Genomic DNA, 47,008 nt, shown 5'->3' on the forward strand with positions numbered 1-47,008 from the left:
AGGAAAACACCCCGTTGGCGTAGGCATACGTCAGCACCTTCACCATCATCGCCGGATCAAACGGCTGTCGGCGCCTGCCATCGCCTTCATAGCGGGCATGAAACGCCGTGAGATCCAAGGCGTCCACCGCATCGGAGACGAAGTAGGCCAAATGCTGCTCCGGAAGCCACTCCTTGAGCGACGCGGGCAACAGTAACTGCTGATCGGGATTGTAGGGGCGGTAGGTCGTCGGCATAGCCAATTCTAACGCTGCAGGTTTCTACCGCCCAGGCTCCTAGGGTCAGGATCAGGGAAAGCGATGCCAGGGATGTGTTCATGTTGCGCCTCCATGTGCTCGGACTGGGTGCCGTGTGTGTTGCCCCGTGATGGGACGGTCTCCGGCCGTTTTCCGTGCCGGCCTGCGCGCATCATAGCGCCAGCGGATTGCCGGGGCGAGCGCCCGGGCGAGTCACCCTCCCGGGGACATTCCATGAAAAAGGCCATGCCCGTTCGGGCATGGCCTTGATGAGGGGCGGTGCGGCAGCAGCCAGGGACTGATGCCTACTGCGGGCGCCGGAACAGCTCACTATTGCGGGCGGTGTCGCGGTCGGAGACCACCGGGATCTGCACGTCCTCGATCTCCTCGTTGGCCAGCTGATCCCCTTCCACCATGGGCGGCGGGGTCTGGGGCCGCATCTCGAACACCTGGGAGATGTCCGGCAGCTGGACCCGGGAGATCAGCTCCGCAGCGGAGTCACGGGCCATGGGGTTCTGCAGGGTCAGTACCAGCCCGGTGGACAGCACCAGCGCGGAGAGCATGAACCGCTGGTCGCCAAGAAGAGTGTTCAAACGTTCGGTGAGGTGCATGGGCTATGCCTCTGGGATTGCTTGATGGTGAAACCGTAAGCCCGCGGCTCCCCGGGGTCAAGTCTCCCTCCGACCCGTGCGGCCATGGGGCTGCGCTTCTTTTGCCTTGTTTTTGCAGGGTTTTGTGCACCAATCCGGTGCCAGGTACCGTGGTCCTGGAAGCGGCCAGAACGTGGGTTTGTACGGAGAGAGCCGTCTGGCCGGCCGTGTACCCATGGGTGACGAGGTCTGGTCGGAATCATGCGCAGGATCATGGGTGTCCATATTCGTGATCCGGGTGTCCATATTCGTGATCCGCGAACAGCCGGCAATTTATGGATGCGCCTGGTCGAGATGGCATTCCGTGCCCGGACAGATACCGAGGACCAACGGCGGTGTTTCTCTGATGGATGGAAGATTCTGCGCCGCTCCGTAAGGTTATCGTCGAGGGGCCAGGACCCCAAACCCCAGGGGACACCATTACGGGCCTGGAATCGCGCGAGGCTCTGACGAGATGGCACTGCATGGATGACTCCCCCTTCACGCTGATCGTGGTCGCATCAGCGCTCATTGGCCTGGTGGCCGGTTTCGTCATGCATCGTTCCGATTTCTGTGTCACGGCCATGTTCCGTGACCTGTTCCTGGTGAATGACCGGTTCCTGCTGCGCATGCTCGCGCTGCTGGTGGTGGTGAGCATGATCGCGTTTGAATTTGCCCGCCTCGGCGGACAGCTTTCCCCCTATCCCTTTCCGCTCCTGGGCCCCGCTTCACTGACCACCCTGGTGGCAGGCGTGCTGTTTGGCATCGGCATGGTGCTCGCCGGTGGCTGCGTCGTGGGAACCCTCTACAAGCTGGGCGCGGGCAGCGTGGTGGCCGCGGTCGCCTTCATTGGTCTCCTGGTCGGTTCCGTGCTCTACGCCGAATGGCACCCTTGGTGGAGCGCTCTGGCCCGTTCCACGGCACTGCATTCGGCGGTCACCCTGCCGGAACTGCTGGGCCTGCAGCCCGCCTATCTGATCCTGCCCCTGGCACTGGTGGGGCTGGTCTACCTGGTGCGATGCCAGCGTCTCGGCCTGCTCAGCCGCCCGGCCTTTGCCCGGGGCCACATCGCGCCCTGGCAGGCAGCCTTGGTGCTGGCGGCCCTGGGCCTCATCTCTTGGTACGTGATCGGCATGCCCCTGGGGATCACCACTTCCTATGCCAAGCTCGGCGCCACCCTGGAATCCCTGGTCCAGCCCGAGCGGGTCGCAAGTCTCGCCTTCTTTCAGACACAGGGCCTGAACTACACGCCGCCGTTCGCGGACGCTGCGGTGCAGGGCGGGGCGGGCCCGCAACTGGATGCCATCGCCGCCATCCAGTATCCGCTGATCGCCGGTATCGTCCTGGGGGCCGCCGTGTCAGCCCTGAGCGTGGGCGAGTGGCGCTTGCGCTATCGCATTCCTGCCCGCCAGTATGCCTCGGCCCTGTTGGGAGGGATTCTGCTGGGCGCCGCTTCGCGCATGGTCCCGGGGTGCAACATCTGGCATCTGTGGGGCGGGGTTCCCATACTGGCCACGCAGAGTCTGCTGTTTCTGCTCGGCCTGGTGCCTGGGGCATGGATTGGCAGCAAGCTGCTGTCCAGGATGGTGATTCGCTGATGGCCGAGAGTACACAGGACAACGTCGTGCTTGATATCAGGGGGCAGATCTGTCCCTCCTGTCTGTTGTTGGCCCTGAAGGAGCTCAACCGATACGGCGAGGCGGTACGCAGCGGCAGGCTGGAGATCGTCGTGATCACCGACGACCGGCAGGCCACCAGTACCATTCCCGCCGCCGTGGACAAGATGGGCTACATCGCGGAAGTGACGCACATCCCGGAAGGCTACCGGATCTGCCTGCGCGGAGGGGTTTAAGGTGAGCGGCGTGGGGATGGACTACCAGTCGGAGTACTACAAGGCGATCTCCTATATCCGGGACAAGATCGATCAGATGCTGACCCTGATCGGGACGCTGCCGCTGCGCCCCGAGGAGCTGGACGATCGCACCCTCATCGATCTCGATCCCATCGGCATCGTCAGCGATGCCTTCGGGCAGATCCTCTCCCACCTCCATGACACCAATCAGAAACTCGATGTGGCGCGTCAGGAGATCCGGGCCATTTTCGATTCCATGGATGCTGCCGTCGTCGTGGTCAACCACGATGGCAGCATCGATGATTGCAACCGGCAGGCCCGGGAGTGGCTGTTCGGAGATCTGGATGCCCATCTGCTGATCGGAAGACCGCTGGCGGAATTGTGTCCCTGCGACAGTGAAATGCAGCAGCAAGTGCTGTCGGGCAGGGGGCGTGGGCAGACGATAGAGGTGGGCGGCCGCCATCTTCAGATCATCGTCTCTGACATCACCGACGCCCATCAGAACAGCATCAAGAAGGTGGTCATCTGTTTCGACGTCACGCAACAGAAGAAGACGGAGGCAAGCCTTGGCCTGTATGGCAAGGTCTTCGAGAGCACGGCGGAAGGGATCGCCATCACCGACAGCAGAATGCGTTTTCTGCAGGTCAACGAGGCCTACTGCCGGATCACCGGGTACAGTGACGGGGAACTCCTGGGCCGGACGCCTCGCATGCTCAAGTCTGGCCATCATGATGCGGCCTTCTATGCGGATATCAGCAAGACGCTGGAGGTCCGGGGACACTGGCGGGGCGAGATCCTGGATCGCACGCGTGATGGCCGCGTCATTCCCCTGCTGCAGACCATCAGCGTGGTACGCGACACCCAGGGCGCGGTGAGCCACTACATCACCATCGTGACCGATATCTCGTCCATCAAGGAGACCCAGAGTCGCTTGGACTTTCTGGCCCACCACGACCCGCTCACCGAGCTTCCCAATCGGCTGCTGTTCACGGCACGGCTCGAGCATGCCATCGACTGGGCGGTGCGCAACCAGGCGCACTTCGGTCTGCTGTTCATCGACCTGGACCGTTTCAAGACCATCAACGACAGCCTGGGTCATCAGCTCGGCGACAGGCTGCTGGTGCAGGTGGCCAAGCGGTTGCGGGGGCTGGTGCGCAAATCGGACACCATCGCCCGCCTGGGCGGTGACGAGTTCGTGGTGCTGGTCGAGGGCATTCATACCTCCAGCGAGGCGGAATTGCTTGCTGAGAAGCTGGTGCATGCCATGCGCCAACCCTTCTTCCTGGAAGAGGCCGAACTGCACATCGGCTGCAGCATCGGTATTACCCTCTACCCTGAGGACGGCGAGGATCCGGTGACCCTGCTGAAGAATGCCGATGCCGCCATGTACCGGGTCAAGGACTTCGGGCGCGACGGGTTCTACAAGTTCAGCCAGGATCTGGCCGAGGCCGTCGACGAAAGACTGGAGCTTGAGACCGCGCTGCGCCAGGCCTTGCGTGAAAATCAGCTGCAGGTGCACTACCAGCCGGTGATCGACCTGACACAGGGTCGGATGGTGGCGGTGGAGGCCCTGGCGCGCTGGCAGCATGCGGAGCGGGGCGAGATATCGCCCAGCAGCTTTATCCGCCTGGCCGAGGAGACCAAGCTCATCCTGCCGCTGGGCGGGTGGATGGCCCGCACGGCCATCGGACAATTCCGCCTCTGGCGTGACCGTGGTGTCGAGCTGGATTACGTCTCCATCAATACCTCGGGGATCGAGCTGTTCGACCCCGGCTTCGTGGACGGCTTGTTCGAGGCCCTGGAAGAGCACGGCCTGGAAGGCAGCCACCTGCAGATCGAGTTGACGGAGAACGTGCTCATGCAGGACTTCGAGTCCTGCCGTTCGGTGCTGGCCCGACTGCGCGAGCAGGGGATCCGCATCGCCATCGATGACTTCGGCACCGGCTATTCATCCCTGGCCTACCTCAAGCAGCTGCCCATCGACATGCTCAAGATCGACAGGTCCTTCATCAAGGACGTGCCCAGCGATCCCGGTGACTGTGCCATCGTGGAAACCATCATCGCCATGGCCCACCGGCTGGGGCTCGCCACGGTGGCCGAGGGCGTGGAAACCGAGGAGCAGGAAGACTATCTGCTGGCCATCGGCTGTCAGCGCTTGCAGGGATACCGTTATGCCCGGCCTCTGGATCCCGTCTCGCTGGAGCGCTTACACGCGGCTTCAGTCCGGCAAGCGGCGCCGGACAGTGCCTTGAGTGCTGCTAGGGTTCCAGGGGGCAGGTAAGTGCGACGTCAGCTGAGCATCCTGCTGTTCCTGGCCATCCTGCTGGCCTCCCTGGGCACCGCCCTGGTGGTGGCCCTCTCCATGCACAGGGAGCTGGTGGCCAGCAGCGATGCGCATGTCTCCAGGCTGCACGATCAGCTCCGGGATCGTTTCCATGCCTTCGACCTGTTGCTCGCGGAACAGGAGCAGGGCCTGAACCGCCGCCTGGAGGGCATCCTGCCCCGGGTGGCGCAGGAGCTCGAGGCCATGGTCGATGACCCCCTGGGCGCCACGCCCGAGCAGCTGGATCTGCTCAGCGACCGCCATGGGGTCTCCTATCTCTACCTCATCGACCGCGCAGGCCGGGTGGTGGCCACCAATTTCGCACCGGACCTGGGCCTTGATCTGGCGGCCGCCGGCGAGGGCATGCGGCAGATGTTCGAGCGCCTCTACGGCAGCGGCCAGATCAACGCGGACCGCTTCAATGCCTCCATCCACACCGGTCGGCTCTACAAATACGCCTACTACGGCCCCCGTGACCGGGACTACATCCTGGAGGCGGCGGTGGACCTGCGCCACTACCTGCAGACCGAGGTGAGCCCGCGCATGGACCAGTTCCTGTTCAGGGATCTGCTGCGCCTGGGCACCGCGGACAATGGGCAGGTGACGGATTTCGACCTGTTCATCGCCACCGAGTACGGCGGCTGGTCCCTGTGGCGGGAAGGCCGCCGCCTGGAGGCGCAGGTGCTGGCAGCCCTGTACGAGGAGGACCGCGTGGTGCTGCAGGACAACGGCAGCCTGGCCGTCTACGAACACCTGCGCCGGGTGGACGCGGACGGCGCCGAGACCGACAGTCTCATCACCCTGGTGGCCCACGATCGCAGCGACCAGGAGCGGCTGCTGATGACCTCGGTGGGATTCGCCCTGCTGCTGGCCATGGCGCTCGGGATGCTGGCCTTCCTGGTGGCCCGTGTGATCATGCAGCGCAGCCTGCTGCGGCCGGTCTTGCAGATCGTCAGCCGGCTGGACGACGTGAGCCGGGGGGAGTTCCGTCGCCTGCCCACCACCGGGGTCTCGGAGCTGGACGTGATCACCCGGGGCGTGAACACCATGCTGGAGCGCATCGACGACCGCGAGGAACGCCTGCTGGAGGCCAAGCATGAACTGGAGCGGCGGGTGCAGGAGCGGACCGCGGCACTGGAGTCCCTCAATGAACAGCTAGCGCACCTGGCCACCACCGACCCGCTGACCGGGCTCGCCAACCGGCGAAGCTTCTTCCAGGCCGCCGAGCGGGAGCTGGGTCGCGCGCGGCGCGCCGGCTACGCCACGGTCGTTGCCATGCTGGACCTGGATCACTTCAAGGACGTCAACGACACCCACGGCCACGCCGCGGGGGACCGCATCCTGGAACTGGTCAGCCGCGTGCTCGTCAAGGAACTGCGCGACGCCGACCTGGTGGGCAGGCTCGGCGGCGAGGAATTCGGCCTGCTGCTGGTGGATGTGAGCGTGGCCCATGCCCGGGAGATCGTGGAACGCATCCGCACCCGGGTCATGCACTGCGACACGGGCCTGGATCTCAGCGTGACCCTGAGTGCTGGAATCGCCGACTGCGATCCCGCCATGGTCGGGCTCGACGTGGCCATGGCCCTGGCGGACCGCGCCCTGTACGAGGCCAAGCACCAGGGGCGCAACCGGGTCATCACGCGGGCCATCGGCAGCCCGTCATGAACATCCGTCACGCCAGCGAAGAGGCCGATCTCGTTGCCTGCTACCCGGTGATGCACGCGCTTCGCCCACGGCTTGATCTGGAAGATTTCATCGCCCGGGTGCGACGCCAGCAGGCCGGCGGCTATCGCCTCGCCATGCTGGAGGCGGACGGCCAGGTGGTGACCGTGGCCGGCTATCGCCTGGGTGACAACCTGGCCTGGGGCCGCTTCCTTTACGTGGATGACCTGGTGACCCTGGAGAGCGCCCGTTCCCGGGGTCACGGGACCCGGATGCTGGCCTGGCTGCGTGCCGAGGCCCGCCGCGAGGGCTGCGTCCAGTTGCACCTGGACTCGGGCGTGCAGCGCGAGGATGCCCACCGTTTCTACCTGCGCGAGGGCCTGCAGATGACCAGCCTGCATTTTGCCGAACGCCTGGACTGATCCCTGGCCGATCCGGAGCTGCGTTGTTGCTATGACGGGCCGGACCCTTTGAACTGTCCAGCCGTTGTACTGTCATTGGGAAGGTAAGACTGCCCAATCTGTCGACAACGACGGCCACTGCCTTCCTTAAAGGATCTCACCATGACCCACCCGCGCACCTTGATCTGGGCGATGCTCACCCTGCTGCTGACCATTCCCCAGGTCCAGGCCCAATGGGAACTGGGCGTGGGCGTGATCGCCCGTGACGCCATCCAGAAGGGTGCCGACAGCGACCCCTTCGTGGTGCCCCTGATCACCTACTCCGGAGAGCGCGTCTACTTCCGCGGCATCGAGGCCGGCGTGCGCCTGTACGACACGGAACAGCACAGCACCACCCTGTTCGCGCGTCCCCGGCTGGACGGTTTCAAGGGCACGGACGATCCCTTCCTGGAGGGCATGGCTTCGCGGCGCAATTCCCTGGACGCGGGCCTGCGCCACACCGTGCGCGTGGGGCCGTGGCAGTACACGGCGCTCGCCACCACCGACGTCCTGGGCCGCAACGACGGCCAGACGGTCTCGGGCACGGTGGGCTACGTATTCGGTTCCATGCGAAGCCTCCTGTTCGTGCCCTACGCGGGCGTGGAATGGATGAACGCGGATCTCGTGGACTACTACTACGGCGTGCGTGATGCCGAGGCCGTCCCCGGCAGGCCGGCCTACTCGGGCTCCGATGTCTGGAACCTGGTCTACGGTGCGCGCATGGTGGCACCCATCACCCCGCGGGTGTCATTCCAGGGTGTGCTCGCAGGCACCCGCTACGGCGACAGCGTGGCCGACAGCCCGCTGACCGAAGACCGTCACCGGGCCATCGCCATCTTCGGGGTCTCCTACCGGTTCTGAAACCGGATTTCCTACCGGACCCCGATCCGGGGGTCCGCCCGGCTCGGGGCCTTGCCTGTGTCCGGTCCTCGGCCGGATCTGAACCTGCCTTTCAGGGATGCGCCGCAGGGCATGCTTGCTGCGGTTCATGACCTGTTCGCGCTATAGTCTTCACCAAACAAGCGCCATTGGGGGCGGGCCTGGGGGTAGGCGGGTCGATGTTTTCCTGGTTCAGACGCAAACACAAACCGCAGCCCGAGGGGTTCACGCTGGCGGCTGCGCGCGCGCTGGCCCCGGAGAGCGACGCGGCGCCGGCTGCAACCGCCGTCCCCGAAGCCGCCGAGATCCATCGGCGCTACCTGGCCAGGCTGTTCCGTGCCGCCGTCGATGCCGATGCCGCCCTGCGGGAGGACGAGGCCGCCTGGCTGCGGCAGCGCGAAGAGGAACTGCGTTCGAAGCATGTGAGCCTGCTGGAACAGGTGCCGCGCCTGCCGTCGGTGATGCCGCGCCTGCTGGCGGCCATCAATGACCCGGCAAAGGGCAATGCCCGGGAACTGGCCGCCCTGCTGGAGAGCGATCCCGTGCTCGCCGCCAACGTGCTCGGCGTGGTCAACACGCCGGCCCTGCGGGTGCGCCGGGAGCCCATCGAAAGCCTGGAACAGGCGGTGGTCATACTGGGCTTTTCCGGCATGCGCGAGGTGATTGCCGCCGCCGCCATCAGCCCCATCGTGAACTTCAACCGTGACCGTCGTCTGGACGGGGAGGTCGTCAAGGGTCTCTGGTCCCAGAGTCTCGACGTGGCCGTGGCCATGCGCACGGCGGCCCGCAGGACGGCCTCGCCCCACGGTTTCGAGCTCTACCTGGCCGGGCTCACCCACGCCAGCGGTCTCATGGCCCTGCTCCGCGGCTTGGGCAGCCTGACCGCGGCCGCGCCCAGCGGGGCGTTTCTCAGCGGCCTGGAATCCCTGTCACGACGCTACACGGTCGCCATCGTGCGTCACTGGGGGCTGCCCGAGCACACGGCCCATGTGCTCTCCTGCCGGACGGGCGGGCGTTGCAGCCATCCGGAGGCGGCCATGCTTGAACAGGCCGTGACCCTCATGCGCGCCTGCGTGCTGGGGCAGGCGGGATTGCTGGATCAGACGCAACTGGCAGCCCTGCGTCAGCGGTTGCCGGACTACGCCGAGGGCTGGTGCCAGGGCGCGGCACATGCCTGAGCTTCATATCCAGGGGCCCGGCGTGGCATGAAGATCTGGGTGGACGCCGACGCCTGTCCCGGGGTGATCCGGGAGATCCTGTTCCGTGCCTCGCAGCGTACCGGCGTGGCGCTGACCCTGGTGGCCAACCAGCCGGTCAAGGTGCCGCCCTCACCCCACATCAGCATGCTGCAGGTGTCTGCGGGTTTCGACGTGGCGGACAACGAGATCGTCAAGCGTGTCAGCGCGGGCGACCTGGTGATCACCAGCGATATCCTCCTGGCGGCGGAGGTGATCGCCAAGGGAGGCCATGCCCTGAGTCCCCGGGGCGAACTGCACACCCGGGAGAACATCGGCGCGCGGCTCAACATGCGCGACTTCATGGACACCCTGCGTGCCAGCGGCATCCAGTCCGGCGGTCCGCCGGCGCTCAACCAGAAGGACCGCCAGGCCTTCGCCAATCAGCTGGACCGGCTGCTCGCCAAGCGTTGACGGCGGCGCCCGGCGACGCCTGTGCACGGATCAATATTCCGTAGTCCACGGGCCATCGGTAGGTTTATGCTCAGACTCCGGAAGCCCGGCATTCATCTTCGAGCTGCCATGGCATGGAATGCCGATCATCCCTTACATGCGAGGTCATCCCGTATGCGTAGCCGTCTCGTTTCCCTGCTGCTGGTTTTCCTGGTCGCGTCTTTGTCCGCTGTTTCTCTTGCCGCCGACACCGAGGGCAAGCCCTTTGCCGAGAAGCGCGTGGTCCTGCAGATCAGCGAGGACTCGGTGCAGCGCCAGACCCTGGTGCTGAACGTGGCCAACAACCTGATCCGTCACTACGGACCCGACAAGGTGGACGTGGAGATCGTGGCCTTCGGCCCGGGGCTCAACATGCTCATCAAGGGAAACGCCAATGACGAGCGCATCAACACCATGGCCCAGCAAAATGGCGTGCGCTTCGCCGCCTGCCTGAACACCTTCTCCAACATGACCCGCACCCTGGGCTACGAGCCCGAGCTCAACGCCAACGCCGTCAAGGTGGATGCCGGCGTGGTGCGCATGATCGACCTCACGGAACAGGGCTACGTGCTGATCCGTCCCTGAAGCCCCGGCGCCGGGCAGGATGCCGTCCTGCCCGGCGCGCTCTCCTTTCCTGTACGCATCCTGTGGTCTTTGCCTCCCCCATCGGGGGCGGTGTCTGCATCTCGTGCGTCTGCTATGGTATCTAAATCGAGCGATTTCCCGAGGAGACGAACCATGGCTGGATTGACCGCTGAGACCTGTGAGGCTTGTCGCGTCGGCGCGCCGACGGTGACCGAGGAGGAGATGCAGATCCTGGGCAAGGAAGTGCCTGAATGGAAGGTGGTGGAGGTTGACGGCGTGAAGCAGCTGGAGCGCCAGTTCAAGTTCGACAACTTCGTCGATGCCCTGGCCTTCACCAACCGGGTGGGTGAGCTGGCGGAGTCCGCCGGTCATCATCCCGCCATCCTCACCGAGTGGGGCAAGGTGACCGTGAACTGGTGGTCCCACAAGATCCGCGGCCTGCACCGCAACGACTACATCATGGCGGCCAAGACCGACGCCCTGGTCTGATACCGCGACAGCAAGGCCCGCATCACCCACAGGACGCAAGCATGGAACTGAAGGTCATCATCGACCAGGACGAGTACACCCTGAACGTGCCCGACGAGATCATCGCCGGCGCCGGCGAGGTATTCGATCGCATGGACCGGGACATGGACGGCGGCTGGCAGATGGGCCGCGACTGGGTGGCCGAGCCCAGCGTCGAGGACCGCATCAAGATCGTCGGCGACAAGCTGCTCACGGCACTGGAACAGGAAGACCACAACCTCGGCCGCGTCATGGCTGCCTACATCCTCAGCCGCGCCCCGCACATCGACTGCCTGCGCCTGGATACCTCCGGCGAGGTGTCCAGCAGCGAGGTGAAGTACCGCTAGCGGGGCTGATCGTCCCTGCAGCGCATCTCAAGCCGCTGCCTGGCTTGACCGGAGGTCGGTATGTTCATCAGCGTGCTGGACCTGTTCAAGATCGGCATCGGGCCCTCCAGTTCCCACACCATGGGGCCTATGGTGGCCGCCGGCAATTTCGCCAAACGCATCCGGGAGTACCTCGCCGACCATCCCGGTCTTCAGGGATAGCAGGCGCGGATCAGCGCCCGGTTTTCCTGGCAATAGGAGTCATGACCCAATGAAAAAATCCGCAGTGATGATCGGTGCCCTGCTCGGGACCGCCGTGATGGCCGTGCCTCTGTGGGCCGCGGGTCCCGGTGGTGCAGGCCAGGGCATGGAACAGGCGCGAGACGCTCTGATCCTCGCCCAGGGCCAGGGCGGTGGCATGGGCGGCGGCGCAGGTGCCGGCCGTGGCCAGGCCCAGGATCCCGCGCGTGTCGAGGAGCGGGTCCGCGAGCAGGTGCGCGAAAACGAGGCCGACAGGGAACAGGCGGAGCGTGCCCGGGAGCAGATCCGCCAGGAGACCCAGCAGCGTCAGGACGGTGCCGGTCCCCAGGACAACCGTGGCATGCAACAGCAGCGTGAGCGCGTGATGGAGCAGGAACAACGTGAACTAGGCCGCGGCTCCGAGCAGGGGCAGGCAGCCCGGGAAGAACATCGCAGGAAGTGGTGGCGCTTCTGGGATCGTTCCGGCGAGTGATTCCGCGCTCCAATCCGAGATTCCAGTGCAAGGGCGGCGTGTGAGCACGCCGGCCTTTGTTTATCGGCATTCCTGGTGCCTGCGAGATGGTGTTTCCGTACAGGTGGATCGGCCCTGGAGCAGAGGTCGGCACAGAGGAGACCCAGGCCAAGGAGTCGGCCTCGCCGGTGTGTTACCGGGGCGAACATGACTGAGCTGAACTGCCCCCTGTGTGCCGCGATCGCCCCCTGGTACACGGCCGACCAGTACCGGGACTTCTTCCTCTGCCCGGATTGCGACCTGCTGTTCGTCGACCCGGGAACCCATCCATCCCCGGATGAAGAGCGGGTCATCTACGACCTGCACGAGAACGATCCCGCCGATGCCGGTTACCGGCGTTTCCTGTCACGCCTCACCGGTCCGCTGATCGAGCGCCTGGAGCCCGGACATGCCGGGCTCGACTTCGGCTGCGGTCCGGGGCCGGCGCTGTCGATGATGCTGGCCGAGGCGGGTTTCGAGGTGGCGCTCTACGATCCCCTGTATGCCCCCGATGCGCGGGTGCTGGAACGCCGCTACGACTTCGTCTCCTGCACCGAGGTGGTGGAGCATTTCCATGATCCTGCCCGGGACTGGCCTCGGCTGATGCAGCTGCTGCGCCCGGGCGGCTGGCTGGCGGTGATGACCCGCATGCGGGTGCCTTTAGAGAAGTTCCCCGGCTGGCAGTACAAGAACGACCCCACCCATGTGTGTTTCTACAGCCCGGCGGTGATCCAGTGGCTCGCGCGCCGGCTGGGGCTCGAACTGCATCTGCACGAGGGCGATGTGGTGCTGTTCCGGCGTCCTGTTTCGAAGTGAGTGTCGATGCGCTGAAAAGCGATCCTCTCACGGGGACACGGAGCCACGGAGGTTGAGTGCGCAAGCATTCCCCGTGTCTCTGTGGCTCCGTGAGAGGATGAGGATTTGGTTGCTTCGATGTGCGAATAAACCCCGTTCTCTCGTGGGGGCGCGGAGGCGCGGAGGCGCTGAGAAAAAACACTTCTTGAGTTTTCCCCTGCGTCCCCGCGCCTCTGCGAGAAAACAGGCTTTTCCCAGCTGAAAAATCCTAAAACACGATGTCTCGCCAAGACGCAAAGACGCCAAGTAATTCCAGTTCAAGATTTCTTCGCGACTTTGCGTCTTGGCAAGAGCACAGGGTTTTATCCCGTCAGGGTTCGGCGGTCAGCGCCTCTTCCTGCTGCTTGACGGCACTGCCTTCCGGGCGCGGGAAGCGCAGGCGTCGCGGATAGGGGAACACGTCGCCATACACGCCGCGCTCCACCTCCGCCTGGCGTGCCTGCCAGTAGCGGTAGTCGAACAGTTCCGGATGCAGCTCCCTGATCAGGCGCCGCTGGGCCGGGTCGGTGGTGAGGAAGGTGGGGAACTCTTCGGGGAAGATGTCGTTGGGTCCCACGGAATACCAGGGCTCGGCGCTCAGCTCATCCTCGGGGGTGCGCGGCGGCGGGATCCTGCGGAAGTTGCACTCGGTCAGGTAGCAGATCTCGTCGTAGTCGTAGAACACCACCTTGCCGGCGCAGGTCACGCCGAAGTTCTTGAACAGCAGGTCGCCGGGGAAGATGTTCACCGCCATGAGCTGCTTGATGGCGCGTCCCCAGTCGTCCAGGGCCTCGCGCATCTCCTGGGGGTCCGCCTGCTCCAGGTAGAGGTTGAGCGGCGCCATGCGCTTCTCGATGTACAGGTGTCGGATGAACAGCTGATCGCCGTCGATCTCCATCTTGGAGCCGATCTGTTCCCTGAAGGCCTCGATCAGTTCCGGCGGGAAACGGTCCAGGGGGAAGGCCACGTCGGAGAACTCCAGGGTGTCGGCCATGCGCCCCACGCGGTCGTGCATCTTCACCTGCTGATAGCGCTTGCGCACCAGGTCGGCGGTCACCTGCTTCTGGGGCGCGAAATGGTCGCGGATCACCTTGAACACGTAGGGATAGGAGGGCAGGGTGAACACGGTCATCACCAGACCGGGCGTGCCCGGGGCCATCTGGAAGGCGTCGTCGGTCTGCTCCAGGTGATGCAGGAAGTCGCGGTAGAACTCGTTCTTGGCCTGCTTGTGGAAGCCGATGGCCATGTACAGTTCGGCGATGGGCTTCTCCGGCATCAGGTCCTTGAGGAAGCACACCGTGGCCGCCGGCACCGGGGTCTTCACCAGGAAGTAGGCCCGGGCGAAGCTGAACACCGCTTCGGCCCGCTCCTCGGTGGTGAGCAGGGTGTCGGCGTAGATGCCGCCGTGCTCGTTGTTGATCAGCGGCACGATGAACGGGTGGGCCTCTGCGCCGCGCACCACGCGTCCGATCAGGTAGGCCCCCTTGTTGCGGAAGAACGGGAACTCCATGACGTCGATGCGCACCTGGTGCAGGTCGCCGCCGGCCAGCGGTGAACGGGCGCGCAGGGCCTCGGCGATGCGCCGGGCATCCCGGTCGATGTCCTCGTAGGGCACGTTGAAGTAGAAGGCGGAGAGGATCTCCCAGGCGCAGGTCTCAAGCCCCCCGTCACGGGGATGGAAGGACATGAAGCCCCGGTAACGGCTGGCCAGGGCGGCTCGGTCGGCCACCGACTCCACGAAGATGTTGCGGTTGTTGAAATACTTGCGCTCGAACAGCTGGCAGAACACCGAGTTGTAGAAGGTCTCCGCCAGCTCCGGACGACTGTGCTGCTTGAGCAGCCCGGTGTAGACGGTCTTGACCTCCTGCCACAGGGGTTCGTCCAGTGCCTGGATGCCGAAACTGGTGCGCAGCTTGTCGATGGTCTCGCGCACCCGCTGGTCATAGAAGCTGATGCGCTTGGCGGCGGCGTGGCGGGCCGCCTCCCAGGCCGCCTCCTCGAAACGCTCCCGGGCACCGCTGGTGATCTCCTGGAAGAAGGAGAAGTGGCGCTCGAAACCGGTGAGGATGGAGCGGGCCAGTTGTTGGGCCTTGTCGATCATGCGCAGCGGATGCTCCCGCAATCGGAGAGGATAGCATTCAGTCTAGACAAGAATGACGGGTGTGTTTATTGGATTTTTTAATGATTACCATTGGAAATTGACCTCTGTTTCAGCCGTCGGGGCTGGGGTAGTGTCGCTGTCATGCGCTTGTAAAGCGCGCCGCGCAGCCCTGCTGCGCGAGCCACAACGACAGCAAATCACCAGCAGACGAGGACGAGACCATGAACAGAGAACAGCAGATCAAGGCCCTGGAGCGCGACTGGGCGGAGAACCCCCGCTGGCAGGGTGTTGCCCGGGGCTACAGCGCCGCCGACGTGGTCCGTCTGCGTGGTTCCCTGCAGCCGGAATACACCATTGCCCGGCGTGGCGCCGAGAAGCTCTGGCGCCTGGTCAACGGCGAGGCCAAGAAGGGTTACGTGAACTGCCTGGGCGCGCTCACCGCCGGCCAGGCCCTGCAGCAGGCCAAGGCAGGCGTGGAGGCCATCTATCTCTCCGGCTGGCAGGTGGCGGCGGACAACAACAGTTCCGAGACCATGTACCCGGACCAGTCCCTGTACGCCTATGACTCCGTGCCCACGGTGGTGCGGCGCATCAACAACACCTTCAAGCGCGCCGACGAGATCCAGTGGAGTCGCGGCATCTCCCCCGAGGACGACAACGGCGTGGACTTCTTCCTGCCCATCGTGGCGGATGCCGAGGCGGGCTTCGGCGGTGTGCTCAACGCCTTCGAGCTGATGAAGAATATGATCACCGCCGGCGCCGCCGGGGTGCATTTCGAGGACCAGCTGGCGGCGGTGAAGAAATGCGGCCACATGGGTGGCAAGGTGCTGGTGCCCACCCAGGAGGCGGTGCAGAAGCTCATCGCCGCGCGTCTGGCCGCCGACGTGATGGGTGTGCCCACCGTGCTGCTGGCGCGCACCGACGCCGAGGCCGCCAACCTGCTCACCTCCGACGTGGACGACAACGACCGGCCCTTCATCACCGGCGAGCGCACCAACGAGGGCTTCTACCGGGTGAAGAACGGCCTGGAGCAGGCCATCAGCCGCGGCGTCGCCTACGCCCCCTACGCGGACCTGGTGTGGTGCGAGACCGGCACGCCGGATCTGGGCTTCGCCCGGGAGTTCGCCGAGGCGGTGCGGGCGAAGAACCCGGACCAGCTGCTGGCCTACAACTGCTCGCCGTCCTTCAACTGGAAGAAGAACCTGGACATGAAGACCATCGCCGGCTTCCAGGACAAGCTCTCCGAGTACGGCTACAAGTACCAGTTCATCACCCTGGCCGGCATCCACAGCATGTGGTTCAACATGTACGACCTCGCCTATGACTACGCCCGGGGCGAGGGCATGCGCCACTACGTCGAGAAGGTGCAGGAGCCCGAGTTCGCTGCCCGCGAGCGCGGCTACACCTTCGTCTCCCACCAGCAGGAGGTGGGCGCCGGCTACTTCGACGACGTGACCACCACCATCCAGGGTGGCGCGTCCTCGGTGACGGCCCTGACCGGCTCCACCGAAGAGGCCCAGTTCGAGGAAACCCACTGACGCGTCCTGCCGCCGTCGCGCCTCGCGACTATCATTAGAAGTCGTGAGGCGCGACGGCGCCGTTTTGCGAGGGCAAGCCCATGGAACCTGCAGCCTACGGACTGACCGCCACCGCCGACCTGTGCGACCAGCACGGCGAGGCGGCGAGCGTGTGCGAGACCCACTTCGGCGATTACGGCGGCATCACCGCCTTTGCCGGAGAGATCGTCACGGTGCGCTGTTTCGAGGACAACGTGCTGGTGCGCCAGACCCTGGAGGGGGAAGGCCGGGGCAAGGTGCTGGTGGTGGACGGCGGAGGCTCCCTGCGCTGCGCCCTGTTCGGCGACATGCTGGCCCAAACGGCGCTCGACAACGGCTGGGCGGGGGTGATCGTCAACGGCTGCATCCGCGACGTGGCGGTGATCGTCACCCTGCCCATCGGCGTGAAGGCTCTGGGTACCCATCCCCGCAAGAGCGAGAAGCGCGGCGAGGGTGCGGTGAACGTGCCGGTGAGTTTCGGTGGCGTCACCTTCCGGCCGGGGGAGCGGGTGTTTGCGGATGAGGACGGGGTGGTGGTGCTGAAGTAGGAAGTGTGAATTGGGAAGTGGGAAAGAAAACCACCCTCACCCCAACCCTCTCCCTGAGGGAGAGGGAGGAGTTTTGCTTCTCACTTCCCAATTCACACTTCCTACTTCCTTTCCCACTTCTCAATTCACACTTCGTACTTACGTTTCACTCCAAATGTTCGTACGCAATCAGCGTCAGGAAATCCGCCAGTTCCTCCGCCTTCGTGATGTCCGCGAACAGCTTCGCGGCGAGTTGATAGTGGCCTGACGCGAAGGCCTCATCACCCACCTCCTGGCGGATCGTCTCCATCTCCTCGGGTATGAGTTGCTCGACCATCTCCAGGCTCACGCGCCGCCCGTCGTCCAGCACGCCGCCCGGATGGCGGATCCACTGCCAGATCTGGCAGCGGGAGATCTCGGCGGTGGCGGCGTCTTCCATGAGGTTGTGGATGGGCACCGCACCCCGCCCGCCCAGCCAGGCGGCCATGTACTGGATGGCCACGTTGATGTTGTTGCGCAGCCCCGCCTCGGTGATCGTGCCCTCGGGCACGGCGATCAGCTCATCCCGGGTGGGATCCACGTCGGGGCGTTGGCGCATGATCTGGTTGGCGTCGGGCATGTATTCGTTGAACACCGCCATGGCCACAGGCACCAGGCCGGGGTGTGCCACCCAGGTGCCGTCGTGGCCGTCCTTGACCTCGCGCTCCTTGTCGGCGCGCACCTTGGCGAATGCCGCCTCGTTGGCGGCCTCGTCACCACGCACCGGGATCTGCGCCGCCATGCCGCCCATGGCAAAGGCGCCGCGGCGGTGACAGGTCTTGATCACCAGCTGGGAATAGGCGCGCATGAAGGGCACGGTCATGGTGACCTGGGCGCGGTCCGGCAGCAGGCGGTCGGGGTGATTCCGGAAGGTCTTGATGTAGCTGAAGATGTAATCCCAGCGGCCGCAGTTCAGGCCGACGATGTGGTCCTTCAGTTCCCAGAGGATCTCGTCCAGCTCGAACACCGCCGGCAGGGTCTCGATGAGCACCGTGGCCTTGATGGTGCCGGCGGGGATGCCGAGGTGCTCCTGGGCAAACAGGAACACCTCGTTCCACAGCCGCGCCTCGGTGTGGGCCTGGAGCTTGGGCAGGTAGAAGTAGGGGCCGGTCCCCTGGTCCAGCAGGGTGCGGGCGTTGTGGAAGAAGTACAGGCCGAAGTCGAACAGGGCGCCGGGAATGGCGCGACCGTTCACCCGCATGTGCTTCTCCGGCAGGTGCCAGCCCCGGGGGCGCACGATCAGCACCGCGGTCTGCGCATTGAGCGTGTAGTGCTTCCCCTCCGGGGAGGTGAAGTCGATGCTGCGGTTGACCGCGTCGCGCAGGTTCACCTGGCCCTCCAGGCCGTTGCGCCAGGTGGGGGAGTGGGCGTCCTCCAGGCAGGCCATGAAGCATTTCGCGCCGCTGTTGAGCGCATTGATGAGCATCTTGCGGTCCGTGGGGCCGGTGATCTCCACGCGCCGGTCGCGCAGATCCTCGGGTATGGTGCCGACGGTCCAGTCGGCGGCGCGGATCTCCCGGGTCTCGGCCAGGAAGTCCGGCAGTTCGCCGGCATCGAAGCGGGCCTGGCGGGCCTTTCGGGCGGCCAGCAGGGCATCCACCCGGGGGGCGAAGTGCTCGTGCAGGGCCACCAGGAATTCCAGGGCCTCGGGGGTGAACAGGTCCTCGAAGCCCTCGATGGGGGCGGTGAAGCTCACGGCCTCGTGCATGGTGGTTCCTCCTGCCGTCGGTCGGCTTATTCTGGTTTGTGGTTCGACCTAAGGTAGAAAACCCGCCACTATTTGACTAGCTTATTCAACCTATACTGACTATTAAATTGATCAATGAGGCTGGCAGCCCATGAGCCGATCCGCCGCGCCCCCCGCCACCCCCAACCGCCTGCGCCAGCTGCGTGCCTTCTGCCAGGCGGCCCAGACCGGCAGCATCTCCCGGGCCGCCGAGCGCCTGTGCGTGAGCCAGCCCTCGGTGTCCCTGCTGATCAAGGGGCTGGAGCAGGACCTCAACGTGCTGCTGTTCGAGCGCCGCGGCCCGCGCATCGAACTGACCGCGGCCGGCCAGGTGCTGCTGGAGACCAGCCTGCCCCTGGTGGAGGGCATGGACCACCTGCCGGAGGTGTTCGCCGCGCGCCTGGGTGAGGCGGGGCAGGGCAGCCTGGACCTGGCGGCGGGGGAATCCACCATCCTTTACCTGCTGCCCGAGTACGTGAAGCGTTTCAGCGAGCGTTACCCGGCGGTGAAGCTGCACCTGCACAACGTCACCGGCCGGGACGGACTGAAGATGCTGCGCGCGGGCGAGGTGGACTTCGCCGTGGGCTCCATGATCGACGTGCCCGAGGACATGCACTACCACCCCATCTTCACCTACGAGCCCATGCTCATCACCGCCCTCAACCATCCCCTGGCGAAGAAGAAGAAGGTGAGCCTGGAGGACGTCTCCCCCTGCGGCCTGATCCTGCCGCCGCGGCATCTCTCCACCTGGTCCATCGTGGACCTGGTGTTTCATCAGCACGGCCTGGATTACCACGTGGTGCTGGAGGCCGGCGGCTGGGAGGTGATCAAGAAGTTCGTGGAACTGGACATGGGCGTGTCCATCGTCACCAGCATCTGCCTGACCGGCGAGGAGAAGCTGGCCGCCATTCCGCTGAGCGACTATTTCCCCAAGCGCACCTACGGCGTGGTGATGCGCAAGGGCAAGTTCCTGTCACCCCAGGCCTGCTCCTTCCTGGAGCTTATGGATCCGGATTTCACCCGCTGCCGGCATGCCGACCAGATGCGCATGCTGGGCACGGGCCGCGTCGCGGACATGGTGGAGCAGAGCGTCGATTTCACCGGTCACGACCGCTCCTACCCCTGAAAAAAAATGTCAGAATGACGAACGAGCTCATGCGCCCCTGGACCTGCCCATGATGAAAGTACAGGTACACCACAAGGACAGTCTGATCGCCGTGCAGGCGCTCCCACCCGGCACGACCCGCATCGGGCGCAAGGAAGACAATGACATCGTGCTGCCCGACCGGACCGTGAGCGGGCACCATGCGCGCATTCACCACGCCTACGGCCTGGCAGTGCTCGAGGACCTGGGCAGCACCAACGGCAGCTCCGTCAATGGCAAGCGCGTCACCCGCCGTGCCCTGGAGAACGGCGACATCATCGTCATCGGCAATTGCCAGTTGCGCTTCGAGACCGATGAGAAGGTGCGTACTGACGAGCCGGAGACCCAGGACAGCGGGCCGCCCACCCAGATCCTGCGCGTGAACACGCCCGGGATGCCCCCCGGCCCCGTGGGCGGGAAGGCCACCCAGCACATCCGCAAGCTGCGCGCCGGTGTCTCGTCCGATCCGGCGGAACTCTCCCTGCGCCTGCGCTTCATGAGCGGCCGCAACCAGGGCCGGCATCTCGATCTCATCAATACCGTCACTGCCCTCGGCCAGCCGGGGCAGGAGGTGGTGGCGCTGGTGCGCGAGGCTGGCGGACTGATGCTTCGGGTCATCGAGGTCAACGAGGGCCTGGTGCTGGTCAACGGCGAGGTCGTGGCCGGCGGCACGCGCGCACTCAAGCATCACGACATCATCCAGCTGGGTGAGGTGCGCATGATGGTGCTCTTCGAGCATCCCATCGCCGCCATGGAAAAGGGCACCGAGGACTGGTCCCTGGATTAAGGTCCCTTGTGCCGAATCATGCCTCGTGATGGTGCGTCCTGCGCACTGATCGGGCATATCCGCCAGGCGGTTGTGCGCTCGCCATACCTTGAAGATGCAGCGGGAACAGGCATCAATGCTGTTATCGGTGCCTGATATTTGTGCCTTCGTGCCGTGATGAACGCATCCGGGTCTGTCGGCCGCCGATTCCCCTAAAAAATACTGGTTCGGTTCTTGCTTTGCTGATGGGTTGTGATGCCTGTACCCGGCATCCAAACCCGGATTCCAACCGCACAGGGCCAGACCAGACCATGACCGACCTGCACCTCTCCCCCGAAGCCATGCGACTCATGATCCAGCTGCGGCGCCTGCTGGCCTCGGATCACGATGTGCACGTGGACATGGCGGCAGAGCAGCCCTGGGTGCAACTGTTGGACGCCACCCGTGAATGTCGTGATCGCAAGGCGGATATGATGGCCGAGGCGGTGTGCGACGCGCTCAGTCGGAGCAACCCGGACTCGCTGGTGGACGCGCTGCGCGCGCGCCTGCGCCCCGGTTTCAGCCCGCCCCTGCACGAGCGGCAGGTGGGTTTTCGTCCTGGCAAGGTCTACCGGGGGCAGCGGGTACGCGACGAGCAGCCCTCGGCGCCCTCGCCCGGGGCCGCTCCTGTCGCGCCTGAGCCTGAGCAGCCGGATGCACCGCCGCGCCGCGTACTGGTCTATCGGGGACAGAAACGGGTGGTGTGAGCCGTGCCGGGACAGTGACCGTGCGTGGCTGAAGCATCCGTCACCCGACGGGGCAGATCTTTGGGCTCACGGGTGACAGCCCTTGCGCGCGGTTATACTCAGGCGGTCATGGGCTGCCGGGGTTATTCATGGACTCTTTCAACCGGACTTCTCGCGTGCTCGTCGCCTTGCTGCTGACTTCGCTGCTGCCGGGCGCGGCAGTCGCGGCCGATGAGGGTCGTTTCCAGGTGCTGGACGATGCGGTCGTGCTCGATCGCCAGACGGGGCTGATGTGGATGCGTTGCAGCCTGGGCCAGCGCTGGGAGAACGGGCGCTGTGCCGGCACCCTCGGCGAGTACAGCTGGGACGCGGCCCGTGCCGCGGGCACGGGCTTCAGTCACGCCGGTTTCGATGACTGGCGTCTGCCAGAGATCGACGAGTTGCGCAGTCTGATCCGCTGTTCCGAGGGCATGGATGGCGAGGGCCGGGAGGCGCGTTGCCGTGCCGGTTCTGCCATGCCCACCATCGATACGGATCTCTTTCCCGATACCCCGGACGGCTACTACTGGTCCGCCACGCCGTTTCGCGGCGATCCGCGTCATGCCTGGATCGTGCTGTTCCGCGATGGCGGCGCTTACGACGGGTATGACCGGGACTGGGATCATCACGTGCGGCTGGTGCGCGAAGTGCGCTGAATTCAAAGGACTGCTCTCTCGCGGAGGCGCGGGGGCGCGGAGAAAGACAAGACGATCTCTCGCCAAGACGCTAAGACGCCAAGAAATTATTTTGAATGGCTCTCTCCGTGTCCCCGTGGCCCCGTGAGAGAAAATTGGTTTTCTCCCGGATCAAGTCAAAACCCCGTCCTCTCACGGAGCCACGGGGACACGGAGGAAAGATTCAAAGCGCTTTTCCCCGCGCCTCCGCGAGAGAATCATCCTTTCAACGTTCAAGATAGATGACGAACGCGCGCCGATGCCGTAGGCTCGACCCATGCGCGGACTTGTCCCTCCCGATCCCGAAACCGGCGTCTCCATGCCCCGCTACGCGGTGGTGTACATGCCGGCCCGTGCGCGCAAGCGTTTTCCCGCCGGTTGCGTGCAACTGATGGAGTCCGCGGAGGCTGCCCTGAATGCCGCCGATCCCGCCGCCCGGCAGTTCGCCGCCCAGGTGCTCGGCCCCTCCAAGTCCTCGGAGGGGCAGTACCTCTACTACCTGCTGGAATGGCTCGATCCGGCTGCGCCCTGATCCGGAAAGGCTCTTCTCTCGCGGAGGCGCAGAGGCGCTGAGAAAAACAATGCGATCTCTCGCCAAGACGCCAAGATGCGAAGAAATTATTTCGAATGGCTCTCTCCGTGTCCCCGTGGCTCCGTGAGAGAAAATTGGTTTTCTCCCGGATCAAGTCAAAACCCCGTCCTCTCACGGAGCCACGGGGACACGGAGGAAAAATTCAAAGCGCTTTTCCCCGCGCCTCTGCGCCTCCGCGAGAGAACAGGCTCTTGCACTCATCGCAGGGGCTCCCGCACGGTCCCGGTTTCGTTATAGTGCCGCCAGGTCAGAGCACAGGATCAAGACCATGAATACACTGCCCTGGTATGCGGCCGGTCTCGGCGCGGCCCTGTTGTGGGGGATCCACTATCCCCTGTTCGTGGTGCTGTTCACCTGGCTCCTGTTTCGCCAGGTGCATGTCACGCCCAGCGCCGCCATCGGCGGCGTGCTGGTGATGGCGGGTGCGGCGCTGATCATCTGGAATCATCCCTGAGTCAGGGCAACGGCGGGTTTCCAGGGCGGCCCCGGTCCGGGATAATCGGTCCCGCACATTCACTCATATCGAGGACAGACATATGGCCATGGCAAGCGCCCGCCACCTGCTGGTGGACTCCGAGGAACTCTGCAACGAACTGAAGGCCCGCATCGAGGCTGGCGAGGATTTCGCCGCCCTGGCCAAGGAATACTCCTCCTGCCCCTCCGGGCAGCAGGGCGGTGAGCTGGGCCGATTCGGCCGCGGCCAGATGGTGCCGGAGTTCGACCGGGTGGTGTTCTCCGCACCGGTAAACACCGTGCAGGGGCCGGTGAAGACCCAGTTCGGTTATCACCTGCTGGAGGTCACCTCCCGGCAGGATTGAACCTGCAGGTTCCGCATGACGAGCCCGGTCGATGCATGTCGGCCGGGCTTTTTTGTTTCTCAGCCTTGCGCCTGATAATCGCCGGCCCGCGCGCGGCTCAGCGCCCAGATCCCCAGTGCCGGTCCCGGCAGCAGGAGCCAGCGGTTGTTGTGCGTGCTCATGGTGTGTTCAGGCGCCGCTGCCTATGATCGTCATGGACGGTTGAACGGAGGTGGAACGATGCTGTTGAAAAGAATGGCCGCGTTACTGGCCGTGCTCCTGCTGCTCGCGGCCTGTGCCCAGATGCGGTCCCAGGGTGGCGAGGCCGTCCTGCCCGAGCCTCGCGGCGGGTTCGTCACGGACATGGCCGCCTTCGAGCAATTCATCGCCACGCGCCCGCGCCCCGAGGACTTCCGCAGGGTCTATCCGGACGTGCTGCTGGTGCTGCCCGGCGACATCGCCACCCGGGAGTACCGCATGAACAACAGCCGCTACTTCGCAAGCCTGGATGAGGCGGGGCGCATCACCGGCGGCCAGTTCCAGTAAGGCATCAGCCGTTGCGCGGTGCGGGCGGCGTGCGTTCGTAGAGCGGCTCCATGACCGGCTTGAGCCCCTTGGCGTCGTCGATGAACAGCTGCAGGTGCGGGAAGGGGATCTCGATGCCGGCGGCGTCCAGGGCCTCCTTGATCTGCTCCAGCAGCTGCGCGCTGATGCGCGGCTGGATGTCCATCTTGTCCGGGGTGATCCAGTACAGCACCCGCAGCTCCACAGAGGAGTCCGCCAGCTCCGAGGCGGACACCCCGGGCATCATGTCCGGCGCCTTCAGGACGTCCGGGTGGGCCTCGAGGATGGGCAGGATCACCTCGCGGGCGGCCTTGATGGATTCCTTGTAGGCGATGCCCACCGGGATGCGCACCCGGGTGGGACCCTCGGCGCTGAAGTTGATGATGTCCGAGGAGGCGACGCTGTCGTTGGGGATCATGGTGAAGATGTTGTCCCGGGTGCGCAGCCAGGTGGTGCGCAGGGCGATCTTCATGACCTTGCCTTCCTGGTCGTGGATCCTGACCCAGTCACCGATGCGAAACGGCCGCTCGATGAGGATGGTGATACCGGCGATGAAGTTGGACAGCGTGGACTGGGCGGCGAATCCCACTGCGAGCCCGACGATGCCGAGACCCGCCACCACCGAGAGGATGTCGAAGCCGAACTGGGCGAGCACCGTGACGATGCCGAAGGCCACGATCAGCACCGAGACCACGTTGCGCAGCAGCTGCTCGATGGAGGGGTCCAGGTTGTAGCGCTGCAGCAGGGTGATGAGGATGCGCGTGACCACCGCCCAGGCCAGGTAGAACATGAGCGCGATGAGCGCCGCCTTGGCCACGGCGCCGAGCAGCTCGGTTTTCACCCCCAGCTGGGCCATGATGGCCAGGGCGGTAAGCAGGAAGAAGGCGTAGCGCAGACCGATGAGCAGGGGGTGGAGCACCGTCTCGGTGAGCCGGAAGCGGCGCAGGGTCACCTGCATCAGCCAGCGGATCAGCAGGTAGCCGGCGAGGAAGATGGTGATGAGGATGGCCGAGACGATGAGCTGGCTGGCGATCTTCGCCAGCAGGGCGGTGAAGTCCACATCCCCGGGGCCCAGCACGCTGAAGGTGTCCGACAGGCTTTGTCTGAGGGCCTGCAACAGGTCGGTGGTGAATCCGCTTTCCTGGTCCAATGTCCTGCCCTCGTGTGATGGGATCCGGTCGATAGCTTATCATTGTGCCCCTGCCCATCCCGCCCCGAAGGGCACGAGGTTTTTTCCGGATGCTCAAGTTCCTCACATTGCTGGCCCTGATCTGGTTCGTCTGGTGGCGCGTACGGCGCTTCCTGTGGCACCGGCGTCTGCGTCGGGAGGGCCGGGAGATCCCCGTTGAGAAGGGGCCGCGCCCGATCACCCTGATGGCGGGCCTGCTGCTGGCGGTCTATGGCGGTTACATGCTCTGGCACCTGTTCAGTCTGAGCGGTTCGGGGGCCTGAGCACCCTCTTGGCCCGGACAATGCACCCAGGCGGCCGCCGGCCTGTCGAGGTGCCAGCGGTCTCGCACCCTGTCTCGTTTGCATGGGGCGGCCCTGGCCGCCTGCCGACCGCGAACCTGCGGCTGATGGCGGGCACGGCCCGCCCTATGCTGTTCAGGAAGGCTGACAGGGAGAGACAGGCGCTGAGGTCACGATCATCGCGATCCCTGGTGCAATGTCCTGGCCAGGCATGCCGGCGGCGCCGGGAAGGTATAGAATGCCCGGTCCGGCGATTTGCCCCGGGATTCATGCGTATACACGAAGGTCAGCCATGTTCCTTGCCCCCTTTCATGCCAGCGCCAACGGCCTGGTGACCATCAGTGCCGAGCAGGGCAGTCGCTTTGCCAAGGAGATCGCCGGCGATTTCAATCCCATCCACAACCCGGATGCCAAGCGCTTCGTGGTGCCGGGCGACCTGCTGTTCTCCCTGGTGCTGGACCGCTACGGCCTGAACCGGCGCATGGCCTTCAGCTTCACGGGCATGGTGGGGGCCGGGGTGGCTCTGCGTTTCCCCGAGACCGACGCGCCTGCCTTCGCGGTGGAGGACACCAGCGGCAAGGGCTATCTGAACGTGGAGCGGGAAGGCGCCGTGAGCCGCGAACCGGGCCTGGTGGAAGGTTTCACCCGCGCCTACGTGGCCTTCTCCGGCCAGACCTTCCCCGGCGTGCTGGTGCCGCTGATGCGCGAGCACGGCGTGATGATCAACCCGGAGCGCCCGCTGGTGATCTACGAGGGCATGAGCTTCGATCTCAAGCACCTGGACTTCGTTGCGCCGCAGCTGGAACTGGTGGATGCCAGCCTGGCGGTGAGCGGCAAGCGGGGCGACGTGAGCCTGCGCTTCGGCATCCGCGCCGACGGCGCCCAGGTGGGCACCGGCGCCAAGAAACTGGTGCTCAGCGGCCTGCGGGAGTTTGACGAGGACGACATGGACGCCCTGGTGGATCAGTACGCGGGCTGGAAGGTCGCCTACCAGGGGGGGCTGTAACGCCGGTCCGTAGGTCAGGCTTTTCAGTCCGACAAGCGTGTCTGCCGAAGCATCGCTGTCGGGCTAAAAGCCCGGCCTACGGGTGAGGGCCTCAGGATCAGAAGTTGTCGGTGGAGGTGAACAGGCCCACGCGCAGGTCCTTGGCGGTGTAGATCTCCCGGCCGTCGACGCTGACGGTGCCGTCGGCTATGCCCAGGATCAGCTTGCGGGTGATGATCCGCTTTACGTCCACCTGGTAGGTGACCTTCTTGGCCTTGGGCAGCACCTGGCCGGTGAACTTTACCTCGCCCACGCCCAGGGCCCGTCCGCGGCCCGGGTTGCCCAGCCAGGCCAGGTAGAAACCCACCAGCTGCCACATGGCGTCCAGGCCCAGGCAGCCGGGCATCACAGGGTCGCCGGGGAAGTGGCATTCGAAGAACCAGAGGTCCGGATGGATGTCCAGCTCGGCCTTCATCTCGCCCTTGCCGAAGGCACCACCCTCGTCGGCGATGCGCGTGATGCGGTCCATCATGAGCATGTTGGGCACGGGCAACTGGGCGTTGCCGGGGCCGAACATCTCCCCATGGCCGCATTTCAGGAGCTGGTCACGATCGAAACTTTCTACGCGCATGAAGGCATCCGGTCACAGTCAGAAAGCCGCCTATTGGACCGGATTCTGCGCCGAGGTACAAGGTTACGGGGCTTTACCTTGCCACTTGAGACTTGCCACTAGCCACTTCTCTTATCCATCCCATGGCAGCCGCGCCAGCTCCGCCCGGGTGAAGAAGCGCCCATGGCGCATGAAGCCCGCGATGATGCCATCCTTGAGCGCGGTGATGCGGCCTTCCTCGTCCCGTTCCACCACCCAATGATCCGGCAGGCTGTCCAGCAGGTGCACGGCAGACAGGCTGCCGTCCAGATTCACCGAGAGGTGGGTTTCCTGGCTGTCCAGGTCCCGGAAGGCGGGCAGAAAGCCCAGGATGGCCGCGCCGGCGGTCATCTCCGGGATCTCCCGGTAGGCGGGGCTGGTGATGCGGTCGTGGGTCAGTTCGCTGCTGTGCATGGTCCGGGCTCTCCGTGAGGGCGGTGGTCTGTTCCCCTGTTATGCTTTACGGCAGCGCCCGGGAATTCTTTAATGGGATCTGCGCGCGAACCGATGGGGACCCCGGTGACGGGGCGGTGGGAGGCCTCTTCCCATGGAACACACAAGAACAAGGAGTCTGCATGTCCGCTGAAGCCCTGCTTGGCCTGTGGGCCGAATCGCTGCCGGTGTCCCTGATCATCTGGCTGGTGCTGCTGGTGGTGGTGCTTTACGCCGGCCGGCGCTGGATCGAGCCCCTGGCAGCGACCGTGCTGGGCGGGGTGGACCGGATGCTGCGCTACAGTGCCCGCTCGGTGCGCGCCGCGGCCCGCTGGGTGGACCGCCGCCAGCGCCTGTACCTGCGCTGGCTGGAGCGGGAACGCCTGGACCAGCGACTGTACCGGGAGCTGCGCGGCCTGCATGACCGGGTGAACCGGGACCTGGGGGGGTATCCGGTCCTGCAACACAGCCTGCATGCCCAGATTCAGCGCCTGGAGCGGGACTATCACGCCACCGAGGACGTGCCCCCGCCGGAACCGGCCTGGCTGCGCACCGTGGCGGACCTGGCCGCCAACCCGCCCCAGGGGGATCCCGCGGTGGCGCGGGTGCTGGAAGACATCCATGACGGCCTGCAGCGGGCCAGCCGCGCCTCCCTGGAGCAATACCAGGCGGCCAGCCGCAAGCGACTGGAACTGCTGCGGGACATGCTGCCCGCCTGGCGTGCCCTGGGTGAGCGGCTGCGGGGCGTGGAACAGGCCATCCAGGGGGTGACCGCGCGCAGCCGTCAGGTGGACGAGGTGCTGTCCCGGGAACGGGCCCTGGCCGATGGCGGTCCGGAGCTGGACGCGGGCCTCGGTGTGGGGGCCATCGGGCGCACCCTGCTGGGCCTGCTGTTGCTGGGTCTCATGGCCGTGGCGGCGGTGATGAGCTTTTATCTCATCCAACGCCCCATGGCGGAGAGTTTCGGCATGACCGAAACCCTGGGTCCCTGGCCGCTGGCCTCCGTGGCCGCGGGCCTGCTCATCGCCCTGGGGATCGCCGCGGGCCTGCTGATGACCGAGACCCGGCGGGTGAGCGGCCTGGTGCCCGCCCTGGGCACCCTGGATCAGCGTGCCCGGGCGCGGCTGTTCTGGGCCGGTCTGTTGGTGCTGCTGGTGGTGGCGAGCCTTCAGGGTGCTCTGGCCTTCTCCCGGGACATGCTCCTGGGCCGCGACCAGTGGCTGGCCCTCATCATGTCTGGGGAGCCGGATCCCGTGATGGCCGCGACCCAGTGGATTCCCGCCCTGACCCAGATGGTGATGGGCGTGCTCCTGCCCCTGCTGCTGGCCTTGAGCGCCGTGGTCCTGGACACCTGCCTGCGCCACGGCCGGGCCGTGCTGGGCATGCTTGCCGCTCTTGCCCTGCACCTGCTGGGATTTGCCCTGGGCCTGGCGGGCAGGCTGGTACGCTGGATCGCTGCAATCGTGATGGTGATCTACGGCCTGTTGATCTTCGTGCCGGTGAAGCTTGAGGCCCTGGTGCGGCAGAAGGTCAACGGTCGGGTGCCGGAAGTCGGGAGGTGAAGTCGGAAGGGTGAATTGGGATGTGGGAAATAAAGAAAGGCCGTTCAACTCACCCCAACCCGCTGCCTGAGGGTAGAGGGAGTTGGTTTGATTCGCACTTCCCAATTCACACTTCGTACTTCCGTTCCCACTTCCCAATTCACCCTTCCAACTTCAATCAGCACTGCTCCCACGGCAGCCCGTGAAAGCGCCAGCCGCCCTTGCTGGAGCGGTGGTGGTGTTCGTCCAGGTCGCCCTCGAAACCCTCGTTCACGTTGAACACCTTCCGGATCCCTGCCTCCAGCAGGGCGCGGCCGGCCTCCTTGGAGCGTTTGCCGCTGCGGCAGATGAGCACCACCGGCGCGCAGTCCTCCGGCCCTTCGCACAATACCCCGCCCAGCAGCAGCTTGCGCACCTCGGTGACGAAGTGCGGGTTGATGGTCCAGTCCGGCTCGTCCATCCAGGGGATGTGGATCGCCCCCAGCGGATGCCCCACGAACAGGAATTCCATGGTGGAGCGCACATCCACCAGCAGGGCACGAGGGTTGCCGTGGACCAGTTCGTGGGCCTCCTGGGGGCTGAGGCCCACGGGGGTGAGAGGGTCAGTCATGGCGCATGCTCCCGGGGTGATCTGCTTCAAGCATAGCCTAGCAGTGCATGGGTCAAGGTTTCCGGGATGAATTCAGACTTTGCTTATGTTTATTGATCCGCATCAATTGTTGTCGATCGCGCACCAGTTAGCGTTCCTCTCATGGACACCGCCAAAGACGGTGACGCTCGGTTTCCAACAACCCTTCAGAGGGGAGATGCAATCATGAAAAAATGGCAATCATTCGCAGCCGCCAGCTGCCTGGCACTTTCCGCCGCCCCCGCCATGGCCCTGGATCAGGGCGACATGCTGCTGCGCTTCGGACCGACCTGGGTGATGCCCAATGATGATAGTGGGGCTGTCAGCGCGAACGGCGCTGCTATCGCGGGTTCTGGGGTTGAGGTGGATAATGGCGTTGCGCTCGGGATCAGCTTCACCTACATGATGACGCCGAACCTGGGTGTCGAGGTGCTCGCGGCCACCCCGTTTTCCCATGACGTGAAGGGCAAGGGGAGTCTGCAGGGTGAGGGTACTATTGCCACCATCAAGCACCTGCCGCCCACCGTGTCTCTGCAGTATCACTTCTCGGACTTCGGTCAGTGGCGTCCCTATGTGGGCGCGGGCATCAACTACACCACCTTCTTCGACGAAAAAGGCAAAGGTAACTTCGCGGGTGCGGACGTGAGCCTCAAGGACTCCTGGGGCTGGGCCTTGCAGGCAGGGATGGATTTTGATGTGAACGATCGCTGGTTCGTGGGCGCCAGTGCCTACTACATCGCCATCGACACCACCGCGACCATTCGCGATGGGGGAACCACCTATCGCGTGAACGTGGATATCGATCCCTGGGTCCTGATGGTCGGCGGCGGTCTGCGCTTCTAAACGGCCAATTCAACATTCAAAATTCAAGATTCAAAGGGAGGGCAACGGTCTCTCTTCCCTTGAATCTTGAATCTTGAATCTTGAATTCCGAATCGCGCCTCAGCGCGCCCGCTTCTCCCGCACCAGGTTCACCAGCCTGAGCAGCATGCCCAGGTTCTGTTTCTCCACGGCGCTCACCTTCGGGTCCCGTTCCACGGCATCGCGCCCCAGGCGCTCCAGTTCCGTCAGTTCCTCGTCGCTCAGCTTCTCGAAGTTGAAGCCCTCGCCATAACGGGCCTCCAGGCTGTCGAAATAATCCGCCAGGGGCGGGCGGTAGTCGTCGTCTGTGCTCATGGCGCGGGCTCTTTGGAATGGATTCGCGCCGATTGTAACAGTCCTGAAAACCGTTCCGTTGCGCCGTGTTATGTGACTTTCGCACGGCAGCCTGCGGGCAGGGGCACGTAGAATGTGGCGGTTTTCCTTAGTCCTGCCGGAGGTCTCCGCGTGAAGTCCGTTGTGCTGCTGCTCTGCCTGCTCCTGTTCTCCGCCGCGCTGCACGCGGAGACCGCCTATATCAGCGACGACCTCAACGTGGCCATCCGTTCCGGCAAGACCTTTCAGCACCGCATCATGCGCTTCGTGCCCAGCGGCGCCCGGGTGGAGGTGTTGCAGCGGGACGAGGATGGCTACGTGCTGATCCGCACCCAGGAGGGCACCGAGGGCTGGCTGGAAGGCAGCAACCTCGCCAACCAGCCCCATGCCCGGGATCGGCTCGCCCAGGCGGAACGTCAGCTCGCGACCCTGCGCGATCAGCGGGGAGAGCTACAGGGCCAGATCCAGACCCTGCGCGGCGAGCGTGACGAGGCCCTGGGCCAGGTGCGGCAGACCCAGGCCGAGCTGGAACGCCTGGCCACCGAGATGGAGAATCTGCGCCAGGCCGCCGCCCGGCCCCTGGAGCTGGCCCAGGACAACGAGCGCCTGCGCGGTCTGCTGAGTCAGACGCGCACCCGGGCCGAGACCCTGGAGCGGGAACTGGCCGAGGTGAAACAGACCGAGCAGCGGGAGTGGTTCATGGTCGGCGCCGCCGTCACCGTGGGCAGCATCCTGCTGGGCATCATCCTGACCCGCATCCGCTGGCGCCGCCGCAACGACGGCTGGTCCTGATCTGCATCGATCTCTCGCCAGGGCCAGGGCGGGTCGTTCAGATTGGCAGGTATTGACGACTTGTCTTGGCGACTTTGCGAGAGATCGGCTCTCCCGTTCCGAATGACGGGCTTTGACGGCACGGGATCGAGGGGGATATATTCGGCACATCGAATGTCTCCCTGCCGGAGTGCCTCCCATGGTCCGATTCCTTGCCGCGCTGGCCGTACTGGCTGCGCTGCTCACCACTGTCCAGGCCGATGAGCTGGACGAGATCCTCAAGCCCATCCAGGTCACCGAGCGGGTCTGGTACTTCAAGGGCTCCCTGGAGGGCCGCACCTACGAGAACCAGGCCTTCAACAACAACCTGGCCTTCGTGGTCACCGATGAGGGTGTGGCGCTGATCGACAGCGGCCCGTCCAGTCAGGTGGCCGAGCGCGTGGCCCGGGCCGTGGCCATGGTGAGCGACAAGCCCATCCGCTGGGTGATCAATTCCGGCAGCCAGGACCATCGCTGGCTCGGCAACAGCTACTTCGCCGATCAGGGCGCCGAGATCATTGCCCTGAAGCGCACCGCCGAGACCCAGGCCCGCTTCGCCGATCAGCACATGGCCCGTCTGCAGGGGATCCTGAAGGAGCGCCTGGAGGGCACCCGCCCCATGCCGGCCCCCGAGCCGGTGGACGCGGACCGTCATGCCGTGACCCTGGGCGGCGTGGATTTCGAGCTGATCTACGCGGGCGACGCCCACTTCCCCGGCGATGTGCTGGTGTGGCTGCCCGGCGAGAAGACCGTGTTCACCAGTGACGTGGTCTATCTGGAACGCATGCTGGGTATTCACCCCTGGAGTGACATCCGGGGCTGGCTCGAGGCCTTCGCGGCCCTGGAGGCCCTGGAACCCGAGCACGTCATCCCCGGCCACGGCCGGGCATCGGATCTGGCCCAGGCCCGGGCCGAGACCGGCGACTACCTGCGGGCCATCCACGACGGCGTGCGCGAGGGCCTGGAGAACTGGGAGCAGCTGGACCAGACCGTGGAGCGCCTCGGCGAGATGCCTGAATTCCGCCACCTGACCCACTACGACGAGTGGCACCGGATGAACATCAACCGGGTCTACCTGGACCTGGAAGCCAATCCCTGAGCCCTCGTACACAGATGTCGCTCTTGTAGGAGGCCCGACCCCGGGCCGAACGGGGTTTGGCTCGCAGGTGTTCGCGGCGGGGTCGCCGTTCCTACAGATAACTCAGGACACTAGCCGCCTGCATGATCCGCGCGACCTAGCGGGCGCTGCCCCTGCTGCGCGTGGAAATTTCCGGTCTGTCCATTCGCCTCAAGGGTTGGCGCCAGGACAGCCCCCCGGCCATTGCCCGCATCGAGTACGAGATCATCGTCAGGAACGAGGCCGACGAGGAAATGCTCGATCTCCTGCACCGCAATATCCAGAAAGGCACCATCTTCCACACCCTTAGTAAGGCTACTGCGCTCAAAGACACCGTCCGCGCCGCCTGATCGTCGCAATAATGGGGTTCTTGCATCTTGTCTCTTGTATCTTGTCTCTAGCGCTCTATTTGAAACCCCCGTCCCGCTTCGGTAGGATTCGGCGGGTTCGAGCGCCAGCCCCGCCGAGCCTGGCGCAGCCCATAACCCACAAGAACACGGTAGCCACCATTCCCCCATGCTGTTCGCCGTCCTCTCGGGATTCCTGATCGCCGCGATCGCACCGTGGCTGCACCGCCTCTCCGGCCGCCACAGCGGCTGGCTGCTGGCCTTGCTGCCCGGCGCCCTGTTCGTCTACTTCCTCGGATTCATCCCGGAGGTCTCCGACGGCTCGGCGGTGCGCCTGGTCTATCCCTGGGTGCCGGGGCTCGATATCCAGCTCTCCTTCCTGGTGGATGGCCTGTCGCTGCTGTTCGCCCTGCTGATCTCCGGCATCGGCTTCTTCATCGTCGCCTACGCCGGCCGCTACCTGGAAAAACACCGGGACCTGGGCCGCTTCTACGTGCTCATCCTGTCCTTCATGGCCTCCATGCTGGGCCTGGTGCTGGCGGATAACCTGATCGCCCTGTTCGTGTTCTGGGAACTGACCAGCATCACCTCCTACCTGCTGATCGGCTACAACCACGAGGACAAGTCCGCCCGCCAGTCGGCCCTCCAGGGCCTGTTCGTGACCGTGGGCGGCGGCCTGGCCCTGCTCACCGGCTTCATCATGCTGGCCATCGTCGGTGGCAGTTACGAGCTGTCCGAGATCCTGGCCTCCGATGGTCTCCAGGAGCATGCCTGGTACCTGCCCATGCTGCTGCTGATCCTGGCCGGGGCCTTCACCAAGTCCGCCCAGGTGCCGTTCCATTTCTGGCTGCCCAACGCCATGGCCGCGCCCACGCCGGTGTCTGCCTACCTGCACTCCGCCACCATGGTGAAGGCGGGCGTGTACCTGCTGGCACGCCTCAACCCTGGTCTGGGCGGCACCGAGACCTGGCTGCTGATCCTGTCCCTGTTCGGCGGGCTCACCATGCTCACCGGCGTGTTCCTCTCGGCGCGTAGCACGGGGGTGAAGAAGGTGCTGGCCTATTCCACGGTCATGGCCCTCGGCACCCTGGTCATGCTGATCGGCGTGGGCACCGAGACCGCCATCATCGCCGCCGTGACCTTCCTGCTGGCCCATTCCCTGTACAAGGGCGCGCTGTTCCTGATCGCCGGCATCCTGGACCATGAGGCCGGCTGCAAGGACTTCCTGCAGACCGGCGGTCTGCGTCGTGCATTGCCGGTGACCACCTTCTTCGCCGCCATCGCCGCCCTGTCCCTGGGCGGTGTGCTGCCCCTGTTCGGTTTCATCGCCAAGGAGCTGATGCTGGAGGCGGTGCTCGAGGCCCCGAGGGTCGCCGGCATCCTGACCGCCTTCGCCGTGCTCACCGCCATCCTGGGCGTGCTGGTGGCCGCCATCGTGGGCATCAAGCCCTGGTTCGGCCCCCGGGTGGAGACCCCCAAGACGCCCCACGAGGCGCCCCCGGCCATGCTCGCCGGTCCCGCCGTGCTGGCCTCCCTGGGCCTGATCTTCGGCCTGGCGCCGTGGCTCGCCGAGGGCGGCATCCTGGCCGCCGCCGCCACGGTCGTGTACGGCGCGCCGCTGACGCCGAAGCTGGCGCTCTGGCATGGCATCAACGCGCCGCTGATGATCAGCATCGCCGGGCTGGTGCTGGGTCTTTTGCTTTACACCCAGTGGGCGCGCTTCCGTGCCGCCTTCACCTGGCTGGACCCCCTGGCCAGGCAGATCGGGCCGGAACGCCAGTACGAGCGCATCATGGCCGCCATGGTGGCCAGTGCCGACTGGCAGACCCGGGTGTTGCAGAACGGTTACCTGCGCTACTACCTGCTGGTCATCCTGATCACGACCCTGCTGATGGTGGGCATCACGGCGCAGATCTACGACATCTCCATCGGGGAACTGTCCTTCAGCGGCGTGCAGCTGCAGGAATGGGCCATTCTGGGCATCATGCTGGCCGCCGCGTTCGTTGCGGTCACCTTCCGTTCCCGTCTGGGCGCGGTGGCCTCCCTGGGTGCGGTGGGCTTCGCCGTGGCGCTGATCTACGTGCTGTTCAGCGCGGCGGACGTGGGCATCACCCAAGTGCTGGTGGAGACCCTCACCGTGTTGCTGCTGGTGCTGGTGCTGTTCCGCCTGCCGGGCTTTTTGAACCTGTCCTCGCGACTGGTGCGTATCCGCGACGCCATCGTCGCCCTGTCCGTGGGCGGCATGATGACCCTGCTGATGCTGAGCACCACCCACACCCGTCTCTACGACAGCATCTCCAGCTATTTCGTGCAGGAGAGTGTTCCGTTGGGCTATGGCCGCAACATCGTCAACGTGATCCTGGTGGACTTCCGCGCCCTGGACACCCTGGGTGAGATCTTCGTGCTGGCACTGGCCGCCGTGGGTGTCTACGCCATGATCAAGCTGCGCGCGGAGGACAGCCGCAAATGAACATGCAGTCCCTGATCCTGCGCACCGCGGCCCACTTCCTGCTGCCGCTGCTGATGCTGTTCTCCGTGTTCCTGCTGTTGCGCGGCCACAACGAGCCGGGCGGCGGTTTCATCGGCGGCCTGGTGGCCGCGGCGGCCATCCTGCTGCATCTGTTCGCCATGGAGATCAAGTCCGCCCGCAGTGTGCTGCACGTGGATCCGCGCACCCTGATGGGCGTGGGCCTGGCGCTGGCGTCCCTGTCCGCCGTGCCCGCCGCCTTCCTGGGCCAGGCCTTCTTCACCGCCCAGTGGCTGACCCTGGACGTACCGGCCCTGGGCGAACTGAAGGTGGGCACCGTGCTGCTGTTCGACATCGGGGTGTACCTGGTGGTGATCGGTGCGGTGCTGACCATCATGCTGTCGCTGGCCGAGGCGGAAGACTGATTTGAAGTGGGAAGTGTGAATTGGGAAGTGGGAATGGAAGTGCGAGGTGGGAATTGGGAAGTGAGAAGTGAATAGATAACGATCAGGGAGGCTCCGGGTCATGGATGATTTGCGGGGCAGGACGAAGCGCCTGGCGCTTAACGTAATTCGATTTGTGGGGCAGCTGCCGGGGTCAATGGAGGGGCGAATCATCGGTAGGCAGGTACTGCGCTCGGCGACATCGGTGGGCGCGCATTATCGGGAATGCCGACACAGCCGCTCCCGGGCGGAGTTCAGAAGCAAGCTGGGCCTCGCCCTGCAGGAGCTTGAAGAGACGCTCTACTGGCTGGAATTGTTGAAAGAATCCAAGGTGTCCGCGGGCCCAGGGCTTGAGGCACTCATGTACGAATGCGACGAGTTGATCGCCATATTGATTGCATGCATCAAAACAACCAAACAATCAGGCAAGGCATGATGGCCAATGCGAGGGTAGGTGAAGCGGGTTTCCATTCCCACTTCCCAATTCTCCCTTCCCATTTCAGGAGCGTTTCCACATGGAAACGTTAATGGCTTTCGCCGTCGGCGGCCTCTATGCCGCCGCCATCTACATGATGCTGCGCCGCTCCATCGTGAAGCTGGTGATCGGCCTGGTGCTGCTGTCCAACGCGGCGAACCTGCTGATCTTCACCGCTGCGGGCATGGACCGCGGCCTGCCGCCGCTGATCCCGGAAGGTATGCTGGTGCCCGACGGCCCGGTGGCCGATCCCCTGGCCCAGGCCCTGATCCTCACCGCCATCGTGATCGGCTTCGGTGTGCTGGCCTTCGCCGTGGTGCTCATTCACCGGGCCTACGAGGTGGTGCGCGCCGATGACATGGACCAGATGAAGGACACCGACACATGAGCACCATGGTCGCGTTGCCCGTACTGCTCCCGTTGATCGCGGGTGCGGTGTCCCTGGCCCTGTGGCGGTCGCGCTTCGCCCAACGCTCCATCGGCGTGGTGGCCAACCTGGCGCTCATGTGGGTGTCGGTGGAACTGCTGCTGCTCACCTGGAACGAGGGCATCCAGGTCATGCACATGGGCAGCTGGCCGGCGCCCTTCGGCATCGTGCTGGTCTCCGACATGCTGGGTGCCATCATGGTGGTGCTCACGGCCATCATCGGCCTGGCCACCGCCGTGTATTCCCTCTCCGGGGTGAGCCGGCGCCACGAGCACTACGGGTACTACCCGCTCATGCACCTGCTGCTGGCGGGTGTGAACGGTGCCTTCCTCACCGGCGACATCTTCAACATGTACGTGTGGTTCGAGGTGATGCTGGTGGCCTCCTTCGCCCTGCTGATCCTGGGCGGCGAGCGGGCGCAGATGGAGGGCGCCATCAAGTACGTGACCCTGAACCTGCTGTCCTCGGCCCTGTTCCTGTCGGGCATCGGCCTGCTCTACGGGCTGACCGGCACCCTGAACATGGCGGACATCGCCATGAAGCTGAACAGCGTGGAGGACACCGGCCTGATCACCGTGATCGCCATGCTGTTCATGGTGTCCTTCGGCATCAAGGCCTCCGCCTTCCCTTTCTTCTTCTGGCTGCCGGCCTCCTACCACACGCCCCAGGTGGCGGTCTCGGCCCTGTTCGCCGGCCTGCTCACCAAGGTGGGTGTGTACGCCCTGTTCCGGGTGTTCAGCCTGATCTTCGACCACGACGTGGGTTACACCCACACGCTGCTGCTGTGGATGGCGGCGCTCACCATGCTCACCGGCGTGCTCGGCGCGGCTGCACAGTTCGAGTTCCGGCGCATCCTGTCCTTCCACATCATCAGCCAGATCGGCTACATGATCCTGGGCCTGGCCCTGTTCACGCCGCTGGCCATCATCGGCGGCGTGTTCTACCTGATGCACCACATCATCGTGAAGGCCAATCTGTTCCTGGTCAGCGGCGTGGTGTATCGGCTCAAGGGTACCCATGAACTCAAGGACCTGGGCGGGCTGTACCGCAGCCATCCCTGGCTGGGCGTGCTGTTCCTGATCCCGGCCCTGTCCCTGGCCGGTCTGCCGCCCCTGTCCGGCTTCTTCGCCAAGTTCATCCTGATCCGCGCCGGCGTGGAAGTGGAGGCCTGGTGGGTCGTCGCCGTGGCCCTGGTGGTGGGTCTGCTGACCCTGTATTCCATGATCAAGATCTGGGCGGAGGTGTTCTGGAAGGCCCAGCCGGAAGGTGTGTCGCACCCGGTGGATCCCGCGGCCCACCAGGGTGGCCTCTGGCTCATGGTGCTGCCGATCGTCGGTCTGGGACTCATGACCCTGTTCATCGGCCTCTGGGGCCAGCCCATCTACCTGCTGGCCGAGCGGGCCGCGGTGGAGATGCTGGATTCGTCCCGCTATATCGATGCGGTGCTGGGCTCGGCCCAGGGGGTGCGGCCGTGATCGCCCTGGTCTGGAACTTCGCCCTGGCCCTGGCTTGGGTGGCGCTCACCGGCAGTTTTACCGGCGTCAACCTGCTGGTGGGTTTCGTGCTCGGCTACGTGATCCTGGGCTTTGCCCTGCGCCACAAGCCGGTGTTCGCCAACTACGTGAGCAAGGTGCCGCGCTTCATCCGTTTCATCGGCTTCTTCATTTCCGAGCTGGTCATGTCCAACCTCAAGGTGGCCTACGACGTGCTCACCCCCACCCATCACATGCGCCCGGGGGTGATCGCCTTTCCGCTCGAGGCGCGCACCGACGGTGAGATCACCATCGTGGCCAACCTGATCTCCCTGACGCCGGGCACCCTGAGCCTGGACGTCTCCAGCGACAAGAAGGTGCTCTACATCCACGTGATGTACCTGGATGACGAGCGGCAGGTCCATGACAGCATCAAGTACCTGGAGTCCCGGGTGCTGGAACTGCTGCGTTGAACGGAGGAGCCATGCTGCAGATCGCCGCCATCCTGTCCTACCTGCTGCTCAGCCTGGCCCTGCTGTTCGGCTTCATCCGCCTGGTCAAGGGTCCAACCCTGCCGGACCGGGTGGTGGCCCTGGAGCTGATCGCCTCGCTGACCATCGGCTACATCGCCGTGTACGTGATCACCAGCGGCAAGACCGCGTTCCTGGACGTGGCCATGGTGCTGGCGCTCACCGCCTTCCTGGCCGCCGTGGGTTTTGCCCGTTACCTGGAGAAGGGAGGCCAGCGCGATGATGATTGAGATTCTCACCGGCATCCTGCTGGTGGTGGGCGCCGCGTTCATGCTGATCGCCGCCCTGGGCGTCTGGCGCATGCCCGACCTGCTCACCCGCATGCACGCCACCACCAAGGCCGGCGTGCTGGGCGCGGGCCTGATGCTCGCGGGCGTGGCGATCTTCTTCGCCGAGGTCAACGTGCTGGTGCGCGCCCTGGCGGTCATCATCTTCGTGATGCTCACCGCGCCGGTGGCTGCCCATGTCATCGGTCGTGCCGGCTACTTCGTGGGCGTGCCCCTGTGGGAGCACACCCTCAAGGACGAACTCAAGGGCCGCTACGACGACGAGACCCATACGTTGGCGAGCCCGCCCGAGGCCGCTCAGCGGCCGAAGGATGAAGGGTAGGCCCGAATCACAAGCCATCGACCCCGTGTAGGAGGCCCGACCCCGGGCCGAACCGCCCAAGCCTCGGCGAGTTCGGCCCGGGGTCGGGCCTCCTGCGGCGTTTGACAGGTCCGCGGATCCGCGCCAGCCTCTTCATCTGAGTCTCTGCGAGCGTCACCTCCCCCGATGAATGTCCGTGACCTGATGACCCCCGAGCCGATCACCGTGGCACCGGACACCCCGGTCGCGCAGGTGATCGCCCTGCTGGTGAGCCAGGGCGTGAATGGCGTGCCGGTGGTGGATGCCTCGGGCGCGCTGCTCGGCATGGTGACCAGCGGTGACCTGATTCATCGCCTGGCCGACGAGCGCCTGGAACCGCAATCCTCCCTGTGGCGCGAATCCTTCTACCGTTCCGTGTTCAGCGCGGCCCATCGGGATGCCCCGGACCCCGCCGAGGGCGCGACCGCCGCCCAGGTCATGAGCCGCGACACCGTGTGCGTGGCGCCGGAGGATGACATGGTGGTGGCGGCGCGCCTGCTCATTGCCCACGGGGTGAAGTCCCTGCCGGTGCTGGAGAAAGGTCGTCTGGTGGGCATGATCTCGCGCATGGACCTGCTGCGCTGTCTGCACGCCCATCCCGACTGCTGCAATCCCCTCAAGAAGACCGACTGAGTCCATGCCCCGGTCCGAACTGCGCGGTGTCCGAACATGCTGCTGACCGCGCTGGCCATCTTTGTCGTCACCATCGTGCTGGTCATCTGGCAGCCCCGGGGGCTTGGCATCGGCTGGAGTGCCGTGGCCGGCGCCCTGGTGGCGCTCGCCACCGGCGTGGTGGGTCTCGCCGACGTGCCGGTGGTGGTGGACATCGTCTGGAACGCCACCCTCACCCTGGTGTTCATCATCATCATCTCCCTGCTGCTGGACGAGGCGGGCTTCTTCGAGTGGGCGGCGCTGCACGTGACCCGCTGGGGGGCGGGCAGCGGTCTGCGTCTGTACGTGTTCATCGTGCTGCTGGGGGCGGCGGTCTCGGCCATGTTCTCCAACGACGGCGCGGCGCTCATGCTCACGCCCATCGTGCTGGAGATCCTGCGCGCCCTGGGCTTCGGCGCCGGGGCCATGCTGGCCTTCGTCATCGCGGCGGGCTTCATCGCCGACACCGCGAGTCTGCCCCTGGTGATCTCCAACCTGGTGAACATCGTCTCGGCGGACTTCTTCGGCATCGGCTTCCTGGAATACGCCCGGGTCATGGTGGTCGTGAATATCGTCTCGGTGCTGGCCTCGCTGGCCGTGCTGGTGCTGCTGTTCCGCCGCCGCATCCCCGCCCGCTACGACCCCTCGCAGCTGCGCGCGCCCCACGAGGTGATCCGGGACGGGGCGGTGTTCCGTGCCGGCTGGTGGGTACTGGGCCTGCTGCTGGCCGGCTTCGTGGTGCTGGAGCCCATGGGGGTGCCGGTGTCCTTCGTGGTGGGTCTGGGTGCGGCCCTGCTGCTGGGCGTGGCGGCCCGGGGGCGAGTCATCGCCATCCGCCGGGTGCTGGGCAATGCCCCCTGGCAGATCCTGATCTTCTCGGTGGGCATGTACCTGGTGGTCTACGGTCTGCGCAATGCGGGGCTGACCGCGGAACTGGCGGGGCTGCTGGACTGGTTCGCCGGGCAGGGGGTGACGGTGGCGGCGCTGGGCACCGGTTTCCTGGCGGCGTTCCTGTCCTCGGTGATGAACAACCTGCCGGCGGTGATGGTGGTGGCGCTCGCCATCGACGAGTCCGGGGCCGCGGGGCTGGTGAAGGAGGCGATGATCTACGCCAACGTGATCGGCTCGGATCTCGGCCCCAAGATCACACCGATAGGAAGCCTCGCCACGCTGCTCTGGCTGCACGTGCTGGCCCGCAAGGGGATCACCATCACCTGGGGTCAGTACATGCGCATCGGGCTGCTGATCACCCCGCCGGTGCTGTTGGTGACGCTGCTGGCGCTGGCGGGGTGGATCTCTTTGAAGTGAGAGGTGTGAATTGGGAAGTGCGAAGTGAAAATCCTGCTTCCTACTTCCCAATTCACCCTTCTCACTTTTCAACCACTTCCAGCGTCACCTCCACATTCCCATGCAGGGCCTTGTGCACCGGGCACTGGTCGAGCATGCGGTAGAGGGTCTGGCGACCCATCTCGTCCAGTTGCGTATCCACGTGCAGGCGTACCCGCAGGGCGTCGATGCAGCACTGCTGCACGCTCACGCCCCAGTGCATCTCGATGCGCAGGGTGGGGGGGAGCTTGCGGCGTTCCAGGAAGCGGCCGGCGAATTCCGACAGGCAGCCGCCCAGGGCCACGGCCAGGTGTTCCACCGGGCGCAGGCCCAGCACGCCTTGGTCGGATGCATCCCGGGGCTCCAGCTGCAGCTGTCCGTCGGCCCCGCGATGCAGGACCAGCGTGCCGCTGGATGGGGGTTTGGCGCCACCGGGATAGGACGGCGACGAGGGGGGCGAGACGGGCAGGGCGTTGGCTTCCGTTTCCATCATGATTCCTGAGGCTAGTAGTACGGCGGGGATGGGGAAACAGCCACTTTGGGATATGCCTCAGGAAAAATGGGGATACTGGCCCGGGCCGGGTCACTTGTATGCCCGGGGTGGCATCCGCTAGCCCGCATATTTCACCAAGGCGGCCGGCGGCTTATCCGGGGGAGGGGATCAGGATGGAGACGGTAACTCGGGAGCGGCTCAATATCGGCGTGCTGGCCACCAGCCAGGCCTTCTACAGCATCACGGCCATCACGGTCATGACCCTGAGTGGCCTGGTGGGTCTGCACCTGAGCCCCGATCCGGCGCTGGCGACCCTGCCGGTTTCCGCCATGATGCTCGGCACCCTGCTCACCACCCTGCCGGCCTCCCTGTACATGCAGCGGGTGGGTCGCCGGACGGGTTTCCTGACCGGCACGACCCTCGGTGGCCTGGGCGGCCTGCTCAGCGTCTGGTCCATCGGCATCGGTTCCTTCTGGATGTTCTGCGCCGCCAGCCTCCTGTTCGGCGTGCTCATTCACCAGGTGGGCTGGGCAATGCTCAACCTGGCCATGATGCCCTTCGTGCTGATCGTGCTGCTGGCGGCGCTGTGGCTGCGGGGCAGGGGGCTGCGTGAGGTGTAAAACCACCCTCACCCCGACCCTCTCCCTGAGGGAGTGGGAGAAAAACGCCTAACCCCTAACCCCTAACCCCTAACCCCTAACCCCTAACCCCTAACCCCTAACCCCTAACCCTATCAATAAATCCCCACCGCCCGCTGTTCCTGGCGGATCCAGGCGATGATGTGCGCGGCGTCCTCGCCGTCCACGGCGGGGATGGGCGGCATGTCGCCGAAGTTCCAGTGATGCTGGTGCACGCCCCGCGCCATGGCGATATAGAAGGCGAGGTCGGAGTGGTGGGAGGGCTCGTAGATGCGATGGATCAGGGGTGGGCCCTGGTCCGTGCCCCGGGCCTCGGCGCCGTGGCACTGCATGCAGTTGGCCTGGAACAGTTCCCGGCCCCGACGTGCGTCGGTCTGGAATCCCTCGGGGGGGATTCGGAAGTCGGCGCGTGGGGTGACGGTCTCGGCCGGTGAGGTGGTGCGTGTCGGCTCGGTGCTCGTCGCCGGTGGAGTGTTCTCGGGCGATTCGCCGCAGGCAACGAGCAGGCCGAGCAACGCGCTGAGCAGTACGGTGGTGTGAATCTTCATCGACATCATTCCTGTGCTGGGTAGTCAAACCGATCCGGCGGGCAGTGCGCGACCGCCCTGGCCGGACAAAGGCGAGATGCATCAGGCGATGTCGGGTGGCCTGAGGCTGCCCGGCGGGAGATGTTCGATCGTGGATTGAGACAGTATGGAGGCGATGACGAAGCGGCCCGGGTGCGGGTCGTTCAGCAGGCGCCACAGGCTGGCGGACAGGCAATGTCCGCAGGAGCCGCAGTGATCGCAGGCGTGATCGGTGGTGACCTGTCCGTCGGAGAGTTGTCCGTTCGGCGCCTGTGCCGGGTGGTCAGCGCAGTGCGCCGTGCCAGCCGTGGAATCCATGCTCGATGCCATGGACCACGCGCCGCCCACGGGGGCCAGGATCAGCGACCAGGCGATCAGCAGACTGAGCAGGATGCGAAGGCGTCGGGACATGAACGGTACGGTCGATGGGATCTCGGATCACGCCACTGTACCACAGCGGCCCGACCACTCAGGTTTCCTCGTGTCCTGATCCAGACCCCAAGCAAAAGCCCCGGCGCGAATGCGCCGGGGCTTTTTGCTTGGGCGTTAGGGACGTCCCGGCCCCGACGCGCATCAGGCCGCGTGACGGGCCTTGGCTTCCCGGGCGGCCTTGGCCTCCTCCTCGGAGTAGCCCTTGCCGGCCCACAGCATGTCGTAGGCGATCTCCTCGTTGCCGTTCTCGCACAGGGCCAGCACGTCCTGGAACAGGGGCTGGAAGGTCTCGCTGCGATGGGAGGCCTCGTGCTCTTCCATGCTGCGCCAGAAGGTGACGATCAGCGCTTCCTTGCCCTTCAGCGGACTTTCAACGGCCTGGCCCACGGTGGAGCCCTCGTTGGAGACATCACCGCTGTTGAGGCACACGAAGCCGCCCACGAAACCGGTGTCGGAGTGGTAGGTCTTCACGTTCTCGCACAGCACGGCCACCCGCTCCTGCAGGTCGTCCACGGTAAAGCCGTCCTTGAGGATCACGCGATTCACGGTGACCACGCCGTCGTGGGGGAAGTTGGGGATCAGGCTGCTCATGATGTCTCTCCTTGTTCAGATTGAATGGACTGATAAGCACATCAGTGAGTACTAATATAAATATCCTAGTTTAGATGTCAACTATTGTCCGGAGGATTCTCGGGATATGGCCTGGACACCCCACAAATTGTGTTCTCGAGACCTAAAAAGCCCCATATGACGTGGTAAGCTTGCGGCCACTGACCGGATCGACCGGTCCGGCACCTACAAGCCCAAATCCAGAGGAGAGACACCATGCGTATGGCAAGACTGCTCGCCGCCGCCCTGCTGGCCGGCGCTGGCGCCACGGCCCAGGCCGGTGGCATCGAGGCCTACCTGAGCAACAAGACCGCCCAGCTGACCTTCACGGGTGATGCATCCGGTATCGGCCTGGCGGGGGCGGAGATGTCCTTCGGCCTGTTCTACAGCGACGACAAGGACTACATGGGCAGCTTCGGCCTGCATGCCGCCGGCACCCCGGCAGGCGACATGCCCCTCACCTTCGGCCTGGGCGGCAGGATCTACGTGGGCAGCACCGACCGCCCGGACCAGAACTTCCAGGCCCTCGCCCTGGGTGGCGGGGTGCGTTACACCATTCCCGCCAACATGCCCATGGCGATCGCGGCGGACATCCACTTCGCTCCCTCCGTGACCAGCTTCAGCGACGCCGACCAGCTGCTGGACGTGGGCGTGCGTTACGAACTGGAGGTCACCCCGGGCGTGTCCGGCTTCCTGGGCTATCGTGAGCTGACCCTGGATCTGGACCGGGACAGCAGCTACAAGGTGGACAAGCACGTCCATTTCGGCGTGCGCTTCAGATTCTGATCCATGTCCAGTCAAGACCTGCCGGAGGATCCCCTTGAGCGGGTGCTGGCCATCATGGCCCGCCTGCGGGATCCCGAGGCAGGCTGTCCCTGGGACCTGAGGCAGACTTGGGAGACCATCGTCCCCCACACACTGGAAGAGGCCTACGAGGTGGCCGATGCCATTTCGAGAAGGGACTTCGAGGCCGTGCGCGGGGAGCTGGGGGACCTGTTGCTGCAGGTGGTCTTCTACGCCCGCATCGCCGAGGAGGAGGGGCGCTTCGACATCCAGGACGTGGCGCGGACCCTGGCCGAGAAACTGGTGCGCCGCCATCCCCACGTGTTTGCCGATGTCCGCTATGACACCGAGGCCGAACATCACGCCGCCTGGGAGGCGGAGAAGGCCCGCGAGCGGGTCGAGGCCGGCGAGGGTCGCGGGCCTCTGGACGGCGTGGCCCTGGCGCTGCCCGCGCTCACCCGCGCGGTGAAGCTGCAGAAGCGTGCCGCCCGGGTGGGTTTCGACTGGGACGGCCCAGGTCCGGTGCTGGACAAGGTGCTGGAGGAGTTCGAGGAGATCCGCGCCGAGATCGAGGCCGAAGCCCCCGAGGCCCGGCTCAGGGACGAGGTGGGTGACCTGCTGTTCTCCGTTGCCAACCTGGCCCGCCACCTGGGCGTGGACCCCGAGGCCGCCCTGCGTGGCACCAATGCCAGGTTCGAGCACCGCTTCCGCTTCATGGAGCAGGCCCTGGCCGCCCAGGGCCGGCGCCTCGAGGACGCGGACCTTCAGGAGCTGGACGGGCTGTGGGAGCAGGCCAAACAAAAGTAGGAAGTGGGAATTGGGAAGTAAGGTCTTTCACTTCCTACTTCCCAATTCCCACTTCTTACTTCAATTCCCCCTTCTCACTTCCGACCCGATTCCCTGTTACCCTTGGGCCACACACCGATAGCCCGCGTCACGCCCAACATGAACCACATCGCCACCGCCCCCGAGGGGATGCTCCCCGCCACCATCGTCGAGATCCGGCAGGAGACCCCGCACATCAAGTCGCTGCTGCTGGAGGTGGGCGAGCGCTTCAGCTACCGGCCCGGCCAGTGGATCGACCTGGTGGCGCAGGTAGAGGGTGAGTGGGCCGTCGGCGGCTATTCCCTGGTCTCCACGCCTTCCCTGCGAGGGCGCATCCAGCTGGCCGTGAAGGCGGCGGATCACCACGGCGTGACCCGCTACCTGCACGAGAGCGCCCGGGTGGGGGACACGGTGTACCTGTCACCGCAGGGACAGGGCGGTTTTTATTTCGAACCCCATATGGCGGACAAGGTGGTGTTGCTGGGCGCCGGGATCGGGGTCACGCCGCTCATCGGCATCCTGCGTTCCATCCATGAATCCATGCCCCAGGTGCAGGCAACCCTGGTCTACAGCGTCACCGAGAGCGCGGAGATCCTGTTCCGGGACGAACTGGAGCGCATGGGGCTTGCGCCCAACATCCGCTGCGTGATCACCGTGACACGGGACGCCGAGGACTGGCGCGGTCACACCGGGCGCATCAGTCATGACCTGCTCTCTGCCATGAACCTGCCGAAGGATGCCCTCTACTACTACTGCGGCAGCCGCGACTTCATCGAGGACATGACAGAGCTGCTCGCCGGCATGGGTATCCCCAGGGAACGGCTGGTGTTCGAGAAGTGGTGGTAGGAGGGCGCTAGGAGCCTGGGCGGTAGAAACCTGCAGCGTTAGAATTGGCTATGCCGACGACCTACCGCCCCTACAATCCCGATCAGCAGTTACTGTTGCCCGCGTCGCTCAAGGAGTGGCTTCCGGAGCAGCATTTGGCCTACTTCGTCTCCGATGCGGTGGACGCCTTGGATCTCACGGCGTTTCATGCCCGCTATGAAGGCGATGGCAGGCGCCGACAGCCGTTTGATCCGGCGATGATGGTGAAGGTGCTGACGTATGCCTACGCCAACGGGGTGTTTTCCT

Annotated in this window: 55 protein-coding genes and 4 pseudogenes; 46 read left to right on the top strand and 13 right to left on the bottom strand. The window is 65.2% G+C overall.

Annotation, left to right across the window (positions count from 1 at the left end; all coding sequences use genetic code 11):
• Together D580_RS15430 and D580_RS0110360 are read right to left on the bottom strand one after the other, a co-directional pair.
• A pseudogene (locus D580_RS15430) lies at positions 1-235 on the bottom strand (IS5/IS1182 family transposase); the annotation flags it as partial.
• A 305-nt stretch (positions 236-540) separates the two neighbouring features.
• Entirely contained in the window at positions 541-846 is a 306-nt protein-coding gene (locus D580_RS0110360; protein ID WP_018954320.1) for a hypothetical protein, read from the bottom strand.
• A gap of 503 nt (positions 847-1,349) precedes the next feature.
• On the opposite strand from D580_RS0110360, the gene D580_RS0110365 reads away from it, so the two are divergent.
• From D580_RS0110365 to D580_RS0110430, 14 genes and pseudogenes are all read left to right on the top strand, one after another.
• Entirely contained in the window at positions 1,350-2,462 is a 1,113-nt protein-coding gene (locus D580_RS0110365; RefSeq protein ID WP_018954321.1) for a YeeE/YedE family protein, read from the top strand.
• 26 nt (positions 2,463-2,488) lie between these two features.
• A complete protein-coding gene (locus D580_RS0110370; RefSeq protein WP_196799735.1) occupies positions 2,489-2,716 on the top strand; it encodes a sulfurtransferase TusA family protein in 228 nt (75 codons plus the stop codon).
• A gap of 1 nt (position 2,717) precedes the next feature.
• Positions 2,718-4,997: a putative bifunctional diguanylate cyclase/phosphodiesterase gene (locus D580_RS0110375; protein WP_026289896.1), complete on the top strand. Its 2,280-nt coding sequence runs from the start codon at positions 2,718-2,720 to the stop codon at positions 4,995-4,997.
• Complete coding sequence (locus D580_RS0110380) at positions 4,998-6,704, top strand: diguanylate cyclase (RefSeq protein ID WP_018954324.1); 1,707 nt, start codon at positions 4,998-5,000, stop codon at positions 6,702-6,704. It abuts the gene before it with no gap.
• Positions 6,701-7,123, top strand: a complete 423-nt coding sequence (locus tag D580_RS0110385) for a GNAT family N-acetyltransferase (protein ID WP_018954325.1) — start codon at positions 6,701-6,703, stop codon at positions 7,121-7,123. Before D580_RS0110380 ends, D580_RS0110385 begins: the two co-directional genes overlap by 4 nt.
• A gap of 141 nt (positions 7,124-7,264) precedes the next feature.
• Positions 7,265-8,002: a MipA/OmpV family protein gene (locus D580_RS0110390; protein WP_018954326.1), complete on the top strand. Its 738-nt coding sequence runs from the start codon at positions 7,265-7,267 to the stop codon at positions 8,000-8,002.
• A gap of 197 nt (positions 8,003-8,199) precedes the next feature.
• The gene (locus D580_RS15435; RefSeq protein ID WP_018954327.1) at positions 8,200-9,198 is read left to right on the top strand and encodes an HDOD domain-containing protein; all 999 of its coding nucleotides are present in this window, start codon (positions 8,200-8,202) and stop codon (positions 9,196-9,198) included.
• Positions 9,199-9,225: 27 nt separating this feature from the next.
• Entirely contained in the window at positions 9,226-9,669 is a 444-nt protein-coding gene (locus tag D580_RS0110400) for a YaiI/YqxD family protein (protein ID WP_018954328.1), read from the top strand.
• A 153-nt stretch (positions 9,670-9,822) separates the two neighbouring features.
• Positions 9,823-10,272, top strand: a complete 450-nt coding sequence (locus D580_RS0110405; protein ID WP_018954329.1) for a hypothetical protein — start codon at positions 9,823-9,825, stop codon at positions 10,270-10,272.
• 153 nt (positions 10,273-10,425) lie between these two features.
• Entirely contained in the window at positions 10,426-10,761 is a 336-nt protein-coding gene (locus D580_RS0110410; RefSeq protein ID WP_026289897.1) for a 4a-hydroxytetrahydrobiopterin dehydratase, read from the top strand.
• Between the two features lie 41 nt (positions 10,762-10,802).
• Positions 10,803-11,126, top strand: coding sequence for a hypothetical protein (locus D580_RS0110415; RefSeq protein WP_018954331.1), 324 nt, complete (start codon positions 10,803-10,805; stop codon positions 11,124-11,126).
• A gap of 60 nt (positions 11,127-11,186) precedes the next feature.
• Positions 11,187-11,294: pseudogene (locus D580_RS16990) on the top strand (serine dehydratase beta chain); the annotation flags it as partial.
• A gap of 82 nt (positions 11,295-11,376) precedes the next feature.
• Positions 11,377-11,838, top strand: coding sequence for a cyclic nucleotide gated channel beta (locus tag D580_RS0110425; RefSeq protein ID WP_155999818.1), 462 nt, complete (start codon positions 11,377-11,379; stop codon positions 11,836-11,838).
• Between the two features lie 186 nt (positions 11,839-12,024).
• Positions 12,025-12,672 (top strand): class I SAM-dependent methyltransferase, encoded by a 648-nt coding sequence (locus D580_RS0110430; protein WP_018954334.1) that lies wholly within the window; start codon positions 12,025-12,027, stop codon positions 12,670-12,672.
• A 349-nt stretch (positions 12,673-13,021) separates the two neighbouring features.
• Here the strand turns inward: D580_RS0110430 and aceK are convergent, their stop codons facing one another.
• A complete protein-coding gene (aceK, locus tag D580_RS0110435) occupies positions 13,022-14,791 on the bottom strand; it encodes a bifunctional isocitrate dehydrogenase kinase/phosphatase (protein ID WP_038043591.1) in 1,770 nt (589 codons plus the stop codon).
• Between the two features lie 221 nt (positions 14,792-15,012).
• Here aceK and aceA point away from each other — a divergent pair, with 221 nt between their 5' ends.
• Together aceA and rraA are read left to right on the top strand one after the other, a co-directional pair.
• Positions 15,013-16,329: an isocitrate lyase gene (gene aceA, locus D580_RS0110440; RefSeq protein WP_018954336.1), complete on the top strand. Its 1,317-nt coding sequence runs from the start codon at positions 15,013-15,015 to the stop codon at positions 16,327-16,329.
• A gap of 80 nt (positions 16,330-16,409) precedes the next feature.
• Positions 16,410-16,895 carry a ribonuclease E activity regulator RraA gene (rraA, locus tag D580_RS0110445; RefSeq protein WP_018954337.1) on the top strand — a complete coding sequence of 162 codons (486 nt, stop codon included), beginning with the start codon at positions 16,410-16,412 and terminating at the stop codon, positions 16,893-16,895.
• Positions 16,896-17,040: 145 nt separating this feature from the next.
• Here rraA and aceB read toward each other — a convergent pair whose 3' ends face one another.
• Positions 17,041-18,621, bottom strand: a complete 1,581-nt coding sequence (gene aceB / locus D580_RS0110450) for a malate synthase A (protein ID WP_018954338.1) — start codon at positions 18,619-18,621, stop codon at positions 17,041-17,043.
• A 130-nt stretch (positions 18,622-18,751) separates the two neighbouring features.
• On the opposite strand from aceB, the gene D580_RS0110455 reads away from it, so the two are divergent.
• The 8 genes from D580_RS0110455 to D580_RS0110495 all read left to right on the top strand — a co-directional run bounded on the left by D580_RS0110455 (position 18,752) and on the right by D580_RS0110495 (position 23,922).
• Complete coding sequence (locus D580_RS0110455) at positions 18,752-19,765, top strand: LysR family transcriptional regulator (protein WP_018954339.1); 1,014 nt, start codon at positions 18,752-18,754, stop codon at positions 19,763-19,765.
• 49 nt (positions 19,766-19,814) lie between these two features.
• Positions 19,815-20,570 (top strand): FHA domain-containing protein, encoded by a 756-nt coding sequence (locus D580_RS0110460; protein ID WP_018954340.1) that lies wholly within the window; start codon positions 19,815-19,817, stop codon positions 20,568-20,570.
• A gap of 290 nt (positions 20,571-20,860) precedes the next feature.
• The gene (locus D580_RS0110465) at positions 20,861-21,295 is read left to right on the top strand and encodes a hypothetical protein (protein WP_018954341.1); all 435 of its coding nucleotides are present in this window, start codon (positions 20,861-20,863) and stop codon (positions 21,293-21,295) included.
• 155 nt (positions 21,296-21,450) lie between these two features.
• Positions 21,451-21,969, top strand: coding sequence for a DUF1566 domain-containing protein (locus D580_RS0110470; RefSeq protein ID WP_018954342.1), 519 nt, complete (start codon positions 21,451-21,453; stop codon positions 21,967-21,969).
• A 295-nt stretch (positions 21,970-22,264) separates the two neighbouring features.
• Complete coding sequence (locus D580_RS0110475) at positions 22,265-22,519, top strand: hypothetical protein (protein ID WP_026289900.1); 255 nt, start codon at positions 22,265-22,267, stop codon at positions 22,517-22,519.
• Positions 22,520-22,847: 328 nt separating this feature from the next.
• A complete protein-coding gene (locus D580_RS0110480; RefSeq protein ID WP_018954344.1) occupies positions 22,848-23,033 on the top strand; it encodes a hypothetical protein in 186 nt (61 codons plus the stop codon).
• On the top strand, positions 23,026-23,397 hold the full coding sequence (locus D580_RS0110485) for a peptidylprolyl isomerase (RefSeq protein ID WP_269208100.1): 372 nt from the start codon (positions 23,026-23,028) through the stop codon (positions 23,395-23,397). The genes D580_RS0110480 and D580_RS0110485 overlap by 8 nt, the downstream gene beginning before the upstream one ends.
• Positions 23,398-23,616: 219 nt before the next feature.
• Positions 23,617-23,922 carry a hypothetical protein gene (locus tag D580_RS0110495; protein WP_196799736.1) on the top strand — a complete coding sequence of 102 codons (306 nt, stop codon included), beginning with the start codon at positions 23,617-23,619 and terminating at the stop codon, positions 23,920-23,922.
• Between the two features lie 4 nt (positions 23,923-23,926).
• Here D580_RS0110495 and D580_RS0110500 read toward each other — a convergent pair whose 3' ends face one another.
• Complete coding sequence (locus tag D580_RS0110500; protein ID WP_018954347.1) at positions 23,927-25,090, bottom strand: mechanosensitive ion channel family protein; 1,164 nt, start codon at positions 25,088-25,090, stop codon at positions 23,927-23,929.
• An 89-nt stretch (positions 25,091-25,179) separates the two neighbouring features.
• On the opposite strand from D580_RS0110500, the gene D580_RS0110505 reads away from it, so the two are divergent.
• Together D580_RS0110505 and D580_RS0110510 are read left to right on the top strand one after the other, a co-directional pair.
• On the top strand, positions 25,180-25,392 hold the full coding sequence (locus D580_RS0110505; RefSeq protein ID WP_018954348.1) for a hypothetical protein: 213 nt from the start codon (positions 25,180-25,182) through the stop codon (positions 25,390-25,392).
• A 310-nt stretch (positions 25,393-25,702) separates the two neighbouring features.
• Positions 25,703-26,416 carry a DUF3581 domain-containing protein gene (locus tag D580_RS0110510; protein WP_018954349.1) on the top strand — a complete coding sequence of 238 codons (714 nt, stop codon included), beginning with the start codon at positions 25,703-25,705 and terminating at the stop codon, positions 26,414-26,416.
• 97 nt (positions 26,417-26,513) lie between these two features.
• Here D580_RS0110510 and fabA read toward each other — a convergent pair whose 3' ends face one another.
• Positions 26,514-27,026: a 3-hydroxyacyl-[acyl-carrier-protein] dehydratase FabA gene (gene fabA, locus D580_RS0110515; protein ID WP_018954350.1), complete on the bottom strand. Its 513-nt coding sequence runs from the start codon at positions 27,024-27,026 to the stop codon at positions 26,514-26,516.
• A gap of 111 nt (positions 27,027-27,137) precedes the next feature.
• The gene (locus tag D580_RS0110520; RefSeq protein ID WP_018954351.1) at positions 27,138-27,458 is read right to left on the bottom strand and encodes a hypothetical protein; all 321 of its coding nucleotides are present in this window, start codon (positions 27,456-27,458) and stop codon (positions 27,138-27,140) included.
• A 161-nt stretch (positions 27,459-27,619) separates the two neighbouring features.
• On the opposite strand from D580_RS0110520, the gene D580_RS0110525 reads away from it, so the two are divergent.
• Positions 27,620-29,038, top strand: a complete 1,419-nt coding sequence (locus tag D580_RS0110525; RefSeq protein WP_018954352.1) for a hypothetical protein — start codon at positions 27,620-27,622, stop codon at positions 29,036-29,038.
• A gap of 157 nt (positions 29,039-29,195) precedes the next feature.
• On the opposite strand, the gene D580_RS0110530 is transcribed toward D580_RS0110525, so the two are convergent.
• Positions 29,196-29,627, bottom strand: a complete 432-nt coding sequence (locus D580_RS0110530; protein WP_018954353.1) for a rhodanese-like domain-containing protein — start codon at positions 29,625-29,627, stop codon at positions 29,196-29,198.
• A gap of 204 nt (positions 29,628-29,831) precedes the next feature.
• On the opposite strand from D580_RS0110530, the gene D580_RS0110535 reads away from it, so the two are divergent.
• Positions 29,832-30,488: an OmpW/AlkL family protein gene (locus D580_RS0110535; protein WP_018954354.1), complete on the top strand. Its 657-nt coding sequence runs from the start codon at positions 29,832-29,834 to the stop codon at positions 30,486-30,488.
• 99 nt (positions 30,489-30,587) lie between these two features.
• Here D580_RS0110535 and D580_RS0110540 read toward each other — a convergent pair whose 3' ends face one another.
• Positions 30,588-30,821, bottom strand: coding sequence for a hypothetical protein (locus D580_RS0110540; RefSeq protein ID WP_018954355.1), 234 nt, complete (start codon positions 30,819-30,821; stop codon positions 30,588-30,590).
• 150 nt (positions 30,822-30,971) lie between these two features.
• Between D580_RS0110540 and D580_RS0110545 the strand changes: the two genes are divergently transcribed.
• The 13 genes from D580_RS0110545 to D580_RS0110605 all read left to right on the top strand — a co-directional run bounded on the left by D580_RS0110545 (position 30,972) and on the right by D580_RS0110605 (position 41,513).
• Entirely contained in the window at positions 30,972-31,631 is a 660-nt protein-coding gene (locus tag D580_RS0110545; protein WP_026289902.1) for a TIGR04211 family SH3 domain-containing protein, read from the top strand.
• 178 nt (positions 31,632-31,809) lie between these two features.
• Positions 31,810-32,748, top strand: coding sequence for an MBL fold metallo-hydrolase (locus D580_RS0110550; RefSeq protein ID WP_018954357.1), 939 nt, complete (start codon positions 31,810-31,812; stop codon positions 32,746-32,748).
• Positions 32,749-32,909: 161 nt separating this feature from the next.
• The gene (locus D580_RS15440) at positions 32,910-33,116 is read left to right on the top strand and encodes a hypothetical protein (protein WP_018954358.1); all 207 of its coding nucleotides are present in this window, start codon (positions 32,910-32,912) and stop codon (positions 33,114-33,116) included.
• A gap of 166 nt (positions 33,117-33,282) precedes the next feature.
• Positions 33,283-35,583 (top strand): putative monovalent cation/H+ antiporter subunit A, encoded by a 2,301-nt coding sequence (locus D580_RS0110560; protein ID WP_018954359.1) that lies wholly within the window; start codon positions 33,283-33,285, stop codon positions 35,581-35,583.
• Complete coding sequence (locus D580_RS0110565) at positions 35,580-36,005, top strand: Na+/H+ antiporter subunit B (protein ID WP_018954360.1); 426 nt, start codon at positions 35,580-35,582, stop codon at positions 36,003-36,005. The genes D580_RS0110560 and D580_RS0110565 overlap by 4 nt, the downstream gene beginning before the upstream one ends.
• Before the next feature lie 100 nt (positions 36,006-36,105).
• A complete protein-coding gene (locus D580_RS0110570; protein WP_018954361.1) occupies positions 36,106-36,459 on the top strand; it encodes a four helix bundle protein in 354 nt (117 codons plus the stop codon).
• 79 nt (positions 36,460-36,538) lie between these two features.
• Positions 36,539-36,886: a Na+/H+ antiporter subunit C gene (locus D580_RS0110575; protein ID WP_012639078.1), complete on the top strand. Its 348-nt coding sequence runs from the start codon at positions 36,539-36,541 to the stop codon at positions 36,884-36,886.
• Entirely contained in the window at positions 36,883-38,400 is a 1,518-nt protein-coding gene (locus D580_RS0110580) for a Na+/H+ antiporter subunit D (RefSeq protein WP_018954363.1), read from the top strand. The genes D580_RS0110575 and D580_RS0110580 overlap by 4 nt, the downstream gene beginning before the upstream one ends.
• Positions 38,397-38,870 (top strand): Na+/H+ antiporter subunit E, encoded by a 474-nt coding sequence (locus D580_RS0110585; RefSeq protein WP_012639076.1) that lies wholly within the window; start codon positions 38,397-38,399, stop codon positions 38,868-38,870. Before D580_RS0110580 ends, D580_RS0110585 begins: the two co-directional genes overlap by 4 nt.
• 11 nt (positions 38,871-38,881) lie before the next feature.
• Entirely contained in the window at positions 38,882-39,157 is a 276-nt protein-coding gene (locus D580_RS0110590; protein WP_012639075.1) for a monovalent cation/H+ antiporter complex subunit F, read from the top strand.
• Positions 39,150-39,536 (top strand): monovalent cation/H(+) antiporter subunit G, encoded by a 387-nt coding sequence (gene mnhG / locus D580_RS0110595; protein WP_026289903.1) that lies wholly within the window; start codon positions 39,150-39,152, stop codon positions 39,534-39,536. Before D580_RS0110590 ends, mnhG begins: the two co-directional genes overlap by 8 nt.
• Positions 39,537-39,701: 165 nt before the next feature.
• Positions 39,702-40,187 carry a CBS domain-containing protein gene (locus D580_RS0110600; protein ID WP_018954365.1) on the top strand — a complete coding sequence of 162 codons (486 nt, stop codon included), beginning with the start codon at positions 39,702-39,704 and terminating at the stop codon, positions 40,185-40,187.
• Between the two features lie 39 nt (positions 40,188-40,226).
• Positions 40,227-41,513, top strand: a complete 1,287-nt coding sequence (locus tag D580_RS0110605) for an arsenic transporter (protein WP_196799737.1) — start codon at positions 40,227-40,229, stop codon at positions 41,511-41,513.
• Between the two features lie 61 nt (positions 41,514-41,574).
• On the opposite strand, the gene D580_RS0110610 is transcribed toward D580_RS0110605, so the two are convergent.
• Complete coding sequence (locus D580_RS0110610) at positions 41,575-42,021, bottom strand: OsmC family protein (RefSeq protein ID WP_018954367.1); 447 nt, start codon at positions 42,019-42,021, stop codon at positions 41,575-41,577.
• A 176-nt stretch (positions 42,022-42,197) separates the two neighbouring features.
• Here D580_RS0110610 and D580_RS0110615 point away from each other — a divergent pair.
• A pseudogene (locus tag D580_RS0110615) lies at positions 42,198-42,530 on the top strand (MFS transporter); the annotation flags it as partial.
• Between the two features lie 227 nt (positions 42,531-42,757).
• On the opposite strand, the gene D580_RS0110620 reads toward D580_RS0110615, so the two are convergent.
• From D580_RS0110620 to D580_RS0110630, 3 genes are all read right to left on the bottom strand, one after another.
• The gene (locus D580_RS0110620; RefSeq protein ID WP_018954369.1) at positions 42,758-43,210 is read right to left on the bottom strand and encodes a c-type cytochrome; all 453 of its coding nucleotides are present in this window, start codon (positions 43,208-43,210) and stop codon (positions 42,758-42,760) included.
• An 81-nt stretch (positions 43,211-43,291) separates the two neighbouring features.
• The gene (locus tag D580_RS0110625; RefSeq protein ID WP_018954370.1) at positions 43,292-43,639 is read right to left on the bottom strand and encodes a hypothetical protein; all 348 of its coding nucleotides are present in this window, start codon (positions 43,637-43,639) and stop codon (positions 43,292-43,294) included.
• A 162-nt stretch (positions 43,640-43,801) separates the two neighbouring features.
• Positions 43,802-44,251, bottom strand: coding sequence for a hypothetical protein (locus D580_RS0110630; protein ID WP_018954371.1), 450 nt, complete (start codon positions 44,249-44,251; stop codon positions 43,802-43,804).
• Positions 44,252-44,485: 234 nt separating this feature from the next.
• On the opposite strand from D580_RS0110630, the gene D580_RS0110635 reads away from it, so the two are divergent.
• The 4 genes and pseudogenes from D580_RS0110635 to D580_RS15445 all read left to right on the top strand — a co-directional run.
• A complete protein-coding gene (locus D580_RS0110635; RefSeq protein WP_026289905.1) occupies positions 44,486-45,055 on the top strand; it encodes a YfaZ family outer membrane protein in 570 nt (189 codons plus the stop codon).
• Between the two features lie 3 nt (positions 45,056-45,058).
• A complete protein-coding gene (gene mazG / locus D580_RS0110640) occupies positions 45,059-45,859 on the top strand; it encodes a nucleoside triphosphate pyrophosphohydrolase (RefSeq protein ID WP_018954373.1) in 801 nt (266 codons plus the stop codon).
• Between the two features lie 138 nt (positions 45,860-45,997).
• Complete coding sequence (locus D580_RS0110645; RefSeq protein ID WP_018954374.1) at positions 45,998-46,723, top strand: ferredoxin--NADP reductase; 726 nt, start codon at positions 45,998-46,000, stop codon at positions 46,721-46,723.
• A 50-nt stretch (positions 46,724-46,773) separates the two neighbouring features.
• Positions 46,774-47,008 (top strand): annotated as a pseudogene (locus D580_RS15445) (IS5/IS1182 family transposase); the annotation flags it as partial.

The organism is Thioalkalivibrio sulfidiphilus, from assembly GCF_000377945.1.
Classification (GTDB): domain Bacteria; phylum Pseudomonadota; class Gammaproteobacteria; order Ectothiorhodospirales; family Ectothiorhodospiraceae; genus Thioalkalivibrio_A; species Thioalkalivibrio_A sulfidiphilus_A.

Excerpts from the sequence above, each read along its gene's own strand:
- D580_RS0110360 (WP_018954320.1), bottom strand. The coding sequence starts at position 846 with ATGCACCTCACCGAACGTTTGAACACTCTTCTTGGCGACCAGCGGTTC.
- D580_RS0110365 (WP_018954321.1), top strand. The coding sequence starts at position 1,350 with ATGGATGACTCCCCCTTCACGCTGATCGTGGTCGCATCAGCGCTCATT.
- D580_RS0110385 (WP_018954325.1), top strand. The coding sequence starts at position 6,701 with ATGAACATCCGTCACGCCAGCGAAGAGGCCGATCTCGTTGCCTGCTAC.
- D580_RS0110390 (WP_018954326.1), top strand. The coding sequence starts at position 7,265 with ATGACCCACCCGCGCACCTTGATCTGGGCGATGCTCACCCTGCTGCTG.
- D580_RS15435 (WP_018954327.1), top strand. The coding sequence starts at position 8,200 with ATGTTTTCCTGGTTCAGACGCAAACACAAACCGCAGCCCGAGGGGTTC.
- D580_RS0110400 (WP_018954328.1), top strand. The coding sequence starts at position 9,226 with ATGAAGATCTGGGTGGACGCCGACGCCTGTCCCGGGGTGATCCGGGAG.
- D580_RS0110405 (WP_018954329.1), top strand. The coding sequence starts at position 9,823 with ATGCGTAGCCGTCTCGTTTCCCTGCTGCTGGTTTTCCTGGTCGCGTCT.
- D580_RS0110410 (WP_026289897.1), top strand. The coding sequence starts at position 10,426 with ATGGCTGGATTGACCGCTGAGACCTGTGAGGCTTGTCGCGTCGGCGCG.
- D580_RS0110415 (WP_018954331.1), top strand. The coding sequence starts at position 10,803 with ATGGAACTGAAGGTCATCATCGACCAGGACGAGTACACCCTGAACGTG.
- D580_RS0110425 (WP_155999818.1), top strand. The coding sequence starts at position 11,377 with ATGAAAAAATCCGCAGTGATGATCGGTGCCCTGCTCGGGACCGCCGTG.
- D580_RS0110430 (WP_018954334.1), top strand. The coding sequence starts at position 12,025 with ATGACTGAGCTGAACTGCCCCCTGTGTGCCGCGATCGCCCCCTGGTAC.
- aceK (WP_038043591.1), bottom strand. The coding sequence starts at position 14,791 with ATGATCGACAAGGCCCAACAACTGGCCCGCTCCATCCTCACCGGTTTC.
- aceA (WP_018954336.1), top strand. The coding sequence starts at position 15,013 with ATGAACAGAGAACAGCAGATCAAGGCCCTGGAGCGCGACTGGGCGGAG.
- rraA (WP_018954337.1), top strand. The coding sequence starts at position 16,410 with ATGGAACCTGCAGCCTACGGACTGACCGCCACCGCCGACCTGTGCGAC.
- aceB (WP_018954338.1), bottom strand. The coding sequence starts at position 18,621 with ATGCACGAGGCCGTGAGCTTCACCGCCCCCATCGAGGGCTTCGAGGAC.
- D580_RS0110455 (WP_018954339.1), top strand. The coding sequence starts at position 18,752 with ATGAGCCGATCCGCCGCGCCCCCCGCCACCCCCAACCGCCTGCGCCAG.
- D580_RS0110460 (WP_018954340.1), top strand. The coding sequence starts at position 19,815 with ATGATGAAAGTACAGGTACACCACAAGGACAGTCTGATCGCCGTGCAG.
- D580_RS0110465 (WP_018954341.1), top strand. The coding sequence starts at position 20,861 with ATGACCGACCTGCACCTCTCCCCCGAAGCCATGCGACTCATGATCCAG.
- D580_RS0110475 (WP_026289900.1), top strand. The coding sequence starts at position 22,265 with ATGCGCGGACTTGTCCCTCCCGATCCCGAAACCGGCGTCTCCATGCCC.
- D580_RS0110480 (WP_018954344.1), top strand. The coding sequence starts at position 22,848 with ATGAATACACTGCCCTGGTATGCGGCCGGTCTCGGCGCGGCCCTGTTG.
- D580_RS0110495 (WP_196799736.1), top strand. The coding sequence starts at position 23,617 with ATGCTGTTGAAAAGAATGGCCGCGTTACTGGCCGTGCTCCTGCTGCTC.
- D580_RS0110505 (WP_018954348.1), top strand. The coding sequence starts at position 25,180 with ATGCTCAAGTTCCTCACATTGCTGGCCCTGATCTGGTTCGTCTGGTGG.
- D580_RS0110510 (WP_018954349.1), top strand. The coding sequence starts at position 25,703 with ATGTTCCTTGCCCCCTTTCATGCCAGCGCCAACGGCCTGGTGACCATC.
- fabA (WP_018954350.1), bottom strand. The coding sequence starts at position 27,026 with ATGCGCGTAGAAAGTTTCGATCGTGACCAGCTCCTGAAATGCGGCCAT.
- D580_RS0110520 (WP_018954351.1), bottom strand. The coding sequence starts at position 27,458 with ATGCACAGCAGCGAACTGACCCACGACCGCATCACCAGCCCCGCCTAC.
- D580_RS0110525 (WP_018954352.1), top strand. The coding sequence starts at position 27,620 with ATGTCCGCTGAAGCCCTGCTTGGCCTGTGGGCCGAATCGCTGCCGGTG.
- D580_RS0110530 (WP_018954353.1), bottom strand. The coding sequence starts at position 29,627 with ATGACTGACCCTCTCACCCCCGTGGGCCTCAGCCCCCAGGAGGCCCAC.
- D580_RS0110535 (WP_018954354.1), top strand. The coding sequence starts at position 29,832 with ATGAAAAAATGGCAATCATTCGCAGCCGCCAGCTGCCTGGCACTTTCC.
- D580_RS0110540 (WP_018954355.1), bottom strand. The coding sequence starts at position 30,821 with ATGAGCACAGACGACGACTACCGCCCGCCCCTGGCGGATTATTTCGAC.
- D580_RS0110550 (WP_018954357.1), top strand. The coding sequence starts at position 31,810 with ATGGTCCGATTCCTTGCCGCGCTGGCCGTACTGGCTGCGCTGCTCACC.
- D580_RS0110560 (WP_018954359.1), top strand. The coding sequence starts at position 33,283 with ATGCTGTTCGCCGTCCTCTCGGGATTCCTGATCGCCGCGATCGCACCG.
- D580_RS0110565 (WP_018954360.1), top strand. The coding sequence starts at position 35,580 with ATGAACATGCAGTCCCTGATCCTGCGCACCGCGGCCCACTTCCTGCTG.
- D580_RS0110570 (WP_018954361.1), top strand. The coding sequence starts at position 36,106 with ATGGATGATTTGCGGGGCAGGACGAAGCGCCTGGCGCTTAACGTAATT.
- D580_RS0110575 (WP_012639078.1), top strand. The coding sequence starts at position 36,539 with ATGGAAACGTTAATGGCTTTCGCCGTCGGCGGCCTCTATGCCGCCGCC.
- D580_RS0110580 (WP_018954363.1), top strand. The coding sequence starts at position 36,883 with ATGAGCACCATGGTCGCGTTGCCCGTACTGCTCCCGTTGATCGCGGGT.
- D580_RS0110590 (WP_012639075.1), top strand. The coding sequence starts at position 38,882 with ATGCTGCAGATCGCCGCCATCCTGTCCTACCTGCTGCTCAGCCTGGCC.
- mnhG (WP_026289903.1), top strand. The coding sequence starts at position 39,150 with ATGATTGAGATTCTCACCGGCATCCTGCTGGTGGTGGGCGCCGCGTTC.
- D580_RS0110600 (WP_018954365.1), top strand. The coding sequence starts at position 39,702 with ATGAATGTCCGTGACCTGATGACCCCCGAGCCGATCACCGTGGCACCG.
- D580_RS0110610 (WP_018954367.1), bottom strand. The coding sequence starts at position 42,021 with ATGGAAACGGAAGCCAACGCCCTGCCCGTCTCGCCCCCCTCGTCGCCG.
- D580_RS0110620 (WP_018954369.1), bottom strand. The coding sequence starts at position 43,210 with ATGAAGATTCACACCACCGTACTGCTCAGCGCGTTGCTCGGCCTGCTC.
- D580_RS0110625 (WP_018954370.1), bottom strand. The coding sequence starts at position 43,639 with ATGTCCCGACGCCTTCGCATCCTGCTCAGTCTGCTGATCGCCTGGTCG.
- D580_RS0110630 (WP_018954371.1), bottom strand. The coding sequence starts at position 44,251 with ATGAGCAGCCTGATCCCCAACTTCCCCCACGACGGCGTGGTCACCGTG.
- D580_RS0110635 (WP_026289905.1), top strand. The coding sequence starts at position 44,486 with ATGCGTATGGCAAGACTGCTCGCCGCCGCCCTGCTGGCCGGCGCTGGC.
- mazG (WP_018954373.1), top strand. The coding sequence starts at position 45,059 with ATGTCCAGTCAAGACCTGCCGGAGGATCCCCTTGAGCGGGTGCTGGCC.
- D580_RS0110645 (WP_018954374.1), top strand. The coding sequence starts at position 45,998 with ATGAACCACATCGCCACCGCCCCCGAGGGGATGCTCCCCGCCACCATC.